Annotated in this window: 46 protein-coding genes, 1 pseudogene and 1 riboswitch (1 of these 48 running past the window's edge); of the genes and pseudogenes, 27 read left to right on the plus strand and 20 right to left on the minus strand. The window is 50.5% G+C overall.

Features of this window, described 5'->3' with window-relative positions; translation table 11 throughout:
- Positions 1–4: 4 nt before the first annotated feature.
- Entirely contained in the window at positions 5–538 is a 534-nt protein-coding gene (locus tag VFS25_RS03410) for a YceI family protein (RefSeq protein ID WP_326460710.1), read from the minus strand.
- A gap of 41 nt (positions 539–579) precedes the next feature.
- Here VFS25_RS03410 and VFS25_RS03415 point away from each other — a divergent pair, with 41 nt between their 5' ends.
- Positions 580–1,947, plus strand: coding sequence for an exonuclease domain-containing protein (locus VFS25_RS03415; RefSeq protein WP_326460711.1), 1,368 nt, complete (start codon positions 580–582; stop codon positions 1,945–1,947).
- Between the two features lie 416 nt (positions 1,948–2,363).
- Here VFS25_RS03415 and VFS25_RS03420 read toward each other — a convergent pair whose 3' ends face one another.
- The gene (locus VFS25_RS03420) at positions 2,364–2,987 is read right to left on the minus strand and encodes an energy transducer TonB (protein ID WP_326460712.1); all 624 of its coding nucleotides are present in this window, start codon (positions 2,985–2,987) and stop codon (positions 2,364–2,366) included.
- A gap of 509 nt (positions 2,988–3,496) precedes the next feature.
- Here VFS25_RS03420 and VFS25_RS03425 point away from each other — a divergent pair.
- From VFS25_RS03425 to VFS25_RS03435, 3 genes are all read left to right on the plus strand, one after another.
- On the plus strand, positions 3,497–4,429 hold the full coding sequence (locus tag VFS25_RS03425; protein WP_326460713.1) for a phosphoribosylaminoimidazolesuccinocarboxamide synthase: 933 nt from the start codon (positions 3,497–3,499) through the stop codon (positions 4,427–4,429).
- A gap of 165 nt (positions 4,430–4,594) precedes the next feature.
- Positions 4,595–6,391, plus strand: coding sequence for an ABC transporter ATP-binding protein (locus VFS25_RS03430; protein ID WP_326460714.1), 1,797 nt, complete (start codon positions 4,595–4,597; stop codon positions 6,389–6,391).
- Between the two features lie 165 nt (positions 6,392–6,556).
- Positions 6,557–6,997: a DUF3276 family protein gene (locus VFS25_RS03435; protein WP_326460715.1), complete on the plus strand. Its 441-nt coding sequence runs from the start codon at positions 6,557–6,559 to the stop codon at positions 6,995–6,997.
- Between the two features lie 214 nt (positions 6,998–7,211).
- On the opposite strand, the gene pgi is transcribed toward VFS25_RS03435, so the two are convergent.
- Complete coding sequence (gene pgi / locus VFS25_RS03440; protein WP_326460716.1) at positions 7,212–8,864, minus strand: glucose-6-phosphate isomerase; 1,653 nt, start codon at positions 8,862–8,864, stop codon at positions 7,212–7,214.
- A 38-nt stretch (positions 8,865–8,902) separates the two neighbouring features.
- Positions 8,903–9,712, minus strand: coding sequence for a hypothetical protein (locus tag VFS25_RS03445; RefSeq protein ID WP_326460717.1), 810 nt, complete (start codon positions 9,710–9,712; stop codon positions 8,903–8,905).
- Positions 9,713–9,881: 169 nt separating this feature from the next.
- Between VFS25_RS03445 and prfB the strand changes: the two genes are divergently transcribed.
- Together prfB and pruA are read left to right on the plus strand one after the other, a co-directional pair.
- Positions 9,882–10,971, plus strand: a protein-coding gene (gene prfB, locus VFS25_RS03450) for a peptide chain release factor 2 (protein ID WP_326460718.1) whose coding sequence is annotated in 2 segments (ribosomal slippage) — positions 9,882–9,941 and positions 9,943–10,971 — 1,089 coding nt in all. Because the reading frame shifts where the segments join, the coding sequence is not laid out codon by codon here.
- Between the two features lie 159 nt (positions 10,972–11,130).
- Positions 11,131–12,771, plus strand: a complete 1,641-nt coding sequence (gene pruA / locus VFS25_RS03455) for an L-glutamate gamma-semialdehyde dehydrogenase (RefSeq protein WP_326460719.1) — start codon at positions 11,131–11,133, stop codon at positions 12,769–12,771.
- Here pruA and VFS25_RS03460 read toward each other — a convergent pair.
- A complete protein-coding gene (locus VFS25_RS03460; RefSeq protein ID WP_326460720.1) occupies positions 12,713–13,573 on the minus strand; it encodes a phosphatase PAP2 family protein in 861 nt (286 codons plus the stop codon). The two genes, pruA and VFS25_RS03460, sit on opposite strands and share 59 nt — an antisense overlap.
- A gap of 174 nt (positions 13,574–13,747) precedes the next feature.
- On the opposite strand from VFS25_RS03460, the gene VFS25_RS03465 reads away from it, so the two are divergent.
- Entirely contained in the window at positions 13,748–14,437 is a 690-nt protein-coding gene (locus VFS25_RS03465; protein WP_326460721.1) for an NAD-dependent deacylase, read from the plus strand.
- An 11-nt stretch (positions 14,438–14,448) separates the two neighbouring features.
- Here VFS25_RS03465 and VFS25_RS03470 read toward each other — a convergent pair whose 3' ends face one another.
- Together VFS25_RS03470 and VFS25_RS03475 are read right to left on the minus strand one after the other, a co-directional pair.
- Positions 14,449–16,314 (minus strand): hypothetical protein, encoded by a 1,866-nt coding sequence (locus VFS25_RS03470; RefSeq protein WP_326460722.1) that lies wholly within the window; start codon positions 16,312–16,314, stop codon positions 14,449–14,451.
- A 111-nt stretch (positions 16,315–16,425) separates the two neighbouring features.
- Positions 16,426–17,751, minus strand: a complete 1,326-nt coding sequence (locus tag VFS25_RS03475; protein WP_326460723.1) for a saccharopine dehydrogenase C-terminal domain-containing protein — start codon at positions 17,749–17,751, stop codon at positions 16,426–16,428.
- Between the two features lie 595 nt (positions 17,752–18,346).
- On the opposite strand from VFS25_RS03475, the gene gyrA reads away from it, so the two are divergent.
- Together gyrA and VFS25_RS03485 are read left to right on the plus strand one after the other, a co-directional pair.
- Positions 18,347–20,905 carry a DNA gyrase subunit A gene (gene gyrA, locus VFS25_RS03480; RefSeq protein WP_326460724.1) on the plus strand — a complete coding sequence of 853 codons (2,559 nt, stop codon included), beginning with the start codon at positions 18,347–18,349 and terminating at the stop codon, positions 20,903–20,905.
- A gap of 191 nt (positions 20,906–21,096) precedes the next feature.
- Positions 21,097–22,347 (plus strand): tetratricopeptide repeat protein, encoded by a 1,251-nt coding sequence (locus VFS25_RS03485; RefSeq protein ID WP_326460725.1) that lies wholly within the window; start codon positions 21,097–21,099, stop codon positions 22,345–22,347.
- A 170-nt stretch (positions 22,348–22,517) separates the two neighbouring features.
- Here VFS25_RS03485 and VFS25_RS03490 read toward each other — a convergent pair whose 3' ends face one another.
- From VFS25_RS03490 to VFS25_RS03530, 9 genes are all read right to left on the minus strand, one after another.
- Positions 22,518–22,697 carry a hypothetical protein gene (locus VFS25_RS03490; RefSeq protein ID WP_326460726.1) on the minus strand — a complete coding sequence of 60 codons (180 nt, stop codon included), beginning with the start codon at positions 22,695–22,697 and terminating at the stop codon, positions 22,518–22,520.
- A 152-nt stretch (positions 22,698–22,849) separates the two neighbouring features.
- Positions 22,850–25,054 carry a hybrid sensor histidine kinase/response regulator gene (locus VFS25_RS03495; protein ID WP_326460727.1) on the minus strand — a complete coding sequence of 735 codons (2,205 nt, stop codon included), beginning with the start codon at positions 25,052–25,054 and terminating at the stop codon, positions 22,850–22,852.
- Positions 25,055–25,241: 187 nt separating this feature from the next.
- Positions 25,242–25,439 carry a hypothetical protein gene (locus VFS25_RS03500; RefSeq protein ID WP_326460728.1) on the minus strand — a complete coding sequence of 66 codons (198 nt, stop codon included), beginning with the start codon at positions 25,437–25,439 and terminating at the stop codon, positions 25,242–25,244.
- 185 nt (positions 25,440–25,624) lie between these two features.
- On the minus strand, positions 25,625–26,320 hold the full coding sequence (locus tag VFS25_RS03505) for a LytTR family DNA-binding domain-containing protein (RefSeq protein ID WP_326460729.1): 696 nt from the start codon (positions 26,318–26,320) through the stop codon (positions 25,625–25,627).
- A gap of 140 nt (positions 26,321–26,460) precedes the next feature.
- A complete protein-coding gene (locus VFS25_RS03510) occupies positions 26,461–27,060 on the minus strand; it encodes a hypothetical protein (RefSeq protein ID WP_326460730.1) in 600 nt (199 codons plus the stop codon).
- 52 nt (positions 27,061–27,112) lie between these two features.
- A complete protein-coding gene (locus VFS25_RS03515; RefSeq protein ID WP_326460731.1) occupies positions 27,113–28,429 on the minus strand; it encodes a DUF4302 domain-containing protein in 1,317 nt (438 codons plus the stop codon).
- A gap of 27 nt (positions 28,430–28,456) precedes the next feature.
- Positions 28,457–29,359: a putative zinc-binding metallopeptidase gene (locus VFS25_RS03520; RefSeq protein ID WP_326460732.1), complete on the minus strand. Its 903-nt coding sequence runs from the start codon at positions 29,357–29,359 to the stop codon at positions 28,457–28,459.
- Between the two features lie 26 nt (positions 29,360–29,385).
- Positions 29,386–30,837: a RagB/SusD family nutrient uptake outer membrane protein gene (locus tag VFS25_RS03525; protein WP_326460733.1), complete on the minus strand. Its 1,452-nt coding sequence runs from the start codon at positions 30,835–30,837 to the stop codon at positions 29,386–29,388.
- The gene (locus tag VFS25_RS03530) at positions 30,837–34,223 is read right to left on the minus strand and encodes a SusC/RagA family TonB-linked outer membrane protein (RefSeq protein WP_326460734.1); all 3,387 of its coding nucleotides are present in this window, start codon (positions 34,221–34,223) and stop codon (positions 30,837–30,839) included. Before VFS25_RS03530 ends, VFS25_RS03525 begins: the two co-directional genes overlap by 1 nt.
- Before the next feature lie 420 nt (positions 34,224–34,643).
- Here VFS25_RS03530 and VFS25_RS03535 point away from each other — a divergent pair, with 420 nt between their 5' ends.
- Positions 34,644–36,269, plus strand: a complete 1,626-nt coding sequence (locus VFS25_RS03535; RefSeq protein ID WP_326460735.1) for a hypothetical protein — start codon at positions 34,644–34,646, stop codon at positions 36,267–36,269.
- Here the strand turns inward: VFS25_RS03535 and VFS25_RS03540 are convergent.
- Positions 36,266–36,487, minus strand: a complete 222-nt coding sequence (locus tag VFS25_RS03540) for a hypothetical protein (protein WP_326460736.1) — start codon at positions 36,485–36,487, stop codon at positions 36,266–36,268. The two genes, VFS25_RS03535 and VFS25_RS03540, sit on opposite strands and share 4 nt — an antisense overlap.
- Before the next feature lie 170 nt (positions 36,488–36,657).
- Here VFS25_RS03540 and VFS25_RS03545 point away from each other — a divergent pair, with 170 nt between their 5' ends.
- From VFS25_RS03545 to VFS25_RS03570, 6 genes are all read left to right on the plus strand, one after another.
- Complete coding sequence (locus VFS25_RS03545) at positions 36,658–37,341, plus strand: VIT1/CCC1 transporter family protein (protein ID WP_326460737.1); 684 nt, start codon at positions 36,658–36,660, stop codon at positions 37,339–37,341.
- Between the two features lie 45 nt (positions 37,342–37,386).
- The gene (locus tag VFS25_RS03550) at positions 37,387–37,575 is read left to right on the plus strand and encodes a hypothetical protein (protein ID WP_326460738.1); all 189 of its coding nucleotides are present in this window, start codon (positions 37,387–37,389) and stop codon (positions 37,573–37,575) included.
- Positions 37,576–37,802: 227 nt separating this feature from the next.
- Entirely contained in the window at positions 37,803–38,165 is a 363-nt protein-coding gene (locus VFS25_RS03555; RefSeq protein WP_326460739.1) for a hypothetical protein, read from the plus strand.
- A 165-nt stretch (positions 38,166–38,330) separates the two neighbouring features.
- Positions 38,331–39,737 (plus strand): TolC family protein, encoded by a 1,407-nt coding sequence (locus VFS25_RS03560; protein WP_326460740.1) that lies wholly within the window; start codon positions 38,331–38,333, stop codon positions 39,735–39,737.
- Positions 39,738–39,741: 4 nt separating this feature from the next.
- Entirely contained in the window at positions 39,742–42,954 is a 3,213-nt protein-coding gene (locus VFS25_RS03565; protein ID WP_326460741.1) for an efflux RND transporter permease subunit, read from the plus strand.
- A 14-nt stretch (positions 42,955–42,968) separates the two neighbouring features.
- Positions 42,969–44,057 (plus strand): efflux RND transporter periplasmic adaptor subunit, encoded by a 1,089-nt coding sequence (locus VFS25_RS03570; protein WP_326460742.1) that lies wholly within the window; start codon positions 42,969–42,971, stop codon positions 44,055–44,057.
- 145 nt (positions 44,058–44,202) lie between these two features.
- Here the strand turns inward: VFS25_RS03570 and VFS25_RS03575 are convergent, their stop codons facing one another.
- On the minus strand, positions 44,203–45,009 hold the full coding sequence (locus VFS25_RS03575; RefSeq protein WP_326460743.1) for a phosphatase PAP2 family protein: 807 nt from the start codon (positions 45,007–45,009) through the stop codon (positions 44,203–44,205).
- 208 nt (positions 45,010–45,217) lie between these two features.
- On the opposite strand from VFS25_RS03575, the gene ureA reads away from it, so the two are divergent.
- The 9 genes and pseudogenes from ureA (at position 45,218) to VFS25_RS03620 (ending at position 52,772) form a co-directional block, all read left to right on the plus strand.
- Positions 45,218–45,520, plus strand: coding sequence for an urease subunit gamma (ureA, locus tag VFS25_RS03580; protein ID WP_326460744.1), 303 nt, complete (start codon positions 45,218–45,220; stop codon positions 45,518–45,520).
- A gap of 36 nt (positions 45,521–45,556) precedes the next feature.
- Positions 45,557–45,853 (plus strand): annotated as a pseudogene (gene ureB / locus VFS25_RS03585) (urease subunit beta); the annotation flags it as partial.
- 74 nt (positions 45,854–45,927) lie between these two features.
- The gene (gene ureC, locus VFS25_RS03590; RefSeq protein WP_326460746.1) at positions 45,928–47,649 is read left to right on the plus strand and encodes an urease subunit alpha; all 1,722 of its coding nucleotides are present in this window, start codon (positions 45,928–45,930) and stop codon (positions 47,647–47,649) included.
- 91 nt (positions 47,650–47,740) lie between these two features.
- Complete coding sequence (gene ureE, locus VFS25_RS03595; RefSeq protein ID WP_326460747.1) at positions 47,741–48,238, plus strand: urease accessory protein UreE; 498 nt, start codon at positions 47,741–47,743, stop codon at positions 48,236–48,238.
- Positions 48,239–48,480: 242 nt separating this feature from the next.
- A complete protein-coding gene (locus VFS25_RS03600; protein ID WP_326460748.1) occupies positions 48,481–49,158 on the plus strand; it encodes an urease accessory protein UreF in 678 nt (225 codons plus the stop codon).
- A 5-nt stretch (positions 49,159–49,163) separates the two neighbouring features.
- Positions 49,164–49,799, plus strand: a complete 636-nt coding sequence (gene ureG, locus VFS25_RS03605) for an urease accessory protein UreG (protein WP_414647698.1) — start codon at positions 49,164–49,166, stop codon at positions 49,797–49,799.
- A complete protein-coding gene (locus VFS25_RS03610; protein ID WP_326460750.1) occupies positions 49,796–50,587 on the plus strand; it encodes an urease accessory protein UreD in 792 nt (263 codons plus the stop codon). The genes ureG and VFS25_RS03610 overlap by 4 nt, the downstream gene beginning before the upstream one ends.
- Positions 50,588–50,597: 10 nt before the next feature.
- Positions 50,598–51,302, plus strand: coding sequence for a sulfite exporter TauE/SafE family protein (locus VFS25_RS03615; RefSeq protein ID WP_326460751.1), 705 nt, complete (start codon positions 50,598–50,600; stop codon positions 51,300–51,302).
- A 35-nt stretch (positions 51,303–51,337) separates the two neighbouring features.
- Positions 51,338–51,407: riboswitch (Fluoride riboswitch) on the plus strand.
- A 72-nt stretch (positions 51,408–51,479) separates the two neighbouring features.
- Positions 51,480–52,772 (plus strand): voltage-gated chloride channel family protein, encoded by a 1,293-nt coding sequence (locus VFS25_RS03620; RefSeq protein WP_326460752.1) that lies wholly within the window; start codon positions 51,480–51,482, stop codon positions 52,770–52,772.
- Positions 52,773–52,776: 4 nt separating this feature from the next.
- Here the strand turns inward: VFS25_RS03620 and VFS25_RS03625 are convergent, their stop codons facing one another.
- Positions 52,777–53,751 (minus strand): nitrilase family protein, encoded by a 975-nt coding sequence (locus VFS25_RS03625; protein ID WP_326460753.1) that lies wholly within the window; start codon positions 53,749–53,751, stop codon positions 52,777–52,779.
- Between the two features lie 77 nt (positions 53,752–53,828).
- On the opposite strand from VFS25_RS03625, the gene VFS25_RS03630 reads away from it, so the two are divergent.
- The gene (locus tag VFS25_RS03630) at positions 53,829–54,785 is read left to right on the plus strand and encodes an NADP-dependent oxidoreductase (protein ID WP_326460754.1); all 957 of its coding nucleotides are present in this window, start codon (positions 53,829–53,831) and stop codon (positions 54,783–54,785) included.
- 15 nt (positions 54,786–54,800) lie between these two features.
- On the opposite strand, the gene VFS25_RS03635 is transcribed toward VFS25_RS03630, so the two are convergent.
- Entirely contained in the window at positions 54,801–55,751 is a 951-nt protein-coding gene (locus tag VFS25_RS03635) for an aldo/keto reductase (protein ID WP_326460755.1), read from the minus strand.
- Between the two features lie 434 nt (positions 55,752–56,185).
- Here VFS25_RS03635 and VFS25_RS03640 point away from each other — a divergent pair, with 434 nt between their 5' ends.
- A protein-coding gene (locus VFS25_RS03640; protein ID WP_326460756.1) for a bifunctional alpha,alpha-trehalose-phosphate synthase (UDP-forming)/trehalose-phosphatase crosses the window boundary here: on the plus strand, positions 56,186–57,671 show its 5' portion. Its footprint extends 686 nt past the window's final position; only the first 1,486 of its 2,172 coding nucleotides appear in the window; it begins with the start codon at positions 56,186–56,188; its stop codon lies off the right edge, out of view.

Raw genomic sequence — 57,671 nt, forward strand, 5'->3', positions numbered from 1 at the left:
TTGCTTATTGCTTCACCAGCTCTATTTCACAATTAATACGCACGTCGTCGCCTACCACCACACCGCCGGCTTCTGTTACCGCGCTCCAGTTCAATCCAAAATCCTTCCGGTTAATTTTACCGCTCACTGTAAAACCTGCACGGTGGTTGCCCCAGGGGTCCTTTACCACACCGCCAAACTCCACGCCCAGCTTTACTGTTTTGGTTACATCGCGGATGGTCAGGTCGCCGGTTATATTGTAGGAACCATCATTATCTACCGGCTCATATTTGGTGGGCACAAATTTGATCTGCGGAAAAGCATGGTCATCAAAAAACTCCGGGGATCGCAGGTGCCGGTCCCGGTCCTCATTGCCGGTAGTTATAGAGGCGGTATCTGCCGTAAAAACAGCCTTTGCAGTTGTGAAATCCTCGTCTTCAGTTTCCGCTTCCAGGCTGAATTTGTTGAAATGCCCTGAAACATTGGTGATCATCAGGTGCCTGATCTTAAAACCGATCATGCTGTGTGCCGGGTCCAGGACCCATTTAGTGGTTGCCATATTAGAGGAGTTTAATGCTGTAATTCGTAATTTACACCCAAATGTATGCCATTGTTGACATAGAAACTACCGGCGGCCATGCCAGCGCCAACGCCATTACAGAAGTAGCCATTTTTATATTTGACGGCCTGCAGGTGGTGCAGGAGTACCATACCCTGGTAAATCCCCGTATGCCCATACCGTATTATGTGCAGTCGCTTACCGGCATTACCAATGAAATGGTGGCGGAAGCGCCGGACTTTGCAGTAGTTGCGGAAAGCATTTATGATCTGCTGCATGATAAGATATTTGTGGCGCACAACGTCAACTTTGATTATTCTTTTTTACAATACCACCTGGCTGCCCATGGTTATGAGCTGAAATGCAAAAAGCTTTGCACGGTTCGCCTGGGACGCAAAATAGTACCGGGCCTGCCATCGTACAGCCTGGGTAACCTGTGCCGCTCCCTGGAGATACCGGTGCACCAACGCCACCGCGCCGCCGGTGATGCCGCTGCTACCGTACGCCTGTTTGCTCTGTTGCTGGAGCGCGATACCGGGCAGGCCATTGCAGGCGCGCTGAAGGCAGGCTCCAAAGAGCAGTTTTTGCCGCCCAACCTGCCGCCTGAACAGGTAAAGCAGCTGCCGATGACGCCGGGGGTATATTATTTTCATGACCAGAAGGGGAAGGTGGTGTATGTGGGCAAGGCCCGCAACCTGCGCAAACGGGTGAACAGCCATTTTACCGGTAATAACGCCGGACGTAAACGCCAGGAGTTCCTGCGGAACATTTACAGCATTACCTATGAAGTAACCGGTACCGAGCTAATGGCGGAGATACTGGAATCGGTGGAGATAAAAAGACTCTGGCCCGTATACAATTATGCCCAGAAGCATGTGGAGTTCAACTATGGCTTTTATGCCTTTGAAGACCAGGACGGCTACCTGCGCCTGGCTATTGAAAAACGGCGTAAGTATACCACGCCCCTCCATGTATTTAAATTACTGGTAGAGGGGCACCAGCTGCTCCGGAATATTATCCGCAGGTTTGACCTGTGCCCCAGGCTCTGTTTCCTGCAAAAAGGCAATGGAGCCTGCTTACCGCTGCAGGACCATACCTGCCGGGGCGCCTGTGAAAAAAAAGAACCTCCCGCCTTGTATAATAACAGGGTACAGGAAGCAATCAGCTGGCTGCAGCAGCAACAGCCGTCTTTTGTAATTATTGGTCATGGGAGGGATGTGGGCGAGCAAAGCTGCATACTCATGGAAAAAGGGCGCTTTTACGGCATGGGCTACCTCCCGCGGGACGTGGCCGTTACCGGCAGTGAGCAGCTGAAAGACTGGCTCACCCCTTATCCTGAAAATGAATACATCCTGAACCTTATACGGCTGCATGCAGCCGGTAAGGCAGCCCGTTTGTTACCACTCTGACAAGCAAAAAACCGGCAGCCTGCCATGTAAAAACACAGCTAAAGCTAACCGCCCGCATTATTATTGAAAGAATGTGTTGCTGTTGCGCAGGTATGAATGATCATGGTAAGGCCAGCCCTTTTGGCTGTTACAGATCATAAATATCCTGGTACCGGTTCCGGTACAATGCTGGTATGATAGTTTGTTTCGCATGATGCAACCAAACAGCCGTCTGTGCAATCATCAGCAAAAATTGAAAACTGTGTCCTTTGATCTCTTATAATATAAAACGAAACTTTATTAAAAGTAACTTATATAAAACTGATCCTGCACAGATAGCCTGTGCTCACGGAAACAATATCATAAACCCTGGACAAGCAGGCAACAACATCACATTCAAAACAATAACAAAAAGTAGTAACAATCCCGGTTATTAATTACTGCTGCTGCAGCAGGAACTTAACCGGCAGCTCATAGTACATGTTTACAACACGGCCGTTGTAGTTAACAGGTTTGAACTGCAGACTTTTAGCGGCTTCCACAGCAGCTTCTTCCAGGCCATAACCCAGGTTGGTCTTAGGCTCAACTTCGCTAACATGACCTTTGTCGTCGATAACGAAAGATACGTACACTGTACCGTTGATACCGTTTTCCTTGGCTTTGAAAGGATATTTCAGGTTAGCGTACAGGGATGCGGTAGCATCAGCCAGCAGCTGCCGTTGTTCCGGCGTGTAGGTAATGGTGGTAAACACGGTGTCGGGTTTGCCATTACGCTGGCGGATCCAGTAAGCGTCAGCCACGGTATTGTCCTGGATGGTGTAACCATGCTGGATCTGGCGGCTGTCGAAATAATTGTAAGACCAGCGGCCTGGTTTCAGCAGGTTTTCGCCGCCTTCTCCGTTCAGTTGCACAAAGGTGTTTGTACCGTTGTCGCCTTTGTTGATAATAAAACGGATTGCACCGTTCTTGTAATAAACAGTGTCGTTGGACGCCTTAGATTGCAAAGAGCAGCCCAGCGCCATAAGTAATACTACGGCTGCCCCTAAGAATTGCTTCTTCATAGGTCGTTGTTTTATTGAATTAGAATTGTTAATGCCTCTTTCATGTTTTCTTAGTACGTTGGTGTGTTCAGAAAGCGTTCTCATAACTACATTTTTGATTGTTTACTATTTGGTTTCACCGGCATTTGTGTCCCCCACAAATTAGTGCGTTTGCCTGTTGCACAACCGGTGATTATCAGTCCGATATGCAGCTAAAGTGAATACCTGCTTGAGTTACGGCTCATAATTAAATCACGCCTCAAATTACGATTTTTTAATAAATAGTAATAATTAATATAAGATTTTTTATTCTATTAATAATTAACACCACATATCCACATGGTTTTCAGATGGTAAGTAATTTTAAATCATTCTTTTTCATATATGATGTGGCATGTGTAATATTTTTTTTCCACCACGTCGAAAAAAAAGACGTGCTTCGGAAATTTGTTTAGGTTCGCACCGTATTTTTGCGCGTCGTTGGTTTGCATAAACCATTCATTTTAAATTAATTTATAATTTTCTGACTGATGCTTACATCCGGTTTCAAATTCCCGGGACAAACCGCCTACTATAAAGGCAAGGTACGTGATGTGTATACCATTAATAACCAGCTGATGGTGATGTTGGTAAGCGACCGTATTTCTGCCTTCGACGTAGTGCTGCCCAGGCCCATTCCTTATAAAGGGCAGGTACTGAACCAGGTGGCCGCCATTATGCTGGATGCCACTAAAGACATTGTACCGAACTGGGTAAAATCTGTTCCCCTGCCAAATGTGACCATCGGGTTAAAATGTGAAACCTTCCCGGTGGAAATGGTGGTGCGCGGTAACCTTACCGGCCATGCATGGCGCACTTATAAAAGCGGCAAACGCGAGCTTTGCGGCGTGTCGCTGCCCGAAGGCCTGAAAGAAAACGATTTTTTCCCCAATCCCATTATTACCCCTACCACCAAAGCGCACGAAGGGCATGATGAGGACATTAGCCGTGAGCAGATCATTGCCCGTGGCCTGGTAAGCGAAAAGGATTACGCACAGCTGGAAAAATATACCCTGGCCCTGTTTCAGCGCGGCAAGGAGCTGGCAGCCAAACGCGGCCTCATACTGGTTGACACCAAGTATGAATTTGGTAAGATAGGCGATACCATTTATGTAATAGACGAAGTGCATACGCCCGACTCTTCCCGTTACTTCTATGCCAAAGGCTATGAGGAAAACCAGCAAGCCGGTAAGCCGCAAAAGCAGCTCAGCAAGGAGTTTGTGCGCGAATGGCTGATGGAAAACGGCTTCCAGGGTAAAGAGGGGCAGCAGGTACCGGAAATGGACGATGCCTTTGTAAAAAGCGTTAGCGACCGTTACATTGAGCTGTTTGAAAATATAACAGGGCAACCGTTTGTAAAGGAGGATGTAACGCCCGCTGAAATAGAAAAGAAAATTATCGACACTTTAAAAAGCCTTTCATAAATAAAGAGCCTCGCGTAAGCGGGGCTTTTTTATAGGTCTTTTTTTCACGCAGCGCACTGCTGCGCATCAATGGAAACCGTCGCACACTGCTTTAAGCCGGCCTTCTGCTTTTAGCTTTCTGCTTTTTCTTACCTTTGCCCAATCCTGTAATCTAAGCAACAAGCGATGAAGCATTTAGGCGCGCTGAATATATACTTTGTAAAATATAAATGGTTATTCATACTGGGGCTGTTGTTCACTTCCATTTCCATTGTCTTCAGCATTTTTCAACCCGTAATGGTAAGGCAGATATTTGACCTGCTGGCCCAAAACCTGGATAGCTACCGCATGATCAACGACATGGATATAAAAAGCCTGTTCCGGGCCGATTTTACCCGTGTGCTGGCCTTTTACGGCATTACCATATTGGCATCGGCCCTGCTGAGCGGTTTCTTCATGTTCCTGCAGCGCCAAACCCTTATTGTAATGAGCCGCCATATTGAATACGACCTCAAGAATGATATTTACCAGCACTACCAGGAGCTGGACCTCAACTTTTTTAAAATGCACCGTACCGGCGACATGATGAGCCGCATTACGGAAGATGTATCACGGGTACGTATGTACGTTGGGCCTGCCATTATGTATGCGGCCCGCACCATTATAATGCTGGTAATGATCGTGTACCTGATGGTAAAGGTGAACTTTACCCTTACCATCTACACCTTATCGCCGCTGCCGGTGCTGGCCCTTACTATTTATTATGTGAACCGCATTATCCACCGCAAAAGCGAGCGCATACAGGCGCAGCTTTCCAATCTTACCTCTATTGCGCAGGAGTCGTACTCCGGTATACGGGTTATAAAATCATATGTGCAGGAAGAAAGCAGCGCCCGCCACTTTGAGCAGGCCAGTGAAGAATACAAGGTAAGCTCCGTAAGCCTGGCCAAAACAGATGCGCTGTACCAGCCCGCCATGTCGCTCATGATAGGGCTGAGTGTTATACTCACCATATTTATCGGGGGCATACAGGTAATACACGGCAACATTACCGTAGGTAACCTGGCGGAGTTTGTGATTTATGTGAACATGCTTATTTTCCCGTTCTTCTCTATAGGATGGGTGGCATCTATGATACAGCGCGCCGCTGCTTCCCAGCAACGCATCAATGAATTTTTACGTACAGCATCTACCATCAAAAACAGCGAGCATGCCCAGGCCATACCCCTGAAAGGCAGCATCCATTTTGATCATGTATCTTTTACCTACCCCCATACCGGCATCCAGGCCATTAAGGATTTTGACCTTGTTATTCAACCGGGGCAAAAGGTAGCCATCATTGGCCGCACCGGTTCCGGCAAATCCACCCTGGCGCAGCTGCTGCTGCGTATGTACGATCCGCAGCAGGGCCGGGTGCTGCTGGATGGGCACGATATACGCAACCTGCGGCTGGATAGCTTACGCAGCCAGATCAGCTATGTGCCGCAGGATGTGTTCCTGTTCTCCGATAACATTACGAACAATATCCGGTTCGGCGCACCCGCTGCCGGCATAGAAGCCGTGCGCCAGGCGGCCCGGCAGGCATCGGTGGAAAAAGACATCCTGAACTTCAACGAAGGGTTTGATACCATGATAGGGGAGCGGGGCGTAACACTCAGCGGCGGACAAAAACAGCGTATATCCATTGCACGCGCGCTGATCATGGATCCCAACATCCTGGTGTTCGACGATTGCCTGTCGGCTGTAGATGCCCGCACCGAAAAAGAGATCATAGGTAACCTGTACGCCTATCTGAAAGATAAAACGGCTATTATTATTACACACCGCATATTTGCCCTGTTTGAGTTTGATAAAATAATCGTTTTAGACGATGGCAGGATTGTTGAAACAGGTACGCATGAACAATTAATGACATCAAACGGCTATTACGCGGAACTGTACGCCCGGCAACAGTCTGGGGAGGAGGAATCTGTAACTGAATAAAAATCATTTTTTTACATATACCGCTGGTCCTTTATCAGGAGCTCTTTTTGATTACTTATCAAAATCATTTAAAATTATTTTGATATTTGTAAAACAATAGTATATTTGTTGCTTATTGAATATTGATAATTTGGATTGATTCGTTAACACTTAAATCTATCAACTGTGGCGTACGAAAACAACAATCAACAGGAAAGAAACAACGACAGCATCTTTTCTAAACGATTGAAAGCGGGTAAAAGAAGAACTTACTTCTTTGATGTAAAGACCACTCGGGGAAACGATTATTTTCTGACCATTACAGAAAGTAAAAAACGTTTCAATGACAATGGGTACGACAGGCACAAGGTATTCCTGTACAAGGAAGACTTTAACAAGTTCCTGAACGCACTAACCGAAACCATCAACTACGTAAAAACCGAGTTGATGCCCGATTTCGATTTTGATGCTTACAACCACGACTACGTGAGAGAAGATGGTGAAGACGATGGAGCCGATGTAGTATCAGAAGCTACCGTTGCTGCCGCACCGATAGCTGAACCTGCTATTGCTCCCGCTGCTGCTGCTGCCGCCACATCTCACAGCGATGATGTAGACAAATGGTAAGATTTTTACGCTTATTCAGAATAGCACCTCCGGATTTCTCCGGAGGTTTTTTTTATACTATTTTTTCCTCTTCACTTTCGCTTCCCCCTGCTTTCTCCTTGGGCTCCTCTTGCTTACAGCTGTTAAAATATTACCGGTGTAAGGATGGTCTTAAATAAAAAGCCGCTCACGGCTCATTACCATGAACGGCTTTATATTAAATAAAATAATACCGTTATTGCTTCATCTGCTTCCATGCATTAATCAGCCCGTTGGTGCTGGAGTCGTGCGCGGTTACCTTATCACCGCTTTGCAGCTCCGGCAGTATTTTATTGGCCAGCTGCTTGCCCAGCTCCACACCCCACTGGTCAAAAGTGTAAATATTCCAGATAACGCCCTGCACAAATATCTTATGTTCGTATAGGGCTATCAGTGAGCCCAGCGAACGCGGTGTAATTTCCTTTACCAGGAAAGAGTTGGAAGGCCGGTTGCCGGTGAATACCTTATATGGCAGCAGCTTGGCAATAGCATCGGCCGTCATGCCGGATTTTTCCAGCTCCGCCTTTACCTCATCTGCGGTTTTGCCGTTCATTAACGCCTCTGTTTGTGCAAAGAAGTTAGACAGCAGCTTAACATGATGGTCGCCGATAGGGTTGTGGCTGATAGCCGGCGCAATAAAGTCGCACGGGATCAGCTTGGTGCCCTGGTGTATAAGCTGGTAAAAAGCGTGCTGCCCGTTGGTGCCGGGCTCGCCCCAAACAATAGGGCCGGTCTGGTAGGGTACAGGCTGGCCGTTACGGTCAACATACTTACCGTTGCTCTCCATATTTCCCTGCTGAAAATAGGCTGCGAAGCGGTGCATGTACTGGTCGTACGGTAATATGGCTTCAGAGTCGGCGTCAAAAAAGTTGCCGTACCAAAGTCCCACCAGCGCCATAATGGCCGGTATGTTCTTTTCAAACGGGGTAGTGGTAAAGTGCTCGTCTACCGCATGCGCTCCTTCCAGCAGGGCCTTAAAGTTGCCGAAGCCAATGGTGAGCGCAATGCTCAGGCCAATGGCAGACCATAGGGAGTAGCGGCCGCCTACCCAGTCCCAGAACTCAAACATATTATTGGGATCAATGCCAAATGCCTTTACTGCTTTTTCGTTGGTGCTAAGCGCGGCAAAGTGCAGGGCAATGTGCTTTTCGTCTTTGGCATGCTGCAGGAACCACTCCCGGGCGGTATTGGCATTGGTCATGGTTTCCTGCGTGGTAAAGGTTTTGGAGGCTATGAGAAACAGCGTTTCCTCCGGTGTTACCTTTTTCAGCGTTTCTGCAATGTGCGTACCGTCTACATTGGAAACAAAGTACGGCTGCATGCCTTCTATCCAGTAGGGCTTCAGAGCTTCCGTTACCATTACCGGTCCCAGGTCCGAGCCGCCTATGCCAATGTTCACAATATAACGTATAGGCTTACCCGTGTAGCCCTTTTGCGCGCCTGAATGTATCTGCTTGCAGTAGTGCTCCATTTTCTGCAGCACCTTGTTCACATCGTCCATTACGTTTTGCCCGTCGAGCATTACCGGTTTGTTGCCGGTATTGCGCAGCGCGGTGTGCAGCACCGCCCGGTTTTCCGTGGCATTGATCTTTTCCGCGTTGAACATGGCTTTGATGGCTGCTTCTACCTGGCACTCGCGCGCCAGCTCCAGCAGCAGGTTACGCGTTTCTTCCGTGATCCGGTTCTTGGAATAATCAAACAGTATATCTTCAAAGCGCAGGGAAAACTTTTCAAAGCGTTGTGCATCCTCTGCAAAAAGCTGGCGCATTTGCACCTGCTTCATGCTGGCGGCATGTTGCTGCAGCTGCTGCCAGGCTTTCGTAGTGGTAGGATTCGTCGATGGAAACATAGTGAAGTTGATTTGTACCCAAAAGTACTTGTTACATTTTAGATTTCTGATTTCCGTTTATAAATATGCCAGCCAATAGTACCGGCCACCAGTACAATAGCTATATAACAGGCAGTGGTAAGCGCCGGTACAGGCAGCCCGTCGGATATTACCCTTTGTATAATAATACTTATAAATGCCCAGATGATTACCAGGCCATAGGTAATATTATAATGCTGTAAGATCATGTAAGCGGCAAAGCCGGCGCACAGGCCCACCATCAGCACCGTCCATGTTACCATGCCTATCACCTGCCCGTTCCATCCCCAGTATACCATCAGCGTTTCCAGGTTCACCAGCGATGAAAAGCTTACCCAGCCCAGGTATATGCTGAAAGGAATTTGCAGCAGCCACTTTTCCCGGCGCGAAACAACGGCATGCCCGATGGCAAAATTATAATGGATGGCTATCAGCGACACCAGCAGCAGCAGCTGGAGCAGGAATGCAAACGGCATAAGCTCATAATGCCAGGCAAAGTACCAGCCGGCGTTGGCTACGCAGCTGATAAGCCACCAGTGGCGCATATGCGTCATTAACCGGGTAAGCTCCTGTAGATGATTTCCCCAGAATGCCAGCCAAAGCTGGTATATAACAAATGCCGCCAGGGCCAGGTAAAGTATGCTCCGGATAATAGTAAGGGCTACAGGTGCAGGCAGCAGCAGGTGCGCATACCGGTTGGATATATCGCTCGTACGGATGCCGTTAATAGGCTGCTCCAGTGTCAGCAGCTTAACGCCTACTACCAGTATGAAACCAATGGCATGAAAGATAGACTGGTTCTTATAATGCAAGGTTTCATCGGCCGCCATAGCATAGTTATGTTTTCGAACATCTGAAGGAAAAGGTGTTAAAAAATATACAAATATTATGCTAAAGCTAATATACTTGTTAATACGATAAAATGCTAATATGCAATACTTAAAATGGTAACTTAACCGGCTTCGCACATTCACAGTTTTTACTTACATTTGCGACCTTATGACAGCAGAGCAACTTAAAGCTATGAGGGACCGTCTTCACGTCCTGGGAGGTTTTCTTTAACGTCCCGGACCGCATAGCCAAAATAGAAAATGACAAACAGCTTACCCTGGCGCCCGGCTTTTGGGACGACAATGCACGGGCCACTTCCATTCTGAAAGAGATAAAGGTGAATAAATTCTGGGTAGACCTTTATGCGCAGGTGCAAACTGCCATTGAGGACAGCGCCGTGCTGTACGACTTCCAGAAAGAAGGCGAAGCCACGGAGGAAGAAGTGCAGGCCGCCTACCAGAAGGCCCTGGCAGAACTGGATGAGCTGGAGTTTAAATCCACCCTTAACCAGCCGGAAGATGAAATGCCGGCAGTATTAACCATTAATTCCGGCGCCGGTGGCACCGAAAGCCAGGATTGGGCCGAAATGCTGCTGCGCATGTACCGCATGTACGGCGAAAAACAGGGTTGGAAAGTATCTGAAATTGATGTACAGTACGGCGACGGCGCCGGCATTAAATCTGCTACCCTGGAGTTCGACGGCGAATTTGCCTACGGCCTGCTGAAAGCAGAAAGCGGCGTGCACCGGCTGGTGCGCATTTCGCCCTTTGATGCCAATGCCCGCAGGCATACGTCCTTTGCATCAGTTTTCGTATATCCATTAGTGGATGATACTATTGAGATAGCCGTAAACCCGGCCGACCTGGAATGGGAGTTTTACCGTTCAGGCGGTAAAGGCGGCCAGAACGTGAACAAGGTGGAAACCGCCGTGCGTTTAAAACACATTCCCTCCGGCATTATTATTGAATGCCAGCAGGCCCGTACCCAGGGCGAAAACCGCGAAAAGGCGCTCACCATGTTAAAATCACGCCTGTATGAAGAGGAGATCCGCAAGCGGGAGGAGCTGAAGAACGCCGCCAACGCCAATAAACGTAAAATTGAATGGGGCTCGCAAATCCGCTCCTATGTTTTCCATCCGTACAAAATGATCAAGGACCACCGTACCGATTTTGAAGTAGGGAACGTGCAGCCCGTAATGGATGGCGACCTGGGCGGCTTTATTAAAGCCTACCTGATGCTGGCGAAGGAAGAAGCGTAAGGAAATATTAAATGTAAAATGTAAAATTTATAAATGTAAAAGTGTGGTGCAGTGTGCTACAGGTAACATTACCGCCTACTTTTACATTTGAAATTTTACATTTAATATTTTACATTTTACCGGTTACAACAAAATTATGAACTACTAAACCTTAAGAGGATGCATAACGCTTATTTTCAATTTGCAGCCCCACACAATGAACCCGTATATAATTATGCCCCCGGTTCTCCCGAAAGAGCCGCATTAAAAAAGCAATTAGCTGCGTTCAAAGCTGCCACTGCAGATATTCCCATGTACATTAACGGGCAGGAGGTGCGCACCGGCAAAACGGTAGACCTTCGTCCCCCGCATGAAATAAAACATAAGCTCGGTCATTTTCATATGGGCGATGCCAGCCATGTACAATCCGCTATTGATGCGGCCCTGGCAGCCCGCGCACAGTGGGCCGATACGCCATGGGAGCAACGCGCGGCCATATTTCTGCGCGCGGCAGAGCTTATTGCTACCAAATACCGGTACCATATGAACGCGGCCACTATGCTGGGCCAAAGCAAAAACGCCTACCAGGCGGAGATTGACAGCGCCTGTGAGCTGATTGACTTCCTGCGCTTTAACGTGCATTACCTGGGCGAAATTTATAAACAGCAGCCTTACAGCCCCCAGGGCATTCATAACAGAACAGAGTACCGCCCGCTGGAAGGTTTTGTGCTGGCGGTAACACCGTTCAACTTTACCGCCATTGCCGGCAACCTGCCCTCCGTAACCGCTATGTGCGGAAACGTGGTGGTATGGAAACCCGCTGATACGCAGGTATTTGCGGCCAGCATGTTCATGCAGGTATTAATAGAAGCCGGTTTACCCGCCGGCGTAATTAACCTGGTGTATGCAGATGGTCCTGTACTGGGCGATGTATGCTTTAACCACCGCGACTTTGCCGGCATACACTTTACCGGCTCTACCGCCGTGTTCCAGCAAATGTGGAAAACCATTGGCGCCAATATTCACAAGTACCGCGCTTACCCGCGCATTGTGGGGGAAACCGGCGGTAAGGATTTTGTGCTGGTGCACAAATCCGCACAGGTAGATGTGGTGGTGACCGCGCTGGCCCGCGGCGCGTTTGAATACCAGGGACAAAAATGCTCCGCTGCTTCCCGCGCTTACCTGCCTTCCAATATTTCCGAAGAGGTGCAGCAAAAGCTGAAGGAAGTGTTGGGCACCATGAAAATGGGTACGGTGGAAGATTTCGGCAACTTTATTAATGCGGTGATAGAAGAACGCGCATTTGATAAAATAGCGGCGTATATAGATAACGCCAAAAAAGATCCCAGGGTAAAGATCATTGCCGGCGGTAACTACAGCAAGGCGGAAGGCTATTTTATTGAACCTACCGTAATTGTAACAACAGATCCCAAATACCGGACCATGTGCGAAGAAATATTTGGTCCCGTGCTAACCATTTACACTTACGACGCGGAGAAGTTTGAAGATATTTTAACGGTGGTAGACACTACTTCCGACTACGCGCTTACAGGATCCATTATTGCGCAGGACCGGTACGCTATTGACCTGGCCACTAAAAAGCTGGTGAACAGCGCCGGTAACTTTTACATTAACGATAAACCTACCGGCGCAGTAGTGGGGCAGCAGCCGTTTGGCGGCGCCAGGGCATCCGGCACCAACGACAAGGCCGGCTCTATGCTAAACCTGTACCGCTGGTTAAGCGCCCGTACCATCAAGGAAACTATGGTACCACCTGCAGACTATAAGTACCCTTTTTTGAGTGACGGCGCTGGTTCCTGATAACCGTGCGGGTTACAAACCAGCCCAGTGACGCGCCTATCCATATATCGCTGCTCCAGTGGCGGTTCTGGTACAGGCGCGTTACGCCTGTAAGGGTGGCCAGGCCATATGCAGCCCAGGGCACCCAGGGATAATCTTTCCCATAAATCTCGGCAAAAGCGGTAGCTACCGTGGTTACAGTTAATGTATGGCCCGAAGGGAAGGAAGTATAGCGGGAGTCGCTGTTAAAAGGCGCGCTGTAGCTGAAAGGATTATCGGAAGTGGTTGGCCGCTGCCTGCGGATGAATATTTTGGCAGTGGTGTACAGCGCCGTAGAAATCAGGAGCGATTTGGCCGCCATCAGCGAAGCATGCTCCAGGTTCCGGTTTTTAGATACCACGCCTGTAACATACAGCACGCCTATCAGGTACGGCGAGTAGGCGTTACCGAAAGGTTCTATCTGGTTGGTAATTTCAGTAAGCCCTTTGGTATGGTTACGCTCAAAGAATTGTTTTACCTCATAGTCGCCTGCCATCAGCAACCCTGCTGTACCCACTACCACACCAAACTTTGCAAAATCGCGGCCCTGCCAGTGAAAAGGGCGGCTGGCCGTAAAGCCCAGGTCCTGCACAATGCTTTTGAGGTAAGTGCCGTTAATGCGGTAACGGATAACACTGTCAGGGCTAATGTTATTAACAGTATCTGCCTTGGGAGTATTGCCGAATGCCGGCAGGCTGTCTTTGGAAACACGGGTGCTGTCTTGTGCCAGTGCCCAGCCGGGCGCCATAAACAGTAAGCAATAGAGGTAATAACGGGTACGCAAGTTGTTATGTTAATTTTGTGCAAAGATAATGTTCCCTGCAATTCAATACCGGTACGGTATAATATGTACCGGCAGCAATATGAAATAGTTTAAACCGTGCAAATTTGCTGCGGCGTGCATTGTAATGCAGCGCAGTATTTTTCTGTAAATTGTACAGCAAACCGCATTGTTATTATGAAACCAAGACTGGTAGTGCTTTCGGGCGCAGGCGTCAGCGCAGAAAGCGGTATTAAAACCTTCCGCGACAGCAACGGCCTGTGGGAAGAATATGATATTTACGAAGTGGCATCGCCCCAGGGCTGGCAAAAGAACCCCGCGCTGGTGCTGGAATTTTATAATATGCGCCGGAAAGATGTAATGAAGGCGCAGCCCAATACAGCGCATCATGGCCTGGCGCAGCTGCAGGATAAATATGATGTGCGCATTATTACCCAGAATATAGATGACCTGCATGAGCGGGCCGGCTCACAGCATGTGCTGCACCTGCATGGCGAGATATTTAAAATGCGCAGCGTGCTGGATGAAACCCGCACCTATCCCATAACAGCCGATATTAAAATCGGCGACCTGGCTGCCGACGGCGGACAGCTGCGCCCGCACATTGTTTGGTTTGGCGAAGCAGTACCCATGATAGAGGTAGCGCTGAAAGAGGTGCTGGCCGCGGATATTTTTGTGGTGGTGGGCACTTCGCTGAACGTGTACCCCGCAGCAGGGCTGCTGGATTACGTAGGACCGATGGTGCCCAAGTATGTGATTGATAAAAGCATACCGGCTGTAAGCAATATAGGGGCGCTGCATTGTATCGAAAAACCTGCTACAGCAGGGGTGGCGGAGCTGATTAAGCTGCTGGAAGCGGCTGGCTGACAACGGCATTTTTATTTTCTGTATTGATCTTTTTTAAAGGGCACCCTTTCAATAAAATGAATATCGTGCGTGCCCTGCTGCACGGTATGGCTGTCCTGCGCATGCTGGATGGCCTGGCTGGCATTAGCGGAAAAAGGTTTGCTGGAAGATACCCGTAATATTACCTCCGGGTTGTTGATGGTTACTTTATTGCCGGCTTTTGCCTGCAGCCGGCCGGTAATTTTACCCTTCCAGTTGGTGGTTGAAAAAAAGGTTACCAGGGAAGGGTAGCAGCGTTCGCATACCGTATTGGGGTTGGAAAACATATCCACCATTAATGCAACAACAGCTACCTGGCTGCCCCCTGTAGTTTTTAAAATTGTTTTCATCTGCTCATCATATACTGTAAGGTCCTGGGCCATCTCAACAATCATAAATTGCTCGCTGTGGGCATGGGCGCCATCATCATATTCAGCTACATCGGCTATCTGGCCGCTATCTACCAGCATAGTGGCTATTTTATCTGCTTTTTCGTGTTTTTCCTCAACAGAGGATGTAGTTTTGCCGCTGCCGTAAAACCGTATATCCCCACCCACCAGCTGCGGGCTGCCGTTTATTACACAGGCCAGGCTGAAAACCGCGTTAATGCCATTGCCGTGTAACGACTCCGGTTCATACAGCTGCTGATCATGCAGGTTTTCACCGGGCAATGTTAAAGGTGACGGCGCATTGGCAGGCTGGTACCCAATGTCCATGGTTTTAATCATGTTCCGGCTGCTGGCAGTACCGTGTACAGACAGGGCAGGCTGCTGCCAGTCCACCTTATAAGCCTGGTCTAATTTTTCAGGCCGGTATGTTCTGATACCCAACTGGCGGTCGGTTTCATGCCGGCGCTTTGCCGCCCTGGCCCGCGACTGTATGTCGGCAATTTCCGCTGTATGTTCATTGCTTATCGTGCCGTCTATATTTGCATCACCAATAGTAACTATTAATACACCATAGGCGTCCAGTACCTCCTTGAAATCTTTTCCTGCCGGCCCATAACGCTGTAAAGGCCGGGTATAGGTCACTTTTGCCTTAGCTACCAGTAATGAAGCATCTATATCCTGGTTCAGGATGCTGTAGTAGTTGCTGCCTCCTTTTACCCACCATTTAGCGCCGTCAAAGGATAACGCGCCCCTGGCAACTGCCGGGGCCCATTCAATATCGGCAGCTTCCTGCTTGCTTTCTTCTTCTTCTTCTTTCTCCTCATCTTCAGATGCTTCCTGCTTCAGGTAGCCTCTTTTCTTTTTATCCCGCTCAACTTCTTTTTCTTTTTCCTTTCCCTTCAGCTTTCTTTTCCTGCGAATCTCCTGGCTGTTGTCAGTTGCAATATCCTCCTTCTCGTTTTCCTCGTTTTCGCTTTCTTCTATTTCTTCTATTTCTACAACCTCGTATTCCTCATTATCCTCATCCTCTTTCTCCTCTTCGTCACTTTCATCCTCTTCACCTTCCAGGCGCTCTCTCAGGAAAGCAGCCATTTCCCGGTCCCACTCGCTGGCGCCGGGCCTTTCCATCCATATCATAATCTCTTCAATTTTTTCCAGCGTGTATTTCTCTTCCTGCAGGGCTTTATAAAAAGTCCCTTCATCTTCGATGTCTGTGCCTGGTACCAGTACTTTCCGCGGTGAGCCAAAAGATATATATACCGCTGTTCTTTGCACAACGCCTTTATCTGCTGCATACCGGTTAGCGGCAGCCTGCAGCTGCGCCTGGGCCTGTACCTGCCGGCTGTTGTTGGCCAGCAGCTGGTAAGAAGGCAACTTTTCCGCTGCCGGCAGCTTTTCTGCTGTAGGTGTAAGGGCCTGGTGAGCAATAGCCTTTGAATTGGCAGGTGCATCTGTTTGAGGGATTTTCATGATACAGGGCTTTCGTGCAATAAGATACTGAATTTGCGTAAAATAAAAAGCCCCGCCTCGCGGCAGGACTTAATATCAAAAGGAAGAGTTCAACACAGGAAACAAAACTTGCTATTCAAAACTCTCTTCAAAACGAATATCGTATTCTTCCAGCTCCTTTAGCACCGGGTTATATACTTCGGGCATAACAGGGATCCGGAGGCCGGTAATATTTATTTTTTCCTGGAATATCAGCTTGGCCATAATGCCCAGGGGCAGCCCTACTGTTTTCGCCATGGCTGTACGCAGGCTGTCTTCGCCCTGCACAATCATGTAGCTGTGCATACGGGTAGCCATGTTGCGCCGCTCAAACTCAATCTCATGCATCATCACTATCATATCCTTATCATTCGGCTGCATGCTAAGGCGCGTTTCCATAACGTGCTGCAAGATAGTAGCATTGGTTTGTTCTCCCAAATTAATTACGTCGCCATTCAGTAAGCCCAGGAATTTGAGCTGCCGTATAACTTTTGATTTGCTGCTTACGCCAAGATGGTGGGCAATATTTTCTTCGTTGCTCAGCTGCTTGTCTATTTTCACCTGCTGGCTGGCCCATTTGAAATAGGTAAGATGATCGGTTTGTATTTTATGGCTGTCATCTGTTAATCCCAGTTTTACGATAGCGCTCCAGCCTTCGCAGAAATCGGGGTAGCGCAGGGTGGCGCGCATAAATGTGGGAATATTTTCCAGGTGGTAGGCCGACATGTAGGCCAGCGAGTCACGGTTAGGGTAGTACGCCAGCTTGCCAAGGCCCGGCACCTGTATGATTTTTGTTTGGTCGAACAGCTGCTCGTGGGTAAGCTCTTTTACCTTGCCCTTATCGCGGTAGGTGGCGCCGGATTTACCTGCCAGCACTATGTTGCGGGCGTTCCAGGATATTTTGTACTGCCAGGCGTTATCATTGCTTTCCGGTGATATAAGTCCGCCGCAATAGGAGCGGAAGGAGTAAATAAGCCCGCCTTTCTTTTCAATGGAATGTATCACCTTCATGGCCGACATATGATCTATACCCGGGTCCAGTCCCATTTCATACATGAACAGCAGGCCGGCGTCCTCAATCTCTTTTTCCAGCTTGCGCACTTCGGGGTCAATGTAAGAGGCGGTAAGCAGGTGTTTTTTGTACTGCAGGCAATCCCGGGCTATGAGTATATGCAGGGCCGGGGGCAGCAGGGAAATTACCAGGTCTGCTTCTGCAATCAGCGGCTGCCGTGCTGCGGGGTCTTTTACATCAATAGCCGCCGGGGTAACGTAATAGGATTTTCCGGTTTTGGATTTAATTAACATCAGGTCATGGTCCACTACCGTTACATGCCACTTCTGCCTTGGCGCATTATTTACCAGGTAATCGATCAGGCAGGTGGCAGACTTTCCGGCGCCAAACAACAGAATGTTTCTCATAGTTCTTCTTTAAGCTTTAAACATGGTTATACAATCAGGGGAAATAACAGCAGCGATCTTACATATGTTCGGAATTTCTGGAAAATCCGATCTCAAAAGTCCCAAAATAATTTTTCCCGCGGTCTTTAATATCTGATTATCATATTGTTAAAAACAAATAGTTTGCCAATATTTTTTTTATTATATATAGAGATGTTAATATGCGTTATCAGCTAAGAGCATTGAAGATACAGACGGCTATGGGGCAGGTACGTATAGCCAGGGCGTTATGTTATTACAAAAACATTTCAAGTGATATTCATTTTTTATATGCTTCCTGCAACCTTGCTCCTCATGTATTAAAAATTAAGCTCAATTAAATAATCCTGGAAAATGCGTGATTATCCGGGGCTATTTGCCGCGGTAACCATTGCCTGAAATCTTATGCACAACCTTTCCCACAGCGGCTCAAAACCGCCTTAAAAACCGTATATTTGCGCTGCCGCCGTTGAAGCGGAAAAAACTGTAAACCAATAATTAACGAGATACAACTTACGATTTTACATGGCATCTTTCTTACCGTGTAAAACCAGGCAGTTAAAATTAACGTTCTGATATGGCAGAAAATACCGAAAATCAGGAAAACCAGGACAGCAGAATTATCCAGATTAACATTGAGGAGCAGATGAAAACCGCCTACATAGACTATTCCATGTCTGTGATAGTAGGCCGCGCCCTGCCCGATGTAAGGGATGGTTTAAAACCGGTGCACCGCCGGGTGCTGTTCGGGATGAATGAACTGGGCAACAACTCCAACAAGCCCTATAAGAAATCAGCCCGTGTGGTGGGGGAAGTAATGGGTAAGTATCACCCGCACGGTGATAAGGCCATTTATGATACCATTGCCCGCCTGGTGCAGCCGTGGACCATGCGCTACCCGCTGGTAGACGGCCAGGGTAACTTTGGTTCTGTAGATGGTGATGACCCGGCAGCCATGCGTTACACAGAGGTGCGCATGCAAAAGATTGCCGAGGCCATGCTGGAGGATATTGAAAAGGAAACAGTAGATTTTACCCTGAACTTTGACGATACCCTGGAAGAGCCAACGGTATTGCCTACACGTATTCCCAACCTGCTGGTGAACGGCGCCTCCGGTATTGCCGTAGGCATGGCCACCAACATTATGCCCCATAACCTGAGCGAAGTGGTGGACGGCCTGGTTGCGTATATCGATAACCGTGAGATAACCATAGAAGAGCTGGTGAAGTATGTAAAAGCTCCCGACTTTCCAACCGGCGGTATCATTTACGGGTACGAAGGCGTAAAGCAGGGCTTTGAAACCGGCCGTGGCAGGGTAGTGGTAAGGGGTAAGATCAACGTGGAAACCACCAAAGCCGGCCGCGAAAGGCTGGTGATCTATGAGCTGCCCTACCAGATCAATAAAGCCGTATTACACCAGAAAATAGCGCAGCTGGCAGATGATAAGATCATTGAAGGCATTTCCGAAGTACGCGATGAAAGCGACCGGGAAGGTATGCGCCTGGTAATAGACCTTAAGCGCGAAGCCATTGCCAACGTGGTGATTAACCAGCTGTATAAATACTCCGAGCTGCAAACTTCGTATGGTATTAACAACGTGGCCCTGGTAAAAGGCCGGCCCCGCATCCTGAACCTGAAAGAGCTGCTGTCGGAGTTTGTTGAGTTCCGCCATGAGGTAGTGCTGCGCAGAACGCGGTACGACCTGCGCAAGGCAGAGGAAAGGGCCCACATACTGGCCGGCTACCTCATAGCCCTGGACCACCTGGATGAAGTAATAGCCCTGATCCGCGCAAGCCGCACGCCGGACGAAGCCAAGGACGGGCTGATGTCAAAATTCGGCCTTACGGAAATACAGTCCAAAGCCATCCTGGAGCTGCGCCTGCAACGCCTTACCGGCATGGAACGCGATAAGATCAAGGAAGAATACGATGAAGTAATGAAGCTGATCGGCTACCTGAAAGATGTGCTGGCAGATGAAGGACTGCAATTTAAGATCATTAAGGACGAGCTGCTGGAAGTAAGAAAGAAGTTTGGCGATGAGCGCAAAACCGAGATCCAGTACCTGGCCAGCGAAATGCGCATAGAAGATATTATCGCAGAGGAAGATGTGGTGATCACCATCTCCCACCTGGGTTATATTAAACGTACCTCTGCCTACGATTACCGGCAGCAGAAACGCGGCGGCCGCGGCGCCATTGGCGGCAAAACCCGCGATGAGGATTACATTGAGCACCTGTTCATAGCCTCTACCCACCATACCATGCTGTTCTTTACAGAAAAGGGCCGCTGTTTCTGGTTAAAGGTGTACGAGATACCCGAAGGCGAAAAGCAAAGCAGGGGCCGCGCCATACAAAACCTTATTACCCTGCCCACGGATGATAAGATACGCGCGATCATTGACATTAAAGACCTGAACGATAAAGACTTCATTAACAGTCACTACATAGTGCTGTGCACCAAGAACGGTATTATTAAAAAGACCCTGCTGGAAGAATTTTCCCGTCCGCGCCAGAACGGCGTAAACGCCATTACCATCAACGAAGGCGACCAGCTGCTGGAAGCCAGGCTGACCGACGGCAACAGCGAAATAATGATGGCTATCCAAAGCGGCCGCGCCATCCGCTTCCCCGAAGCTACTGTGCGCGATACCGGCCGTGGCGCTATTGGCGTACGCGGTATAGAAGTGGATAACATCAAAGATGAAGTGGTTGGTATGATTTGTGTTAATAAGGAAGATGAAAGCCGCACGATACTGGTGGTGTCTGAAAAAGGATTTGGTAAACGTACCAGCATTGAAGAATACCGCATTACCAACCGTGGCGGCAAGGGGGTTAAAACCATTAATATCACGGAAAAAACCGGCAACCTGATCGCAGTACTGGACGTTACGGAAAAAGATGACCTGATGATCACCTGTAAATCCGGCATCACCATCCGTATGGCAGTAGCAGACATCCGTGAGGCCGGCAGGGCCACCCAGGGGGTGCGCCTCATACGGCTGGATGACAGCGATGAAATAGCTGCCGTAGCACGACTGAATGAGCAGGAGGAAATACCGGAAGAAAACGGCGAGCACACAACAGGCGGCGATACCACGGAAAATACGGATACAACGGAAGCACAACCCGCCGAATAAATAGTTTAATTTATAATTGTTAATAATACGATTTGTGGACTTAATGGACAATTTTCCATTGAGGCCATAAATCGTTATTATTAATTAAAATTAATCGCAGATATTTACGATCACGGATGCCTGCATCCGGAATTTGTAATCTAGGTAATAAACCATACTTATATTGTTATCAGCAACTAAAAATTGAGCTCATGAAAAAATTATTGGTATCTTTTCTTTTTTGCAGTGCCGGATTTGCTGCCGTTGCGCAAAGGGGTAAGGTAAACAGCGCGGAAGATGCGCTGAAGAGCCAGGACCTGACCAAGGCTAAAGCAGATATTGACGAAGCGCTGCAGAACGAAAAAACTAAAGATGATGCCAAAACCTGGTATGTAAAGGGTAAAGTAATGGAAGCCCTGGCCACTAAGGATAAGAGTGTGCCGGAAGCCATGGAAGCTTTTGAAGCCTACCAGAAAGCACTGGACAAAAACCCGAAAATGCCGGAAGCGCTGCTGGAAATGAACAACCGCATGTTTAACCTGTACGCTACCGTAGGTAATGCAGGCTATGCCAACCTGAATGACCAGAAGTGGGACTCTGCTTACTCCAACTTCCAGAAAGCATTTGAAATTGCCCGGTATTATAATGGCAAAAACCTCAGCGGCTCCATCCCAACCGATACTTCCATGACCTTTTACCTGGGTTATGCCGCACAGCAGGCAGGCCAGAAAGATACTGCGCTGGCATACCTGCAAAAGGCCGCCGACCTGCAGTTCAAAGGCGAGCCGGCCATGTATGTGCTGTTAGCACAGGGCTATGAAGAAAAAGGCGACAACGAAAAATGGCTGCAGGCGATTGAAGAAGGTAAAAAAGCCTTCCCGAAAGACAAGCGCTTTAACGACATGGAGATGATCTATTACTCCAAAACAGGTAAAACTGCGGAGTTAATGAGCATGCTCGAAAAGAAGGCCCAGGAAAATCCCAACGATTTCCAAACCCAGCTTGACTATGCTATCCGTGTAGATAACATGGCTAACCCGCGGGATGAAAAAGGGGACGACCTGCCTAAACCCGCTAACTACGATGAGCTGATGAGCAAAGCGGAAGCCGGCTACAAAAAAGCCCTGGAGCTGAATGCAGCCGATCCTACCGCCAACTTCCAGCTGGGCGCTATGTACTTTAACCGCGCTGTAGGCTTTAACAAAGAGCTGAACGCATTAAGCAGCAAAGAACAAAGCTCACCCAAAGCAAAAGAGCTGCAGTCTAAAGTAGAAGAGCTGATGAACACCGCCCTGCCTTATTTTGAGAAAGCAGACGCCGGCTTTGCCGCCAAAGGCAACCTGGATAACAGCGACAAGCAGACCTATGAAAGCTGCCTGTATGCGCTGCAAAAGATCTACGCTATCAAAAATGAAACTGCCAAGGTAGACGAAGTGAAAAAGAAGCTGGAAGGTTTACAGTAAGCTTAACACAACTTTTAAATATAAAAGGGTGTATCAATTGCTGATACACCCTTTTTATTTGCCTGCACACCGGGCCTGCGGCGGCGCTTTTGCAGGTATTACTGTAAAACAAAAGCGGTTGCATCGTGCGTACGATACAACCGCTTTTGGTAAGATCCTATCCTAAACTATCAGCCTTTCTTAGTTGTTTCTTTCATTTTCTTTACATGATGGTGAGCCGCTTTTTTAGTGGTGTCGGTGGCCATCTTTGTTTCTTTAGGGTGCTTTTTAGCAGGTGTTTGCGCAAATGATACGGCACTAACGCTGAGCATTAATGCAAGGGCGGCGATCAGGCTTTTCGTGATTTTCATGATGTTTGTCTTTTAAAAATTGATGAAGTAATAATGCTTTTTCAGCACTGCTTACCTAAAATTAGGGGAAGTATGCACTGGCCGGCGGTTGTTTCGGTGAACAGGGAGCAAGTGTCGTTGAACAGGGAAAAGGGGAGGGTAACCCGTAATTGTTAATTCGTAATGATCTCCACGGCTTCCTCTACCGCCTGCAGGCATAGCTGTTTCAGCGCATCAAAGTGGGCGGCGGTTTGCGCGGGATCATAGGAAGCACCGTCACTGAGCTGCTCCATGGGACTAAGGTGCATGTACAGCGGGTGTTCCAGCCCTATAAATGCAACGGTAGTTTTAATGTTATGCGCAAGGCTGCGGATGGCCGGTATATCCGCGGCGGTAATAGCTGCTTTCAGCAGGGAAAGGTCTTCCGGCAGCTGCGCAATAAACTGCTGCAGCATGGTGCGCTCAAAGGCTTTATCGCCCTTTGAAATTTCCTGCAGGTACTGCAGGCTTATCAGTTTTGCGGGCTCCCGGTGGTTATATACCGGCGCATGGTTGACCAGCCATTCCGGTGGGCCGGTTTTGCCGGTAAACACCTGTATAATGCGGTACAGCTCCTCTTCCCGGATGGGTTTAGCCACATATTCATTCATACCGCAGCTCAGGCATTTTTCGCGTTCCCCGGCCATGGCATGGGCGGTCATGGCTACAATAGGGATGTTGGAATGCAGCTCCTGCCTTATTTTACGGGCAGCCGTGTAGCCGTCCATTTCCGGCATTTGTATGTCCATCAGCACTAGGTCGAAATGCTGCTTTTCCAGCGCCTGCAGCACTTCGCGGCCGTTGCTCACCACCTGGAAGCGCAGCTGCCAGTTGTGCAGCAGGTGCCGCAGCAGGTCCTGGTTCATACGGTTGTCTTCCGCAATCAGCAGGTGTGCATCGGTATGCGGCGTTTGCCCGTTGCCGTTGTATATTTCCAGGCCGGCTTCGGGCAGCACTTCGCCCAGGCTGTAGGGCAGCTCTACGGTAAAGGTGCTGCCTTTGCCCGGCTGGCTTTCAACAGTTACGTTACCGTACTGCAGCGTTACCAGCTGCTTTACAATGGCCAGCCCCAGGCCGGTGCCGCCGTATTTGCGGGTAGTGTTTGCTTCGGCCTGGTTAAAGCGGTCAAAAATAAAAGGCAGCTTGTCCGGCGCAATACCAATACCGGTATCTGTTACGGTAATGCTTAAACGAACGTTATTTTCCTGCTGCTGCAGCAGGCTTACCAGGATGCTTACCCCGCCTTCATTGGTAAATTTAATGGCATTGTTGGTGAGGTTTACCAGTACCTGCGTAAGGCGCAGCACGTCGCCGTACAGGATGTCCGGCACATTATCGTCTATCTGCACCGCCAGGCTCAAATGTTTTTCAGCGGCTTTGGGCAGGAACATGGTTTGCAGGGAGTGCAGGCTACCCCGCAGGCTAAACGAAACGGGCTCCAGCCGCATCATGCCGGCCTCTATTTTGGAAATATCCAATATATCATTGATAATATCCAGCAGGTTTTCGCCGGCGCTTTGTATGGCGGCTACATACTCCCTGGACTGGCCGTTGAGGGGCTGCCCCTGCAGCAGGCGGGTAAAGCCCAGCACCGCGTTCATGGGGGTACGTATTTCATGGCTCATGTTGGCCAGGAACTGCTCCTTAATGGCAGAGAGCTTCCGTTCTTTTTGCCGTGAACGGTCCAGCGCATCTATGAGCTGCTCCTGCTGGTGAATGCGGCTGGTTACATATAAAAAGCCCAGGAGGCTGGCAATGCAGGCGCAGCATACGAGTATGGTGCCCCAGCTTTGCGCTTTTTGCCCGCTGGTATCAATTATATGCACGGTGTGGTTCACCACTGTTTGCCGGGTACTGTCCAGCTGGTGAATAATGCTGTTAATGGCTTCTGTGAGGCGTTTGCCTTTCTGGTTATTAATAATGCGCTCCGCTGCTTTTTTACCCTGCCCGTAAAAAGTGTCGAGCACCTGCACATTAAAACTGTTTTTTTCGTCTACCAGGTAATTCAGCTGGGTAAGCAGCTTTTCGGTGCTGTCGTCCAGCATCATTTTATTGATGGTGCCCAGGTCGGATTTAATAACGGCTATTTCCGCTTCAATGCCGGTTACATGCAGGGTGTCCTGTGAAATGACGGTGCCCCGTACCTTGCTGTCTGTTTTAGCCATGTTGGTCTGCAGCTTCTGCAGCTCGTTCTTTACATTCAGCTCCTGCAGCAGCTGCTCATTGCCGGCTATCAGCTTGCGGATGTTCTTGGATGAGTTGAACTGCAGTATAATCAACAGGATCATGCCTGCCGTAAACAGGCCCAGTAAATAGTATTTGATCCGTTTTGACTGCATACAAAAATTGTTCGTTCCTGCGTAAGTCCGTTCTAATTTACGATTTTAGATTCAGCGATGGGGATAAAGTGGGCGGGATGCCTGTGCTTAAACAGGAAAAATCTGGTCCCGCACTGCTACAGCCGGACCAGATGGTTTCCGTTTAATGTTGTAGTGCACATTAAACGATATGCTTGCCTGCAGCCAGTTATTTAGCTTTAGGAGCAGCTGCTGTTTTAGTTTTCTTTGCTGCTGTGTGATGTTTTTTATGGGTTTTATGCGCTTTTTTAGGAGTGGTGGCTTCTTTCTGCGCGGATTGTTTAACTACCTTGGCGGGCGTACCGGCAAAAACAGCGGTACCTGCAAATAACATAGCGGCTGCCATTAATATTCCTAACTTTTTCATTGTTTTAATTTTTACTGGGTGATTAATTGTTTAACAACCCAAAGGTAGGAGCGGGTTGCAGGCGGCCGGTGTATAAATTGTTCAACAGGCGGCAGCTGTCGGTGGAAAAGGAAAAACTATCGGCAAGGGTAAATCCGTGTGTAAGATGGTATAAAACAGGAGGGAATACGCGCTGCGTTGCCGCTTTACAGCAGGTTCAGGCGGTTGTTTAATGCGCTGCGGTAAGCATCTGCAACGGGAATAGCGTGCTGCTGTATGTTGATGGTGCCATCTTCAATGGCCTCAATTTTATCCAGGGCTACAATGTAGGAGCGGTGTACGCGCATAAAGCGGCTGGGGGGCAGCTTTTCCTCCACCGCTTTCAGGGTGGTATGAATGGCGTTGAATTTCTGGGTGGTGTGCAGCTTTACGTAATCGCCCATGGCTTCCAGGAAAAGAATGTCGTCCATTTTAATGCGTTTGAGCACGCCATTGTCACGTATAAACACAAACTCATTATCGGCCTCCTGCAGCTCGCGGTTGCTGCTGTCCATTATTTCCCGGGCTTTTTCTATGGCCTGTATAAAACGCGCGGGGCTAACGGGTTTTATGAGGTAGTCGGCTACGTTCAGCTCAAATGCTTCTACTGCGTAATCTTTTTTTACAGTGGTAAAAATAATGATGGGGCGTTTACGGCCCAGGTTACGGGTAAGCTCAAGGCCGGTCATGCCGGGCATTTCAATGTCTAGCAGCAGCAGGTCTATTTTTTCTTTCTGCAGTATGTTATAGGCTTCCATAGCGCTGCTGCACTCTGCCACTACATGCAGGTGCTCTACATGGCTGGTCAGCTGCTTCATGGCGGTGCGGGCCAGCTTATTATCGTCCACGATCAGGCATTTCATCGCCGCAAGATAATTAATTACGAATTATCAATTACGAATTACGAATTGGTGGCGGTGAGTGTTAGGTATCATCCATGCAATGGCTCACAACGCTAATTACCCATTGCCACTAATTCGTAATTGATAATTCGTAAATACCTTTAGTCTTTCAGCTTCAGGTACGCCTTTACCTCCTTATAGTTGTTCCAGTCGATCTTTTTGGCCATACGGGCAGTGGTGCCGCCGGGAATAAGTATGTAGCGGTATTGCTGGTATTTGGCGCCGGTTCCATTATCTACCAGGGTGCCTACATTGGCGTTGGAGTAAAGCGCAATAACCTGCGGCAGAAAGTTAACGGTGATATTAATGTTGCTGTAAACATCGTAATACGGCATGGGCACTACGTTAGGATCGTCTGCTGTGCTCAGGTTCACATACACCTTCATTTCGCCGGTGGTAAGCATGTTCTGGTCCAGCTTGGGCGCATCAATACCGCCATAAAAGCCAATGGTATCTATGGTGGCGCCATTCATTACAGTATCTGCTTCAAATCCCACATCCAGCCAGTCGGAATAAATAACATTAGCGGTGCCGGGGTCGCCCTGGTCGCCTTTAGGACCGGCTGCACCATTTGCGCCGGCAGGGCCCGGCTCACCCTGGTCGCCCTTTGGTCCTGCCGGCCCTTCCTTGGAACATCCGATATACAGCAGGCTAAAGGCCATTAATAACAGGCAGGCAAAACGGGTTGTAGCTCTTTTCATAATACAACAGTTTGAGTGAAAGAATGAATAATTATTAAGGTTGATGAATATGTTAATACTCCCAGGTAATCCAGGCCAGGGCATCTTTGGCGCTTACCATGTCGTACGTGGTGGCGCTGGTTTGCACCAGGTAAAAGCCGCGTGCTTCCGTCATTTGCGTATTGGTGTTTGCAAAGGCGCCGGCAGCTTCGGGCGGCACATCGCCCAGTGTGCCAAAAAGCTGAAAAATAACACGCCCGTCGGCAGTGAAGGTTGGCGGCAGGGTAGCGGCGCCGAAATCAAGGGAAAGGCTGTTCCCCTGCACGGTCACATATCCCAGCAGGTCGTACGTAATATTGCTCTGGCGGCCGTATGCGGGCCAGAACAGCATAAAGTAAAAGTTGGGAATGCTGCGCACATGGTAAGCATCATCCACCCCGTTCACATGAAAGCCGTTAACGGAAATCCAGTAGCCGTTCTGCTGCTGTGCGGCGTAGTCCCACCAGCGCCGCGGCGCGTCCAGGTCAACCTGCGCAGGTTTGGCGGCGCCGGCAATGGTGCCGGATGTGCCGCCATTTATTTTTATGCTCAGGGTACGGGTACCAGGGTTCCAGCCGGTGCTGGTAATGCTGCTGATAGTCACCCCTCCGTTTGTGAACGGCGTGGGCAGAAAAAGTCCCTGGCTGGTATAATAGAACGCGGCTGTTACCCGCTGCAGGTTGCCGCCGCTATCGACCCAAATAAAGGTAATGGTATGCTGGTCGTTATTGATGCTGATGTCGTATGCATTGCTGCCCCAGCTAAGGCGCTTGAAGTACTGCAGTATGCTGCCCAGGTACTGGAAATCCAGTGTGCGGCGCCAGGCGCCGTTTTGCCAGGCCGCTTCCTGTTCAGGCGTTGCCTTGTACAGGGTAACGGCTGTTTTATTAAAACGCCCGGTAAGATGGATGCTGTCTGCCGTTACGGTATCAATGGCAAATTCAAAATCAGACTGCAGCCCGCTGCCGTAATCACCGCCGTTTACGGCGCCGTCGGGGTCGGCCAGCATATGCAGGTAGGTGTAGGTATCAAAAATGAGGCTGGGCTGCTGCAGCGCTTTCAGGCGATAGCTGCTTTCCCGGGGCGTGCTGGCAGTAATGGTGTCAATATCCGCGTAGGTTACTACGCGGTTGGCATCATTAAACTTAAAATGAAAATTAAAGATGCTGCCGGTGCCGGTGGTAATACGCGCTTCCCACCCATTGGGCGCTGCTGTCAGCACCTGCTGGTACTGGCTCAGGGCCTGGTTTATACGCGCATCGGCCGGCTGGTCGAAAACGGATTTATCGTCTTTCCGGCAGGCTGCCAGCGCCAGCATGAGGATAGCGCAGTATGTTACGATGTGTTTCATGTGTCATTTTTTTTTGAACGGCCTGCTTCATTTAATCAATGCCACAATAGACGCACGTGTTCTGGCCTGCAGGCTGTAGAAATCAATATTCCAGGTGTCCTTGAAATAATCCACTACAATGGTTTCCTTTTGCCGCAGCTTATCTTTAGCCTGGTCGGCCGTAGTGCCGTTAGGACTGGTGCCGGTAATGCTGTTTACCAGGTTGTCAAAACCGCCTTTGCCTTCTGTTAGCATAATGGAGATCATCTCTACAAAATCCTCATCAGGCGCGCTCATGGCGTAGGCGCTTATAAAGCCGTCCTGGTGGGCGGTTTCGTCAGGTACGTTGTTCCAGTTGGAGGTATAACGCCCAACGGATATACGTTTAAAATCCGGCGTGTACAGCACGTTCTGGTGCAGGATATGCCCGAACTCATGCTCTATGGTATGAAACATCATTTTCACGTTACTGGAGTCCGACGGGGTATAACCGTCCATGCCTTTGATGCGGAAATCATTCAGCGTGTACAGTACAATGCGGCGGCCGCCTTCTGCGGTGCCCAGGGTAATGGTGCCGTCGGGGTTATAGCTGGCGCTGCCTACAAGCACAAAAAATTTGGGGCACAGGCGTTTCATGAACACATCGCCTGCTTCTGCCACGTAATTGCTGATCCATACCTTTTTAACAGCGCTGAGCGTAGGAATAACCTTCTCTTCCTTTGGCGGTACCAGGGTACGGTTAAAATCCAGCTCGCCCTGGTCCCATTTGTATTTTACGGCAATGTTATAGGGCACGGTCAGGCTGTCGCTGATCCAGTTGTCAATAGGGCCGGGCGTCCAGCTGTCGCCGCCCAGGCCCGGTATGTTATCTATATCCCCCAGGTCATCATCTTTTTTACAGGCCGTTAACAGGCACAATAAAAAGGCGCCTGTAAGTAGTATATATTTCATGGTGATATTTTCTTTTAGGTTCATCATTATCGCGGGTTCAATTGCAGGCCAGCTAATTGGGCAGATTCCGGCAGCTGGAACACCCGGTGCGGATCATCCGATCCAAGGATAAGTATGTTCCCGTCTGATGTGTAATGCGTTACTGCTGCTTTATAGCGGATAATATCCAGCCAGCGCATACCTTCCTGCACATATTCCGCCCGTTTGAATGAGAGCAGGGTGGCCAGTATGCCGGTTTGCAGGTTTGTAGTGCCGTAAAAATTCCGGATTTTGGTGGCGTTAATTGCATGCTGGCCGGCATTGTACTGGCTAATGCGCGTACTGGCGTAGGTGTTCAGGTCGGCCATGGCGGCGCTGGTATTATTCAGGTAGGTGTTGGCTTCAATACGGTTAAACAGCACCTCTTCTGTAGTAAGCAGGGGCACCACCACATAGCCAACGCCTATATCGGCATTAATAGAGCTGCGCACAAAATGTTCATTGATCTTGGGCAGCAGGTAATTATCTGTTCCAGCGGTAAACAGCTGAAAGGTAAAGGCCCAGGTGCCGCCGGTTACATTGCGGCTGAATATTTCATCGCGCTTGCGCGCATTCAGCCCGTAACGCACCCGGTAGTAGTTGCGCGCCCACCAGGAGGCCGTTTCCGCCAGCAGCAGGTTGGCCGGCTCGGTAGCGCGGGCATAGCGGGCAAACAGCTCAAGGTAGGTAATGCTGGTGTAAGTGGTGTTCCAGGGGCGCAGCAGCGCTGCTACATTGCCCGAAAGCACCTGGTTGGCATGTTCTATTACTTTAGCGTAATCCTGTTTAAACAGGTAAAAACGGGCGGCAAAAGCATGCGCAGCTGCTGTGGTGAAATGATAGCGGGGCACCTGGTACCGCGTATCGTCCAGCAGGGGAATACCGGCGGTAATGTCTTTCTCTATCATATCGTACACATAGCTTACGGTTTTGCGCTCATACTGTTTCAGCACCACGTTCTCCGGCACGGTTACATAGGGTATGCCGGGGTCGGCGGAAGCGGTACCGGGATCGTATACCTTGGAGAAAACATTCACCAGCATAAAATGCGCGTAGGCCCGTGCCAGTAGGGCTTCGCCTTTTTCCGAACGGTAGGCGGCCGGGTCAGCCGCATTCTCGCACACCTGCAACGCCTGGTTGGCGGCGGCAATGGCGGCGTAGCAGGCATTCCAGTAATATTCGGGAGAGTCCTGCTGATCGTCGCGCACATCGCGGAAAAAATAAGGATCTACGTTGGTGTTTTCCAGCTGCCCGGCGCCTTTGTCCTCCACGTTATCAGACATGGACTCAAAGAACGACATGTAATTCGCCTGCGGGTAGGCAGTGCCCAGCAGCTGCGCTACCTGCTCCGGTGAGTTCAGCTCCGCACGATTATCAGGCGGCTGCTCCAGGTACTTTTTACACCCGGCGCTAATGAACAGCACTAACATCCATGTATATATGAATAGCTTCTTCTGCATCAGATACTAACTTTTAGTGAAAGCGTAAATTGCTTTTGAACCGGCTGCGCCACGCCGCCCGAATTAAAAAATTCAGGATCCTGGCCCTTGAGCTTACTGTCTGAATAAATAAGCCAGGGATTAATGGCTGCGCCGGTTACGGATATATTATTAAAGTGCATTTTCCGCAGCAGCTGCGGCGGCAGCACATAGGTAAGCGATACGGTTTTCAGCCGTATAAAATCGCCTTTGGCTACCCGTTCTGTAGAATAGTTGTAATTGTTGTAAGGGTGCGCCCCGGCCAGGGTCGATTGCTCAAATGCTCCCAGGATGGATGGTACACTGGTATACTTTTCATCGCCCGGCATTACCCACCGGTCCTGGAACTCTTTGGGCATGGCGTCCAGGTCGGAGTAGGTGGTTTTAAAAGCAGGGTACAGGCGTATTTTATTGCCGGCCTGGTAGGTAACAAATATGTTAAGGGAAAAAGCTTTATAGTTAAAGGTGTTGGAAAAGCCGCCGGTGTACACGGGATCAACCGGGCCTTCATATACCAGGTAATCCGTGGTTTGATCCTGCAGGTACACGGCCTGCGCAGTTTTCCCGCTTTCATCGGTGAACAGCGGCACGCCGGCGGCATGGTCCAGCCCCTGGAAGCGGATGGAGAAAAGGCTGCGTACAGGGTAGTCCTGCTTGTTGCCGCCCTCCGGCACTACCAGTGAAAATATATCGGGCCGGTTCCTTGCATTGGTGATCTTATTACGGTTATACCCGAAAGTAAGGTTGGTGCGCCAGCCCCAGTTTTTTTTGCGGATCACCTGGCCGCCTATGAGCACATCGGTGCCATAAGAGTCCATATCCGCATAGTTGGCTGCCTTTTCCGATTCGCCGCCAATGCCGGAGGTTTTTATAATGCTGATGAGGTCAAAGCTGCGGCGCTGGTACACATCCACGCTAAAGTTCAGGCGGTTGTCAAACAGTGCGCCGTCTGCCCCGATGTTGGCGGTGTACAGCTTTTCCCACGTAAGGTCTGCATTCTCCAGGTTAGCCAGCTGTATCACAGATTCCACTTCTGTTAAATACGGCCGGTTGGTGTTTATATTGCGCAGCACAATGCTGGAGTTAGTGGCGGGCCCCATGCTGGCGGTAAGGCCGTAGCTGCCGCGGAGGGTGAGGTAATTCACCCATTTTACATTTTGCATGAAAGGCTCCCGGTCGGCATTCCAGGCGCCGCCAACGCTCCAGGTGGGCAGCCAGCGTGCGCGGGTAGATTTGCCCAGGCGGTTAGAGCCATCGTACCGCGCGGTACCGGTCAGGTTGTATTTAGAACGGTAGGAGTAGGTGGCTGTGCCATAGAAAGCTACAAAGCGGTCATAATCCTTGCTCATGCCGTAATAAGGAAAGTTCAGCTCTATGGTTTGTTTAAGAATGCGGTAGTCATACAGCGGCGTGCCGCCGTTGTTATACTGGTAGCCGTAGCCGGTATTGGAAAAGTTTTGCCGGTCGGCATATTTTACCTGCATACCGCCCAACAGGCTGAGTGCATGCTGGTCGTTAAAAGTGTGGTTGTAGTTAAGGCTGTTGCGGAAATCGTAGCTTACCAGCTGGTCTTCGGTACGGTTGTAAAAGCCGCCGTAAGGGAGCACCACTACGGGTTCTGCTTCGGGATCATCGGGATCGCGGTACAGGAATTTATTATTCTGGCGGATGGTGGAACTGCCGGCGGCACGGTATGCCTGGGCCATGTTGGCGTTCTCGGTGATCTGGTGCTCGCGGGTTGACTTCACATACCGTAACGCCCCTACGAATTCATAACGCAGGTCTTTGGTCAGCTGGTACGAGAGGTCGCCCTGCAGGCGCAGGTCAATTACATTAATGTTCAGGTAATTGTTCCGCAGCTCGTTCAGGATATTAAAGGGCGCAAAGTTGCGGCGAAAGTATTCCGGCTGCCCCTGCTCATCGTATGCTGTTAAGGTACGGCTGGTGTTAAGCGCGTAGCTGAAGGGGTTAATGTCAAAGTCGCGGTCGTATTGCCCTTCTACAGGGTTGCTGTTGCGGGCCAGCGCGCCGGGCGCTTTTTGCTGCCGGACGGAGGCCAGGGTGGAAAACCCGGCGGATAAGCGGTCGGAGAACTTGTAGTTGTTACGGAAGTTAAGCGTGTAGCGGTTTACGCGGTCGGCCACCGTCCATCCGTTATCGCCATAGTAGCTGGTTGAAAAGTATGACTGTGATCTTTCCGTACCAAAAGATATGCTCAGTGAGTGCTCCTGCATAAAGTTTTGTTTAAACAGCAGCCCAAACCAGTCTGTATTGGCGCGGGCATAGCGTTTCAGGAACTCCGCCTTTGCAGCGGGGGTGTTCTGCAGGGGAAAGTTGCCGCTGGCGTCGGCGTTCATCAGCTCATACATTTTGCCGTATACGCCATTGTCTGCCTGGTCCAGTATGTTGGGGTACAGGATGCCTTTGCGGTCCAGCTCCGCCAGCACAGACATTTGCTGGCCCGAGTTCATAATGTTGTAGCTGCCGTATGTTGGTTTCAGCTGTGTGCTGAAGTTGCCGGTATAGGTAACTACCGGCTTGCCTGCACGTCCTTTTTTGGTGGTGATCACAATTACCCCGTTCATGGCGCGGGCGCCGTACAGGGCAGCTGCAGATGCATCTTTGAGTATGTCAAAGCTTTCAATGTCATTGGCGTTCAGGCCTGCCACCGCAGATCCCAGCAGGGTAGTGGGGTCGCCGCTGGAAAGCTGCTCGTTGGAAATGTTTACAATATCTTCCAGCACCACACCATCCACCACCCACAGGGGTTTGTTATCGCCGTTAATAGAGGTAGCCCCGCGTATGCGAACTTTAGGCGCCGCACCAAAGGTGCCGGACACGTTTTGTATTGATACGCCGGCGGCACGGCCTTCGAGCATGCGGCTCACATCTGCAATACCATCTATCTTCACGTCTTCTGCCTTCAGGGAAACAGCCGCGCCGGCAAATTTTCTCTTCTCTACATTCTGGTAACCGGTAACAATTACTTCAGACAAAATGCCTTCCAGCGCGCCCAGGCTAATGTGCATGCGCTGCCCGGTAAATACATGTACCTGTGAGGCTTTGCCGATAAAGGAAAAACGCAGGGAGTCGCCGCGGCGGGCATCCAGCAGAAATTCGCCGGCAGCATTGGTTTGTGTGCCCCGGTGGGTAACCAGGTTTTCTACGGTGGCGCCGGGCAGCGCGCCGCCTTCTTTTGCATCCGTAACAGTACCCGCGGCTTTTGTGGTGGGCAGGGTGTCCTGGAATGCCGCCGGCAGACGCGCGTACGCCCCTGCAGGTATAAGCGGCAATAAATACAAGGCCAGGAGCAGGACCCGCCGCCATTTCACGCTGCGGAAATGACAACAGTTGTCCGTTAAAATCATAAACGATTTTGATTTTGGTTCTACATACGTACAATGATGTACGGTAAAAAATCACATCACGGGGAGGAATTAAGCTCTAGTAAACATCTGTTGTTATATGCCCTCTTTTGGTTGATAGTGCCTTTTCAGTGAACTAGTATAGGTGCAAAATAATTCTGGTATAGATGCATATGTTGAGAACCCCCTTTCACAGATTAGTTGCAGCAAAACAAATGGTTGTATGGGAAAGCAGGGTTTACGTACGTTCATTCACGTATCGCTGCACGTTCGCATAACGCCCCTTTGTTCTCTCTCTTCCTAAGTTAATAATTTATTTGACAAGTTTGAACAGGATTTTTTGGTAAAGCAATTAGCCGGACGCTGCCACAAATTATTAATTTTTAATATATTTGATCCCGGTTATCTATTAAAGTAATGAGAATGACGATGCGATATGTTTGCCTGTTTATCCTGTGCAGCCTTTGTTTTTACAGTACAACATTACAGGCGCAGCTGCCTGAAGTTTCCCTGAGCGCGGCTTTCCCGGAACCTGCCGCAGATGGCTGGGATAAGGTGGTAATGCTGCCGGGGGGCAATACCTGCTACCTGCATTTTGATAAAAGCCAGGGCATACAGGTTAACATGTACAATACCGCGCATGAACTGGCGGCAACGGAAACCATTACCGGCGCACAGTGGAACACGCGCAGCATGAACGATACGGAAATAGACGGCGTATATGCCATTAACGGGCAGGTAGTGGTTTTCCTGCAGCAGCTTATTAAATATAAACCCTGCCTGTTTCGTATAGTGATAAACGGTACCACCGGCCGCCTGGTGCAGGAAGATAAGATAGGGGAGCTGCCCACTGTGCTGCACCGCGAAGCCTTTGCAATAGGCTGCCTGGCCTCCCACGACTTTTACGTGGCCAAAGACCCGGCCAGCGGCTACTATGCCGTAGCGTTCTTTACCGGCGGGGAGCTGCAACGCAAAGAAGATCCTTCAAAGCGCATACAGGTAATGCATTTCAGTCCGGAGCACCAGCTGCTGAACCAGGCGTATTACAGCCTGCCCGACAGCAGCGCGCTGCCTTACTTTAACTTCCTGGATATGGCGGTACAGGGCAGCGAAAACGTATACCTGTGCACGGTAGGTTTTAATACAAAACGCAACGGCAGCCTGCCGCAGTCGGAAGTAATCATATCTGTATTAAAGAACGGGCAAACCGCATTTGTGCACCAGCCGCTGGCCTATACCGCCAATTTTGGAAATGCCCATGCCAGCCTGCAATGGGCCGCTGCCGCCAAACGCCTGCAAATGCTGCTGGTGGCTGCGCCCGATCCAAAGGCCAAACCGGACGAGCGCCAAAGCTTTCTCAATTACCTGGACCCGGCCAGCGGTGCATTGCAGCAAAGCCCCCTTTCTTTGAACAAGCTGGCCAACGGCAATACCGCCTATACAGGACTGCCGCAGCTGCTGGCCGTACAGCCAAACGGCAGCGCCATTGTGCAGCTGGAGCAAATGCAGCAGTTTACCCAGGGTAAAAATGTGTACAACATGCAGCACACCAACCTGGATGATATAGGCATATGCAGCATCAGCCCTGCCGGCGTTACCGACAGTGGGTACGTAATCAGCAAATTGCAGGTGGCCAACGGCAGCATTGAGCCCCTGTACCTGCAGCGCAAGCAGCGCGGCACCTGGGTATTCCGCAACCGCGTGGCGGCGCTTAATACCACGCCCTATCTTTCTTTTGACTACATACATACCAATACCCACGGTGATTATACCCTGTTTAACGATTACCTGCAGCAGCTGGACCGCGGCGGCACCTTTGAAGCCAAAAAGCCGCTGCGCTACCTTACGGAGGCGAACACGGTATGCTATCACTACCTGAATGGCCAGGCTGAAAGGTTGTTTTTGTTTGGCACGCCGCAAACAGATAAGTCATATTATTGCATGCTGGGCGCGTCTGACCACAATGTGCAGCAGCATACGTACGCTACACTGCTCATCACCCGTACGGGCGAAGCGCGCACCGCCTGTATTGCGTGGCTCCGTTTTTAATTGCTGGAAAAAGTTTCTTCTATTGTTTGCTGCAGGGCGGTTTTCCGGTGCAGGGCAGGCCCTGGCTGCTGGTGAGGATTTTTCAGTGTTAAATGCAGGCGGGTAACGTTGCGCTGCTGCCGGCTCACATGCGGGGAACCAGGGTGAATGTCGCTTCCTTTTTCCGGTGAAAACAGGTAATAAATAAGCAGTACAGAGAGGATAACAGCTTTACTCACCAGGTAGAGGATAAGGACACTAATAAAAGATGTTTGGTGAAACATAATTTACGCTTTAAGGGAATTATAGGGTTCAGATATGATCAGCACCGGGTTTTCAGGTCACAGAAATGCTACTATAACAAATCTACATATTTTAACATAATTTCAGGAACATTTTCCTTTATCATATGCACCAGGAACAACATTTACAAAGCTCGGATTTTATTACCGATGTGGTAATTGGCATGGCCGACGGCCTTACCGTGCCTTTTGCCCTGGCAGCAGGCATCAGCAGCGCTGTAAGCAGCAACAGCATTGTGATCACCGCGGGCATAGCGGAGATTATTGCCGGCGCTATTGCCATGGGGCTGGGCGGCTACCTGGCGGGCAAAACCGAATGGGACCATTACTACGCGGAGCTGAAGCGGGAATATTACGAAGTGGAGCATATGGCCGAAGAAGAAAAAAAAGAGATCCGCAGCATATTTGCGGGGTATGGCATTAGTGAGGAAACCCAGCACCGCATTGCAGATGAGCTGGCCCTTGATAAAAACAAGTGGGTAGCTTTTATGATGCAGTATGAGCTGGGCCTGCAGGAGCCCAACCCTGCCCGGGCACGGGTAAGCGCCCTTACCATTGGCCTGTCGTACATTGTGGGTGGGTTAATTCCACTATCGCCCTATTTTTTCACAGCCGCTCCTTTGGACGGGTTTAAAATATCGGCAGTTGTTACCCTCATATGCCTGTTCGTATTCGGGTATTTTAAAAGCAAGGCCACAGGCCAGCCCTTACTGCCGGGCGCTTTAAAAGTAATGTTCATTGGCGCTGTGGCAGCGGCAGCGGCTTACCTGGTAGCCCGCTGGCTATCATAACGGCAGCATTTTTGTACCCGCTACATGGTAACAAATTTGCTCGCCATGACCATCAAAAAAAGCACCGGCGCCAAACGCGCCATTAAGCAGGTAAAGCGGAAGGTAGCCGCTACGCCCGTAAATAAGAAAAAGCCCAAAAAAGAGTTCAACGACGATCAGAATAACCAGCTGGAAGGGTATGATGAAAATGAGTATGACGCGAAGGACAAGGCGGATGAACAACGCAGAAGGTAGATCAATTACGAATGATTCAAAGGAGCGTAGCCACCCCGCAAAACAAACGGGGCATCTGTTTATTACCAGGCCTCATTCCAGGAAAACCTTGAAAATCAATCATCCCTTAGTAATAGTTAAACACTGATGACCACACCTCATCTTAAAATTAACTTAAAAAAGTGTGGAGAAACTCCCCAAAACCGAATAGATGTAATATCTTAGCCGCTGCTTAAACCAGCGATGCATTGAAACGTTTCGTATTATCATTCCTTGCCGGCCTTTTTTTCCTGTTGGCGCAACAGGGAGCAGCGATATATTCACAGGAGCCGGCCGTTTCAGATGCCGCCACTGTTGTAACCCGCACAGCTGCTGAGTTTCCCACACGCGCCCCGGCCGATGTACGGCAGGCGCTGAAACCCATGCGCGTGTATTTCAAACACCGCCCGGTGGCGCTGAATGACGGACACGATGAAGCGCTGAATGTTGTTTTTTACGATATACGCCCGGAGTTTGTATATATCCATACCTGTTACCACAGCTACGTACAAACGTTTATTTCCGTAGCCATTGACCTGAGCGACTGGCGGGGCCCCCCGCATAATGCATAGAATGTAAAATCATAAATGTAAAATTTCAAATGTAAAAGTCGCGGTCAGCAAGCGGCCACACACTTAGTGCGCCTTTTAAACAGCGCCTGCCTTCACTTTTATATTTAGTATTTAACATTTTACATTCTCCTTCTTCTTCTCTTGTTTCACTAAAAGAACTAATAAATGATTTGCTATTGCAAAAAAGCAGTAGGCATTGCCATGTGCCTTGCGGCGCAGGCAATAACGGGAACTGTGTATGCTCAACAGCAGCCAACCTTTACGTTAGGCCAGTTAACAGATGCAGCTACGCATCACCTGCCGGCCATCCTGCAAAAACAAGCGCTGGTAAACAGCGCCAAAGCGAATGTAACCGATGCCCGGCACACCGCTTTACCTGCCCTGAAACTAAGTGACCAGGTAGTAATGGGTACTGCCAACGGCACTACCGGCACGGCCCTTCCAATAGGAGTAACCGTGTCTACTTCAAGCGGCATCCGAACAGATAATCTTTCCAATGTAGCCAGCGGCAACATTGCCACCTTGTACGGGGAGTATGAGCTTGTAAACTTCGGGCTGCGCAAAGCCCGGGTGCAGAATGCCCTGGTGAATGAGCAGCTCACGGAAACCGACCTTTCCAAAGATATATACCTGCTGAAGCTGCAGGTTAGCAAGCTGTATTTCACCATGCTGCGTAACCTGTACCGGCTGGGAATTGACCAGCAGAATATCAGCCGCTACAAAGCCGTGTATAACGTAATACACGCCATTACAAAAAGCGGCATACGCGCAGGGGTTGACTCCTCCCTGGCCCTGGCCGAGCTGTCGAGGGCACAGATCAGCTACGACAGGAAAATGGGGGAGATCAAACAGCTGCAGCAGCAAATGGCCTTTCTTACCGGCATTACAGACAGCATTCGTATTGACACCTCTGAGAAACGCTATGATGTAGCCCTCAGCCCTGCTGCCTGGAGCACAACGGCCGATACAATACAAAACCCGCTGATCAGCTATTTCCGCAAACAAAAAGAGCTGTACCAGGCAACCGATAACCTTATCAAAAAAAGCTACCTGCCCAAAATACTGCTGGCAGGCGGCATATGGGGCAGGGGCACCAGCATTGATTATGCAGATAATTATAATTATAAGGCACTGTCAAACGGCCTGGGCTACCAGCGCTTCAACTACGCGGCAGGCGTTGCCCTCACTTACAACCTGTTTGACCTGGTGCACCGGAAAGACAAGCTGGCGGTGAACAATTATAACATACAGGCCAGCAACTACGGGCTAGAGCAACAGCAGCAGGCATTGAACACGGCGCTGCAGCAGGCGCAAACCGCCATTAACACGGCAGAGCTGAACCTGCAAAACCTGCCCGTACAGCTGCAGGCAGCCACCGCGGCTTACGATCAAAAGCTGGCCCAGTACCGCGCGGGTATTATTAACCTGGTGGATCTTACTAATGCTTCCTTTGTGTTATACCAGGCCCAAACAGATTATGTGGAAGTGCTGAACGACTGGATGCAGGCCAACCTTGACAAAGCCGCAGCTACCGGCAACCTGGATCTATTTATTCAATCTATCAAAAACTAACAGCATGGTACGCGCAGCTTTAAAAAAACCCATTACAGTGCTGGTACTGTTCATTGGCTTACTGTTGTTTTCCATAGTGGCCATCCGCAGTATTCCCATTGATATTTTTCCGCGGCTTAACCTGCCTACCATCTATGTAATAGAATCGTACGGCGGTATGTCGCCGCAGCAGATGGAAGGCTTTTTTGCCACCCGCATGCAGGACCAGTTCCTGTACATTAACGGGATCAGGAACATTGAAAGCAAGAATATCCAGGGCTTAACGCTCATCAAGCTTTCATTTTACGAAAATACCAACATGGCCGAAGCCTCCGCGCAGGTAGCCCTGCAGGTGAACAGGTCCATGAAATTCTTTCCGCCCGGCGCGTTGCCGCCGCAGGTGATCCGCTTTGACGCATCATCGCTGCCAGTGGGCGAGCTGGTGCTGGGCAGTAAAACAAAATCGCTCAAGGAAATTTACGACCTGGCTGCCACCCGCATCCGGCCCCTGTTTTCAACCGTACAGGGCTTGTCGGCGCCGCCGCCTTTCGGCGCCAACTCAAGATCGGTGGTGTTGAATGTAGACCCGCAGAAGTTAAGGGCCTATAATGTTTCCCCGGATGAAGTAGTGAGCGCGGTTGCCAAAAACAACATCATGACCCCTTCGGGCAACCTGCGGGTAGGCAACCGCATGTACGTAACCAGCCTGAACTCGCTGGAAGATAAGGTGAAAGACTTTGAGGATATTGTAGTAGCCTCCAACGGCAGCAACTCGGTATTTGTACGGGATGTGGCCAGGGTAGCAGATGCCGCGGATGTAACCGTGGACTATGCGCTCATTAACGGCAAGCGCTCTGTATACATACCGGTGGTGAAAACCGCCGACGCCTCTACCTGGGAGGTAGTGCAAAGCCTGCGCTCAAAGCTGCCGGAAATGAAGGACCTGCTGCCCGGCGACGTAGATGTGAAATACGAGTTTGACCAGTCGGTGTTTGTAATGAACGCCGCCAAAAGCCTCATGACAGAAGGCGTACTGGGCGCTATTTTAACAGGGCTGATGGTGCTGCTGTTCCTGCGCGACTGGCGCAGCAGCCTGGTGGTGATCATCACCATACCCATTGCGGTGCTGAGCGCCGTGCTGTTCCTGAAGCTGTTCAACCAAACCATCAACATCATGACGCTGAGCGGCCTGGCGCTTGCCATTGGCATACTGGTAGACCAGGCAACGGTAACCATTGAGAACATTCACCAGCACCTGGAAATGAACAAGCCCAAAAGGCGCGCAGTGCTGGATGCCTGCATGGAAATATCGTTCCCGCTGCTGCTCATACTACTGTGTATACTGGCCGTGTTTGCGCCGGCATTTATCATGACCGGCGTGCCCAAGGCCATGTTCCTGCCCCTTTCATTGTCCATTGCATTTGCCATGATCATTTCCTTCATAGCAGCGCAAACGCTGGTGCCGGTAATTTCCGTATGGTTGCTGAAAGAGGAAATGTTCCGCTACCGGCACTCCGGCATACACGCACATGCGGGCCTGGCGCTGAACGAGCAGGAAGTGGCGGAAGTAAAGCACCATAACCGGGAAGACAGCGCGCACCAGGAGGAGAACGGCTTCTTCCAGCGCTTAAAAACGCGGCTGGGCAAACGCCTCGATAAATGGATGCCCAAACGCAAGCTGATCGTAAGCTTATACCTGGTGGTGGTAATTGCTTTGGCCGGCTTTTGCTTTATGGTGATCGGGAAAGACCTGCTGCCCAAAAGCAATAACGGCCAGCTGCAGCTGCGCATAAAAGAAGAGGATGGCACCCGGCTGGAAGTAACGGAAAGAACAGTGAAAGATGTGCTGAACATTATAGATGTTACGGTAAACGGCCATGTAGAAATAAGCTCCGCCTACGTGGGCATTGTGCCCAGCAGCTACGGCACCAGCAACCTGTATGTATTCAACAGCGGCACACACGAAGCCGTGATGCAGATAAAGCTGGATGACAGCTACAAAACCAACATGGATGACCTGAAGGACCTGCTGCGCAAGAACATCCATGAAAAGTACCCGCATTTGAAGCTGTCTTTCGAGCCTATTGAGCTTACAGAAAAGATCATGGCGCAGGGTGCCGCCACGCCCATAGAAGTAAGGGTGGCCGGAAAAAATTTCGATAACATCAAACAATACGCGCAGCGGCTTACCGGCAAGCTGGAGAAACTGCCTTTCCTGCGGGATGTGCAGATAGCGCAGCCGCTGGCCTTCCCGGTGATCAATATCAACATTGACCGTTTCAGGCTGGCGCAAATGGGATTAAGCCTGCAGGATGTGGCAAGAAGCATTACAGAAGCAACATCCTCCAGCCGCTTTACGGAAAAAAATCAGTGGCTGGATAAACGGGTGTCTTACACCTACCAGGTGCAGGTACAGGTGCCGGAATACATTATGAACTCGTTGGAGCAGCTGCAGTCTATTCCGCTGGTAAAAGGGCATACACGCCCGGTGTTGTCGGATGTGGCAACGCTTACCACCGACAGGCAGCCGGGGGAATATGACCGCCGCGGCCCCCGTAGGTTTATTACCGTAAGCGCCAACATCTACAAAAAAGACCTGGGCACCGCCACTGCCGCCGTACAAAAAGCGATTGATGAAATGGGCACGCCACCGCCCGGGCTGGTGCCGCAGATAAAAGGCATGTCGTCGCTGCTTACGGAAACGCTGGGGTCTTTGCAAACCGGCCTGGCTGCCGCCATTGTAGTGGTGCTGCTGTTGCTGGCCGCCAACTACCAGTCGTTTGGCCTGTCGTTAAGCGTGCTGTCAACCGTGCCGGCTGTGCTGCTGGGTTCCATGCTGTTGCTGCTGGCAACCGGCTCCACGCTGAACCTGCAGTCGTACATGGGCCTTATCATGTCTGTGGGCGTGTCGGTAGCAAATGCGATATTGATTGTTACCAACGCTGAAAATTTAAGGCTGGAGTATAAAGATCCGTTCAAAGCGGCATCGGCCGCGGCCAGCATCCGTTTACGGCCCATTCTCATGACCAGCCTGGCCATGATAGCCGGTATGATACCCATGGCCAGCGGTCTTGGTGAAGCCGGCGACCAGTCGGCCCCATTGGGCAGGGCTGTAATTGGCGGCCTGGCCGCATCCACCTTTGCCGCCCTGTTTATTGTACCGCTGGTATACGGCTGGGTGCAGCAAAAGAAATCCTTTACATCCGTTTCTCTTTTACCTGAAGATTCCGATCACTAAAATCATAGCATACCATGAAACAATATATAATTATCACAGTATTGGCGGGCGGGCTGTATGCCTGTTCCTCCGGTGCAGCCACAGAAAAAAAGGCTGCCGACAAACCCGCTGCCACAGCGCACTACGAGCTGGCGCCGGTTAAAAAGCACGGCGTGTCCGAGTCTGTTAAGCTGCCGGCGCAGCTCACTGCCTACCAGGAGGTGAGCATTTTTCCAAAGGTAAACGGCTACGTACAGGCGGTACTGGTAGACATTGGCTCCAAAGTGCATAAGGGCCAGCTGCTAATGACCCTGCAGGACCCTGAACTGGAACATACCAGTGTGCAGGCGCGTGAAAAATATGCCCGCGCGCAGGCCGACTACACCATCAGCAAAGAAAACTACAGCCGCCTGCTGGAAGCGTCGCAGACAAAAGGCGCCATATCGCCTATGGACCTCGCATCCGCCAAAGCCAAAATGCAGGCCGACAGCGCCCTTTGTAACGCAGAAAGAGCCAGCTGGGAAATGGAAAAGGCCATCCTGAGCTACCTGCAGGTAACCGCTCCTTTTGATGGCGTAATTACCGAAAGGAATGTGCACCCCGGCGCGCTGGTAAGCGCTGCCGGCAGGGAGCAAAAGCCCATGCTGGAGCTGAAGCAGGTTGACCGCCTGCGCCTGCAGGTAGATGTGCCGGAGCATATTGCCCACAGCCTGAATGATAAAACCCGTATGGACTTTTACCTGAGCGCTTTCCCGGGTAAAAAAATGTCGGCCGAAATAGCACGTAAATCAGATAACATTAACACGGCTTACCGTATGGAAAGGGTGGAGATGGATATTCCGAATAAGGATAATGCGCTGGCCCCGGGCATGTATGCCGATGTGATAGTGGATGCCGGCGGCAGCCCGAATGCTTTTTCCGTACCCAGGCCGGCCGTGGTTACTTCTACGGAACGGAAATATGTGATACTGGTGCGTGACGGCAAAGCAGTGAAGAAAGATGTGATCACCGGTAATGACAGCGATGATGAAATTGAGATCTTCGGGGATTTTAAACCCGACGACCAGGTGATCGTAAATGCCAATGATGAAATAAAAGAAGGACAGGCGGTTAACCAGCGGTGAGTGTAAAAGAATGTAAAATGTAAAATTTTAAATATTAAATGTAAAAATAAATACAGGCAGCTGTATGTAAAAGCGCATTAAGGTGCTATCGCTCACAAGCCTGTGACTTTTACATTTATGATTTTACATTTTACATTCCTTTCGGCTATTGCATGATTACTGCCAGGGAAAGGCCGGTGCTGTGCCAGTTATAATCGTAATACGGCATCAATATCATTCTTTCACGCGCTGCTTTAGGATGCAGCAGGCGGTTTACATGCGGGTACAGCGCATAAGCTGCCTGGGTGCTTAATATGCCCAGTCCTGCGCCGGCCACCACATCGCTGAACCAATGCCGGTTGTTGTACATGCGCAGCACGCCGGTGGCGGCAGCGGCAGCATAGCCTACATAGCCGTACCAGGGGCTTACATCCCTGTACTCCATACGCATAAATTCAGCAGCGGCAAAAGCAGTGGAAGTATGCCCGCTGGGAAAGGATTCATAATTACTGCCATCCGGCCGTTGCTCATGCGTTACCTTTTTCAGAATGCGCGAGCTGCCGGCCATAATTGCACAGGATAAACCGTAAATGATAGACCGGTCGGCAAAGTTGTGGGCGCCTTTGATGCCCACGGCATTCAGCCCGTAAACAGCAATCGCCGGCGACCATTGCAGGTAGTTATCGATCCTGGTGGAAAAACCGGCATGGTCTTCCTGTATCTCCGCCTTGGTGCTGTAGTTTACCTCCTTTAGCGGGGGAGTGGCCAATGCGGCAAATCCATAAGCCAGCATAGATGACGCAATGGACATCCTGAGCCTGGGCGCGTGGTAGGAAACATCCGGATTCAGCTGCAGCTGGGAAAAATGATAATGAACAGTTGTAGGTGGCATTGTATCCTGCAGGGATTGCGCCTGTCCCCCAAGGGCGCATCCGCAAAGCAGGGCCGCTACCATTAAGCGGTGTAATTTCATAGCATGTATATGAACAAATATGGAATGTCAATCTGTAGACATTCTGTTTTTGTCCGGTTTAGTTGTAGGTTTTTCACAATATAAATATTGTTGGAAAGCATAATATAACATGTAAGGGTTATTTTTTCGAATGCGGTTGCCGGCGGGCCCTGGTTACCAACTGCAAAAAAAATATTGTACATTTCTGACTTTAAACCAAAATCTGCTTATGCACTTAACAGCAAGAGAAACGGAGAAGCTGCTGCTGTACGTAGCCGGCGAGCTGGCAGAAAAAAGAAAGGCCAGGGGACTAAAGCTCAACTATCCGGAAGCCATTGCTTTGATCAGCAGCCGCCTGCAGGAAGCTGCCCGCGACGGCCGCAGCGTAGCCGACCTGATGCAGTTTGGCGCAACCATTCTTACCCGCAATGATGTAATGGAAGGCATTCCTGAAATGATCCATGAGATCCAGATAGAAGCCACCTTCCCCGACGGCACCAAGCTGGTAACCGTGCATCATCCCATCCGCTAGATCTTACAAGCCTTTAACCAGTTAAACAAAACCACCATGATCCCCGGAGAATATTTCCTGAAAAAAGAAAATATCATAGCCAACCAGGGACGCCGCACCCTTTTTTTAAAAGTGGTGAACACCGGCGACCGTCCCGTGCAAATAGGCTCCCATTGCCATTTTTTTGAGGTGAACCGGCAAATGGCCTTTGACCGCGCAGCTGCTTTTGGCATGCGGCTGAACGTGCCTTCCGGCAACGCCGTACGTTTTGAGCCCGGCGAAGTAAAGGAAGTAGAGCTGGTGGAGCTGGGCGGCGCCAAACGTATTATAGGCATCAACAACCTGGCGTGCGGCGTTACCACCGATGATGCGGTAAAGCAGCAGGCCCTCGAAAAAGCACAGCAACAACACTTTAAAACCCAATTGCCGTGAGCCTGAATATAGACAAGCAAAAATATGTAAGCATGTACGGTCCCACCACAGGCGACCGCGTGCGCCTGGCCGATACCGACTTGGTTATTGAAATAGAAAGGGATTACCTGCAGCATGGCGACGAAGGCAAATTCGGCGGCGGCAAAAGCATCCGCGATGGTATGGCCCAATCAGCCACTGCCCTGCGGGCAGATGGTGTGCTGGACCTGGTGATCACCAATGTTATTATCATTGACCACTGGGGCATTGTAAAAGCAGATATTGGCATTAAAGACGGCCGCATTGCAGGCATTGGCCAGGCAGGCAACCCCGATACCATGGACGGTATTCATCCCAACATGATCATTGGCGCCGCTACGGAAGTGCATAACGGCAGCAACCTCATAGCCACTGCCGGCGGCATTGATACCCACATACATTTTATTTGCCCGCAGCTGGTAGACCATGCGCTTTTCAGCGGCATTACCACCATGATAGGCGGCGGCACCGGTCCGGCAGACGGTACCAACGCCACCACTGTTACGCCGGGCAAATGGAATATACAACGCATGTTGCAGGCTGCGGAAGCCTACCCCGTGAACCTGGGCTTTTTTGGCAAAGGCAACTGCGCCACCACCGCGCCGTTGGAAGAGCAGATAGCCGCGGGCGCGCTGGGGCTGAAGATACATGAGGACTGGGGCGCTACCCCCGCGGTAATAGATGCGTCGTTAAAAGTAGCCGACAAGCTGGATGTGCAGGTAGCCATACACACCGATACACTTAACGAAGCCGGCTTCCTGGAAGATACCATGAACGCCATTAACGGCCGCGTAATACATACCTTTCATACAGAAGGCGCCGGCGGCGGCCATGCGCCGGATATTATCCGCGCCGCCTCTTTCCCGAATGTGCTGCCGGCATCTACCAATCCCACCCGGCCTTACACCGTAAACACCATTGACGAGCACCTGGATATGCTGATGGTATGCCACCACCTGGATAAACGTGTACCGGAAGATGTAGCCTTTGCCGACTCCCGTATACGCCCCGAAACCATTGCTGCAGAAGATATTTTGCACGACATGGGCGTATTCAGCATCATGAGCTCCGACTCGCAGGCCATGGGGCGTGTAGGCGAAGTAGTTACCCGCACCTGGCAAACCGCCGATAAAATGAAAAAGCAGCGCGGCGCCCTGCCGGAAGACAGCGGTACGGAAAACGATAATTTCCGTGTAAAGCGCTATGTGGCAAAATACACCATTAACCCGGCCATTGCACATGGCATTGCAGAACATGTAGGCTCTATCGAATACGGCAAGCTGGCCGACCTGGTGCTGTGGAAACCCGCGCTGTTTGGCGCCAAGCCGGAAATGATCGTTAAAGGCGGTATGATAGCAGCCGCAAAAATGGGCGATCCCAATGCCTCCATACCCACGCCGCAGCCGGTAATATACCGCCATATGTTTGGCGCGCATGGCAAAGCCCTGCTGCATACCAGCGTAACATTCGTGTCACATGTATCGCTGCAAAAAAATATTGCGCAGGAATATGGCCTGCAAAAAACACTGCTGCCGGTAACCGGCTGCCGCAACATTTCCAAAAAAGACCTTATTCATAATGATCAAACGCCGGATATTACCGTAAACCCCGAAACCTATGAGGTAAAGGTGAACGGGGAAAAGATCACCTGCGAGCCGCTGAAAGAGGTGGCGCTGGCGCAACGGTATTTCCTGTTTTAAACAGGGGTTCCTGTAGGTTCTCCATCAGGCGTACAGGTAATAAAGGTTGTGCCATAGGCCGGTACAGCATTCATAAACAGATACTGCACATATGATCATTGAAGATGTAATAGGCAACACCGCCACCTTTTCCATCGGCAACCGGCAAACCGACCTGCTGCAGCTGCAGTGGTATGAAACCACGCGCCGCATACAGCGCAAACAAACCGCCGGCGGCCGGGAAATAGCCCTGCGCCTGTTAAAGCAGGGGCAGCGCCTGCAGCAGGGCGATGTGGTTTGGATGAACAACGCCACTGCCGTAGTAGTGGATATACTGCCCTGTGAGGTAATAGTGGTGAAGCCGGCCTCCATGCTGGAAATGGGCGCTGTTTGCTATGAGATCGGCAACAAGCACCTGCCTGTTTTTATACAGGACAATGAAGTGCTGATACCCATGGAGGAGCCGCTGTTCCGCTGGCTGCAGGCATCGGGCTATGCACCGGAGCCGGCGGTGCGTAAGCTTACCAATATGCTGCGCACCAATGTAACGCCGCATAGCCACGGCACTGGCAGCACACTATTTCAAAAGATCATCAATCTTACAAAATAAATTAATAATGAATAATGAATAATTAATAATGAACGGGTGTTCTCTTTTTGCAATGGCTTATATGGTCATAAATAATTTTAACAGCGTTAATGCATGTTCATTCCTGGTTATCAATTCTTAATTATTAATTGTCAATAAATAAATCTTTACAGTGCTTATATGCCCACAATTAATTTTTCAGCAACACTGATAAAACACCACACTTCCTAAATTATTAATTATTAATTCTTAATTATTAATTAATGCTCCTCGCGCTCCTTCACTTATCCGATCCTACGCTGCCCATAGGCGGTTACACCCATTCCAGCGGGCTGGAAACCTATGTACAGGAAGGGCTGGTGCACAACGCCGCCACCGCTGAGGCATATATACGCAGCATGCTGCAGTACAACCTGCGCTATAACGATGCCGCCTTTGCCAGCCTGGCTTATGACGCTGCTTTACAGCAGGATTTTAATGCTTTGCTGCAGCTGGATGAGGAGTGCACGGCCTTAAAGCTGGCGAAGGAAATACGGCAGGCCAGCCACAAGCTGGGCATACGCCTGGTAAAGATCTTCAGCCGGCAACAGGCCTTTCCCTTTATGCAGCAGTATGAACAGGCCATACAGCAGGGCAGGGCAGGAGGGCATTACTGCCTGGCATTTGGCGTATATGCCTGCCTGTTACATATACCCAAACCGGATGCGCTGCAGGCTTTTTATTACAATGCTACCGCCGGTATGGTTTCCAACAGCGTAAAACTGGTGCCCCTGGGCCAGCTCGAAGGGCAGGACATCCTGTACCGCCTGCAGCCGCTGATGCAGGAGCTGGCTGCCGCAACCCTGTTGCCCGACCGTAAATGGCTGGGCTGCTGCAACCCGGGGTTCGACATTCGCTGTATGCAGCATGAAAGATTGTACTCAAGATTATATATGTCGTAGTTATGATGAGCAGAACATTTGTGAAAATTGGTATCGCAGGCCCGGTAGGCTCCGGCAAAACCGCCCTTATTGAAAGGCTGTCGCGCAACATGGCGCACCAGTATGACCTGGGTGTTATTACCAATGATATTTATACCAGGGAAGACGCCGAGTACCTGACCAAAAACAGCCTGCTGCCGCCGGAGCGTATTATCGGCGTGGAAACCGGCGGCTGCCCGCATACCGCCATCCGTGAAGACGCCAGCATGAACCTGGAGGCAGTGGATGAAATGGCCGCCCGCTTTCCCGGCATACAGCTGGTATTTATCGAAAGCGGGGGCGATAACCTTTCCGCCACATTTAGCCCCGACCTGGCGGATGTGACCATTTTCGTGATTGACGTGGCCGAAGGCGATAAAATACCCCGCAAGGGCGGGCCGGGCATTACCCGTTCCGACCTGCTCGTCATCAATAAAATAGACCTGGCTCCCTATGTAGGCGCCAGCCTGGAGGTAATGGAACGCGATGCGCGCCTCATGCGCAAAGGCCAGCCCTTTGTGTTCACAGATCTCATGAAAGGCGCCGGCCTGGATGCGGTGATCAGCTGGATTAAAAAATATGCGCTGCTCGAAGAGGTGGCAGAACCCGCCCTCAAAAGATGACCAGCGAGCTGCGTATTGTAACAGGCTACCGCTCCGGCAGCACCTTCCTGCAGGAAGGGTATTATACCCGTCCCTTTAAGCTGGCGGATGTGGGCATATACCGGGCAGACAAAGCCCTGTGCCTGATGCTGATGACCGCCTCGCCCGGCATGCTGGACGGCGACAATTATCATATGGCAGTCACCGTTAGCGCGCATACCCGCCTGCAACTGCAAACACAGGCTTACCAGCGCCTGTTTACCATGCAGCAGGGCGCTGCGCAGCATATAACGGTGCATGTGCAGCAGGGTGCATGCTTCAGCTATGTGCCGCACCCGGTAGTGCCGCATGCAGGCGCCAGCTTTGAAGGGCATAACCGCATTACCCTGGAACAGGGCTGCCGCCTGGTTTGGGGCGAAATACTCACCTGCGGCCGTAAGCTCAATGGCGAAGCCTTTCAGTTCAAACAGTTCCATAACCTAACGGAGCTGTATTACCAGGGCAGGCTGGTGTTAAAGGATAACCTGCTGCTGCAACCGGAACGTATAAACGTAACAGCCTTCGGGCAAATGGAAGGGTACACCCACCAGGCCACGCTTATTTATGCAGACACGCGTACAGCGGCCGCTCCGGTGGCCGACCGCCTGCTGCACATACTGGCGCCGGAAACCGGCATTGCATACGGCGTATCGCAAACCGCCGGCCCGGCCCTGGTGCTGCGCGTGCTGGGCCACGGCGCAGAACAGCTGTACAATTGCCTGAAAAAAATGGAAAGCTTATTATGGGAAGAAGCGCCCGTTTTAACTTAAATAATAACGCATGACTACAGAGATCAGCGCTTTGCTGCTTACCGCTATTACCATCAGCTGCGTACATACCGTTACCGGCCCTGATCATTATGTACCTTTTATTGCGCTGTCGCAGTCGCGTAAATGGTCGCCGGCTAAAACCGTGTTCTGGACCATTGTATGCGGCATAGGCCATGTGGGCAGTTCGGTGCTGTTAGGCTTACTGGGTGTGTTCCTGGGCTGGGAGCTGTCTAAAATAAGCTGGCTCGAAGGCGTGCGGGGCGGCATTGCCGGCTGGGCGCTGCTGTTCTTTGGCATGGCGTACCTGGTATGGGGATTGCGCCGCGCTTACCTGAACAAGCCCCATAAACATTTTGATATGTATGAAGACGGATCGGTGTATGTATATGAGCACAAGCATGGCGAAGGGCCGGTATACCCCCAGGAGCGTACCAAAGTAACGCCCTGGATATTGTTCATCATTTTTGCATTGGGCCCCTGTGAGCCGCTCATTCCTTTGCTTACCTATCCTGCTGCGCAAAAATCTACCCTGGGTATTGTGCTGCTGATTGTAACCTTTACGGTATTTACGCTCATTACCATGGTTATGATGGTAATGCTCGGGTACTATGGCTATTCTTTCCTGAAAACCGATAAGCTGGAGCGCTACATACACGCCATTGGCGGCGCTACTGTTACCATTTGCGGTATAGGCATGGTGTTTATGGGATGGTAATTAATTCTTAATTATTAATTTATCGTACCTTGCGGCACAATAAAGGAAATGGTGTCTTCCTGCACAAGAACCGTCCCTCCCGGGACTGATGGCGCCTACAAATAAACAAAGACCAAACCGGTAACGCAATGGACGGGCCGGCATGTTGTACTGCTTGTTAAATTATTTGTAGGAACTATGTACCAGAAAATAAAGAGCTACTTCGAACAAATTGCAATCGCAAAACATCTTATCCGCTGGACCATACTGGATATTCCCCTGGCATTAATTGCAGGTTCCATGGTGGCGCTGTTCCTTTGGCTGCTGGATAAGGTTACCCTGCTGCGCGGGCAGCAGCCCTGGCTTTTATACCTGCTGCCCGTGGCCGGTATAGGCATTTACTTCCTGTATAAAAAACTGGGTAAAAATTCAGAGGCCGGTAATAATCTCATTATGGATGAGATACACCAGCCGGGCGGCGGCGTGCCTGCCCGCATGGCGCCGTTGGTGCTGTTTACCACGGTGGTTACCCACCTGTTTGGCGGCTCTGCCGGGCGGGAGGGAACCGCTGTGCAAATAGGCGGCAGCATGGCGAATATGCTGGGCCGCTGGATGAAGCTTGCGGAAAAGGATATACGTATATTGCTCATGGCCGGTATTGCCGCCGGCTTTGGCGCGGTATTCGGCACCCCGCTTACCGGCGCTGTATTTGCATTGGAGGTGCTGGCCATTGGCACCATCCGGTACGATGCGCTGGTGCCCTGCCTTATAGCCGCCGTGTTTGCGGATATTGTATGCACGGCCTGGGGCATTCATCATACCCATTACCATATTGATTTTGCACCGCATAATGCCACACCCTTTCTACCCTTCCTGCATATTGACCTGCTGCTGTTGGCCAAGGCCATACTGGCCGGCGTATGTTTTGGCCTGGCCAGCTTCCTGTTTGCCAACAGCATGCACATTATTAAACACTATGCGCAGCGGTACATAAAACCTGCCTGGCTTATACCGGCAGTGGGCGGTGTTGTTATTATCGCTTTCAGCTGGGCGCTGGGTACCCGCGATTACCTGGGCCTGGGCGTTTACAGCCAGCAGCCATCAGGGGTAAGCATACTGAGCGCCTTTCATGCAGGCGGCGCCACAGGCTGGAGCTGGCTGTGGAAGCTGCTTTTCACGGCCATTACCCTGGCCATGGGCTTTAAAGGAGGAGAGGTAACGCCCCTGTTTTTTATAGGCGCTGCGCTGGGCAATACCATAGCTATGCTGTTAGGCGCACCGGTTGACCTGTTTGCCGGCATGGGCTTCATAGCCGTATTTGCCGGCGCCACTAATACGCCCATTGCCTGCACCCTGATGGGGGTAGAGCTGTTTGGTACTTCCCATGTGCTGTATTTTGCAGTGGCCTGTTTTACTGCATATTATTTCAGCGGCCATAGCGGCATTTATAAAGCGCAGCGTATAACCGTGCGCAAGGGGCTTTTACAGTAAGCGGTTATTTCATCCACACTACTTTTTGCTCAGCAGCATGCGGCTGGCCTATAATATCTTTATACAGCTCGGGGCGGCGGGCCTGCCGGTAACGGTAACCGCCGGCCTGCTGCAGCTTTTCAGGAGTGCAGGTAGCTATGGCAATATCATTATCCAGCTTGCGGCACTCAGCCACCACATCGCCAAACGGGTCCAGTATCATGGAGCAGCCGTTCTTCAGCTGGTCGTCGTCCATGCCAATGGGGTTAGCAAACACCGCATAAATACCGTTGTCATACGCTCTTGCGGGCAGCCATTTCATTAACCAGCTACGCCCTTTCATCCCATCAAATTCCAGCCGCAGCGAAGTGGGATCTGTTTCCCGGTTATACCACAGCTGCGGGTCTACAAAGCCTGCGCCAGGGCGGGTAGAGGGGGTGCACATGGTTACGTGCGGCATAAAAATAATATCCGCGCCCAGCAGGGTAGTGGCGCGTACATTTTCAATAATGTTGTTGTCGTAACAGATCAGGATGCCGCATTTCCAGCCCAGCAGGTCAAACACCACATACTTGTTGCCGGGCGTAAGATGCGGGTTAATAAAGGGATGCAGCTTGCGGTATTGCGCTACCAGCCCGTTCTTGTCCACGCATACATAGGCTTTATACAAATGGCCTGCTGCATCTTTCTCAAACAAACCGGCCAGTATGGCCACACCTGTTTCTGCGGCTATAGCGGTTAATGCCTGTATGCTGGGGCCTCCGGGAATATATTCTGCCAGCTCCAGCAGCTGCTCCTTTGATAAATGCCTCGCGAACGTATAGCCGGTAACGGAGCATTCATGAAAGGCAATCACCTGCGCGCCCGCCTGTGCGGCCTGTGTGGTAAGCCCGCGTATCACCTGCAGGTTGTATGCTTTATCGCCGCTGCGGTTTTCAAATTGTGCGGTAGCTATTTTTATGGGTTGCATGGTAAGCTGTTTATCCTGCAAGATAGCCATGTTTTGCGAGCTGGCAGCAACAGCACTATCTGCATACTGGAAAAGTAATTATCTTTAGCAACTTAAAATCATGCTTTATGATGAAAGCTGTTGCTGTTTCAAAGTTCCGCGATACGCCACAGGTAATGGAGCTGCCAAAACCAGCCGTACGCCCTGGTATGGTGCTGGTACGTGTAGCCGCTGCCGGTATGAACCCTTTTGACTGGAAAATGGTGGATGGGATCATGGAAGGGCATATGCCGCACCAGTTTCCGCTGATCATGGGGGTAGAAGGCGCAGGCACAGTAGCTGCCGTGGGAGAAGGCGTAACCCGTTTTAAAGAAGGCGATAAAATATACGGGCAATTCATTCACAGCCCCATAGGCGAAGGCGCTTATGCGGCGTATGCCATTGTGCCGGAAAATAATGCGGTAGACCTTGCGCCCGCATCTATTGCGCTTACCGCCGCCGCTGCTGTGCCCAATGCAGGTATGACGGCGCTGCAGCTGCTGGAAAAAATGGCGCTGCAAAAAGGCCAAACGGTATTGATTGTAGGGGCCACCGGCGGTGTAGGCTCCTTTGTTACGCAGCTGGCTGCCCTGCAGGGTTTGCTGGTAATTGCCACTGCAAGCAATGAGGCGTCGGCAGCACGCATGCGGCAGTTGGGCGCCGCCACCACTGTAAATTATAAAACCGCGCCGGTTGCACAACAGGTAAAGCAGCTGTACCCCAATGGTATTGACGGGCTTATAGACCTGATGAGCAATAAGGAAACCTTTGCGGCCAATACCGCCCTGCTGAAGCCCGGCGGCGTAGCCATGACTACTGCTTTTGTAGCAGATGAAGCAGCCCTGCAAGCGCAGGGTTTACGCGGCGGCAACTTTGAAACAAAAGGCGATATTCCCTCTCTGAACAAGCTTACGAAGCTGATAGACGACGGTAAGCTGCAGGTGCCGGTAGGCAAAAATATTACGCTCGAAGAAGTGCCTGCCGCCATTGCACAAAGCCGCGCGGGCCATGCAACCGGCAAAACCGTGATCATAATGCCATCATAACGGCGGCGTATAACATTAATATTTACTGGCTACATCCAGCTGGTTAATGGCGTCCTGGTCTAAAGCCAATGTGGCGGCTTTCATTAATGCATCCAGCTGTTCCAGGCTGGTGGCGCTGGCTATGGGCGCCGCAATGTTAGGCCGCTGCGCCAGCCAGGCAATAGATACGCTGGCAGGCGTGGTGTTATAACGCGCCGCTACTGCATCCAGCGCAGCCAGTATGCGCATGCCCCTTTCATTCAGGTAGCCCAGCGCCTTTGAGCCGCGCGGGCTTTTATCAACATCTGCTTTGGAGCGGTATTTACCGCTCAGGAAACCGCTGGCCAGCGCATAATAAGGCAATACGCCCAGGCCATGCTCCCGGCAGATAGGCGCGTAGGTAGTTTCAAATTTCCGGCGGTCGTACAGGTTATATTCAGGCTGCAGGGTTTCATAACGCGGGTAGCCGTAATCTTCACTGTTATGCAGGGATAGCTGCAATCTTTCCGGGCTCATATTGGAAGTGCCTATTACACGCACCTTTCCTTCTTTTATAAGCGTTGCATAAGTAGCCAGGGTTTCTTCTACCGGGGTATTAATATCATCAAAGTGCGTTTGGTACAGGTCTATATAATCTGTTTGCAGACGGCGCAGCGAGTCTTCTACCGCGCGGGTTATATAGGTTTTGGAGGTGCCTTTCTGCTGCGGTCCCATTTCACCGCCTACCTTGGTGGCCACTATTACCTGCTCCCGTTTGCCGCTTTGCTTTAGCCATTTGCCGATAATGGTTTCCGACTCGCCGCCTTTATTGCCGCTTACCCATTTTGAATAAACATCTGCCGTGTCTATAAGGTTAAAACCTGCGCCGGTAAAGGCATCCAGCAGCTTAAAGGCAGTGGCTTCATCCACCGTCCACCCGAACACGTTGCCCCCGAAAGCCAGCGGAGCCACCATGAGCGCGGATTTGCCCAGTTTCCGTTTTTCCATCTTTATATCAGTTTAAATTAACAACTTCCGCAAAAAAAGTACCAGCAGCGCGCCTGTATTGCCATTAACGGCAGCCCCTGCAAAAAATGAGTATATTGTTCCCCATCTTCAGTTAAATTACAGATAATTGTACGGAAACCCATTATTGTGTATATAAATATGATGAATGGCGCAGGCATGGCCATTTCCGTTAATCACTAACGGCAACGCCTATATTTTAAATTATTGTTAACTTGCGGGCCGCTACGTGCTGCATACGTACTTAATCAAAATTATCCATTATCCGCTTAGGTCCATTGGAGCGCCAATCATAGCAGCCGGTTGGGATGTTTGAAGCTAGATTTTAATGCGCGCATTTACCGCAGGTGAGCCTGCAGGGAAAGTATTTTTTGCCAGGAAAGATTTTTGTAGATAAACGAACATTATAACGTACTATGAGTAAGACCATTATTGTATCAAACAGGTTACCCGTAAAAATAACAGAGAAGGATGGAGCCTATGCACTGGCTCCAAGCGAAGGAGGACTGGCTACGGGCCTGGGATCTATTTACCGTGGCGGAAATAATGTATGGATTGGCTGGCCCGGCCTGGAGGTAACAGCGCCAAAGGACCAGGAGCAGATTGCAGGTGAGCTGGCCACCATGAACTTAAAAGCGGTGTATCTTACACAGGAAGAGATCAATAACTACTACGAAGGATTTTCCAATGAAACCCTGTGGCCCGTATTTCACTACATGCCTACCTATGCCCGCTATGAACAGGGTTACTGGGATTGCTACTACCGCGTAAATGAGAAGTTCAGGGATGTAATACTGGAAACAGCGGAACCAGGTGATGTAATATGGATCCACGATTACCAGCTGCTGCTGTTACCCGGCATGATACGCACTGCAATGCCCGATATTTCCATTGGCTTTTTCCTGCACATACCGTTCCCTTCCTTTGAGCTTTTCCGCCTCATACCCTGGCGGGCAGAGCTGCTGGATGGTATGCTCGGCGCCGACCTGCTGGGGTTTCACACGTTCGATGACAGCCGCCATTTTATAAACGCCGTTACCCGCCTGCTGCCCATTAACGCATCGTCCAACGTACTGATGGTAAATGACCGCGCCGTGATCGCAGAAACATTTCCCATGGGTATCGACTATGAACGTTACGGCAACATGGTGCGTAACGATGACGTGCAGCAGCAGCTTAGCCAGCTGAAAGACAATTTCCAGGGCATGCAGATGATCCTGTCTATTGACCGGCTTGACTACAGCAAAGGCATTCTCCAGCGCCTGCAGGCATACGACCTGTTCCTGCAACTGCATCCGGAATACGCAGAAAAAGTAGTGCTGTACATGATTGTAGTGCCTTCACGCGATACCGTGCCGCAATACAAGGACCTGCGCGACGAGATTGACAAGCAGGTAGGCGGCATTAATGCACGTTTCCGCACCATTAACTGGCACCCGGTACATTATTTTTACCGGTCTTTTCCCATAGAAACACTGTCGGCCCTTTACAACTATGCGCACATATGCCTGGTAAGCCCTATGCGCGATGGTATGAACCTTGTAAGTAAGGAGTACGTGGCCAGCCGCACGCATAACAACGGCGTGCTCATACTAAGTGAAATGGCCGGCGCCTCCAGGGAACTGATAGATGCGCTGATTGTAAATCCAAACAACATAGGCGCCATTACCCGCGCTATTGAAGAAGCGCTGGTAATGCCGCAGCCAGAGCAATACCGCCGCATGAAACAAATGCGGCAGGTAGTAGCCAAGTTTAATATTGCACACTGGGTAAAATTATTTATGACACGATTACAGGAAGTAAAACAGATCCAGCAATCCATGCTGGCGCGCCGCCTGAGCACCGACCTGCAGCAGCAGGTGCAGCGGCAGTACAGGAACGCAGAAAAGCGCGTCATATTTT

Origin of the sequence: Chitinophaga sp. (assembly GCF_035761305.1) — a bacterium.
Lineage (GTDB): Bacteria > Bacteroidota > Bacteroidia > Chitinophagales > Chitinophagaceae > Chitinophaga.

Coding starts and splice junctions, on each gene's coding strand:
- VFS25_RS03445 (WP_326460717.1), bottom strand. CDS start 9,712: ATGGCGGCCGATGAAACCTTGCATTATAAGAACCAGTCTATCTTTCAT.
- VFS25_RS03525 (WP_326460733.1), bottom strand. CDS start 30,837: ATGCAGAAGAAGCTATTCATATATACATGGATGTTAGTGCTGTTCATT.
- VFS25_RS03625 (WP_326460753.1), bottom strand. CDS start 53,751: ATGGCTATCTTGCAGGATAAACAGCTTACCATGCAACCCATAAAAATA.
- VFS25_RS03535 (WP_326460735.1), top strand. CDS start 34,644: ATGACGATGCGATATGTTTGCCTGTTTATCCTGTGCAGCCTTTGTTTT.
- pruA (WP_326460719.1), top strand. CDS start 11,131: ATGCATAACGCTTATTTTCAATTTGCAGCCCCACACAATGAACCCGTA.
- VFS25_RS03515 (WP_326460731.1), bottom strand. CDS start 28,429: ATGAAACACATCGTAACATACTGCGCTATCCTCATGCTGGCGCTGGCA.
- VFS25_RS03600 (WP_326460748.1), top strand. CDS start 48,481: ATGCTCCTCGCGCTCCTTCACTTATCCGATCCTACGCTGCCCATAGGC.
- gyrA (WP_326460724.1), top strand. CDS start 18,347: ATGGCAGAAAATACCGAAAATCAGGAAAACCAGGACAGCAGAATTATC.
- ureE (WP_326460747.1), top strand. CDS start 47,741: ATGATCATTGAAGATGTAATAGGCAACACCGCCACCTTTTCCATCGGC.
- VFS25_RS03500 (WP_326460728.1), bottom strand. CDS start 25,439: ATGAAAAAGTTAGGAATATTAATGGCAGCCGCTATGTTATTTGCAGGT.
- pgi (WP_326460716.1), bottom strand. CDS start 8,864: ATGTTTCCATCGACGAATCCTACCACTACGAAAGCCTGGCAGCAGCTG.
- VFS25_RS03470 (WP_326460722.1), bottom strand. CDS start 16,314: ATGAAAATCCCTCAAACAGATGCACCTGCCAATTCAAAGGCTATTGCT.
- VFS25_RS03615 (WP_326460751.1), top strand. CDS start 50,598: ATGACTACAGAGATCAGCGCTTTGCTGCTTACCGCTATTACCATCAGC.
- VFS25_RS03560 (WP_326460740.1), top strand. CDS start 38,331: ATGATTTGCTATTGCAAAAAAGCAGTAGGCATTGCCATGTGCCTTGCG.
- VFS25_RS03620 (WP_326460752.1), top strand. CDS start 51,480: ATGTACCAGAAAATAAAGAGCTACTTCGAACAAATTGCAATCGCAAAA.
- VFS25_RS03570 (WP_326460742.1), top strand. CDS start 42,969: ATGAAACAATATATAATTATCACAGTATTGGCGGGCGGGCTGTATGCC.
- VFS25_RS03630 (WP_326460754.1), top strand. CDS start 53,829: ATGATGAAAGCTGTTGCTGTTTCAAAGTTCCGCGATACGCCACAGGTA.
- VFS25_RS03410 (WP_326460710.1), bottom strand. CDS start 538: ATGGCAACCACTAAATGGGTCCTGGACCCGGCACACAGCATGATCGGT.
- VFS25_RS03505 (WP_326460729.1), bottom strand. CDS start 26,320: ATGAAATGCCTGATCGTGGACGATAATAAGCTGGCCCGCACCGCCATG.
- VFS25_RS03420 (WP_326460712.1), bottom strand. CDS start 2,987: ATGAAGAAGCAATTCTTAGGGGCAGCCGTAGTATTACTTATGGCGCTG.
- VFS25_RS03495 (WP_326460727.1), bottom strand. CDS start 25,054: ATGCAGTCAAAACGGATCAAATACTATTTACTGGGCCTGTTTACGGCA.
- VFS25_RS03415 (WP_326460711.1), top strand. CDS start 580: ATGTATGCCATTGTTGACATAGAAACTACCGGCGGCCATGCCAGCGCC.
- VFS25_RS03465 (WP_326460721.1), top strand. CDS start 13,748: ATGAAACCAAGACTGGTAGTGCTTTCGGGCGCAGGCGTCAGCGCAGAA.
- VFS25_RS03430 (WP_326460714.1), top strand. CDS start 4,595: ATGAAGCATTTAGGCGCGCTGAATATATACTTTGTAAAATATAAATGG.
- VFS25_RS03425 (WP_326460713.1), top strand. CDS start 3,497: ATGCTTACATCCGGTTTCAAATTCCCGGGACAAACCGCCTACTATAAA.
- VFS25_RS03475 (WP_326460723.1), bottom strand. CDS start 17,751: ATGAGAAACATTCTGTTGTTTGGCGCCGGAAAGTCTGCCACCTGCCTG.
- VFS25_RS03545 (WP_326460737.1), top strand. CDS start 36,658: ATGCACCAGGAACAACATTTACAAAGCTCGGATTTTATTACCGATGTG.
- VFS25_RS03610 (WP_326460750.1), top strand. CDS start 49,796: ATGACCAGCGAGCTGCGTATTGTAACAGGCTACCGCTCCGGCAGCACC.
- ureA (WP_326460744.1), top strand. CDS start 45,218: ATGCACTTAACAGCAAGAGAAACGGAGAAGCTGCTGCTGTACGTAGCC.
- ureG (WP_414647698.1), top strand. CDS start 49,164: ATGAGCAGAACATTTGTGAAAATTGGTATCGCAGGCCCGGTAGGCTCC.
- VFS25_RS03565 (WP_326460741.1), top strand. CDS start 39,742: ATGGTACGCGCAGCTTTAAAAAAACCCATTACAGTGCTGGTACTGTTC.
- VFS25_RS03550 (WP_326460738.1), top strand. CDS start 37,387: ATGACCATCAAAAAAAGCACCGGCGCCAAACGCGCCATTAAGCAGGTA.
- VFS25_RS03510 (WP_326460730.1), bottom strand. CDS start 27,060: ATGAAAAGAGCTACAACCCGTTTTGCCTGCCTGTTATTAATGGCCTTT.
- VFS25_RS03490 (WP_326460726.1), bottom strand. CDS start 22,697: ATGAAAATCACGAAAAGCCTGATCGCCGCCCTTGCATTAATGCTCAGC.
- VFS25_RS03635 (WP_326460755.1), bottom strand. CDS start 55,751: ATGGAAAAACGGAAACTGGGCAAATCCGCGCTCATGGTGGCTCCGCTG.
- VFS25_RS03530 (WP_326460734.1), bottom strand. CDS start 34,223: ATGATTTTAACGGACAACTGTTGTCATTTCCGCAGCGTGAAATGGCGG.
- VFS25_RS03485 (WP_326460725.1), top strand. CDS start 21,097: ATGAAAAAATTATTGGTATCTTTTCTTTTTTGCAGTGCCGGATTTGCT.
- VFS25_RS03575 (WP_326460743.1), bottom strand. CDS start 45,009: ATGAAATTACACCGCTTAATGGTAGCGGCCCTGCTTTGCGGATGCGCC.
- VFS25_RS03520 (WP_326460732.1), bottom strand. CDS start 29,359: ATGAAATATATACTACTTACAGGCGCCTTTTTATTGTGCCTGTTAACG.